A 56,292-nucleotide genomic window follows, 5' to 3' on the forward strand; every position below is an offset into this window, starting at 1 on the left:
AAAGCGAGTGGGCTTTTTCGCTAGTGTGATTGGCTGTGTCAAACTATGTTTCGTTTGCGTGCAGTACCCCCGGGGCTGAAACCCCCGGATTCTGCGGCCCTCTGTGTCAAACTATGTTCCGAGCACCCATGCGCCCCGTCGCGACACAAGGCCGCTCCTACAGGAAATTGCGTTCTCCTGTAGGAGCGGCCTTGTGTCGCGATGGGCTGCAAAGCAGCCCCCGGCTATCTCGCATCAGATCTGCATCGCCATCCCGTCCACATTCATCGCTGCCTGGCGCAAGGCCTCGGAGCGGGTCGGGTGGGGGTGGCAGGTGAGGGCGATGTCTTCTGCCGAGGCCGAAAACTCCATGGCCACGCAGAACTCACCGATCATCTCGCTGACACTTGGGCCTACCAGGTGCACACCCAGCACTTCGTCGGTCTCGGCATCGGCGATGACCTTGGCGAAGCCTTCGGTCTCGTGGTTGATCTTGGCCCGGCTGTTGGCCGTGAACGGGAACTTGCCTACTTTATAGGCACGCCCTTCGGCCTTGAGCTGCTCTTCGGTCTTGCCCACGGTGGCCAGCTCCGGGCGAGTGTAGATCACGCCAGGGATAAGGTTGTAGTTGACCTCGTGGGGCTTGCCGGCGATGCGTTCAATGCAGGCCACCGCTTCGTCTTCGGCTTTGTGCGCCAGCATCGGGCCGGAGGTGACGTCGCCAATCACCCAGATACCCGGCACGGAAGTGCGGTGGTGGTCATTGCCGAGCATGCCGCGCTTGTCGGTTTCCAGGCCCACGCTTTCCAGGTTCAGCCCTTTGGTATAGGCGCGTCGGCCGATGGCGACCAGTACATAGTCAGCCTGCAGCGTTTCTGCGGTGCCGCCAGCTGCTGGCTCCAGGGTCAGGTTCACGCCATCGGCGCTGGCGTTCGCCTGGGTCACCTTGCTACCCAGCTTGAACACCATGCCTTGTTTGGCCAAGGCCTTCTGCAGGGTCTTGGCGGTTTCTTCGTCGGTGCCCGGACAGATGCGGTCGAGGTATTCGATGACCGTGACCTGGCTGCCCAGGCGGCGCCATACCGAACCCAGCTCGAGGCCGATCACGCCAGCTCCGATGACGACCAAATGCTTGGGCACCTGTGGCAGCGACAGCGCGCCGGTGGAGTCGATGATGCGCTGGTTGTCGATGGTCACGCCCGGCAGGGGCGTAGGCTCGGAGCCGGTGGCAATGACGATGTCTTTGGCCTGCAGTGCGGTTTCGCTGCCATCCTCAGCCTTGACCACGACCTTGCCGACGCCATCCAGGCGACCCCAGCCCTTGATCCAGTCGACCTTGTTCTTGCGGAACAAGTACTCGATGCCCTTGGTCAGGCCGGTCACGCTCTCGTCCTTCTGTTTCATCATCTGGGCGAGGTTGAGGGTAGGTTTGACTTCGATACCGAGGTGGGCGAACTCGTCACCACTGGCGGCTTCGTACAGCTCGGAAGCATGCAACAGTGCCTTGGAGGGCATGCAGCCCACGTTCAGGCAGGTGCCGCCCAAGGTCGAGCGGCCTTCCACGCAGGCTACGCTCAGGCCTAGTTGGCCGGCGCGAATGGCTGCGTTGTAGCCGCCAGGGCCACCGCCGATGATCACCACGTCATAGGATTTCATGGGTTCAACTCCAGGATGAAGAAGCGCAAGAGGGGCACAAGGTTAAGCTGAGATGCAAGAATTGTATACAATCCGCGATGTGCATAAGATTAGTTGGTTCTAGACCATGGTCTCGTTTAGAGGAAACATCCCACGAATGAACTACTCTGATCCGGCGACGTTCGAAATATCAGGCGTCGTGGCCAAATACGGACAGGAGGGTCGTTCATGCTTGCGCAACTTCCACCGGCACTGCAGAGCCTGCATCTGCCGCTGCGGCTGAAACTGTGGGACGGTAACCAGTTCGATCTGGGGCCTAGCCCGCAGGTCACTATCCTGGTCAAGGAGCCACAGCTGATCAGCCAGTTGAGCCACCCGAGCATGGACCAACTGGGCACGGCATTCGTCGAAGGCAAGCTGGAGCTGGAGGGCGATATTGGTGAAGCCATCCGCGTATGCGATGAGCTGAGCGAAGCGCTACTGACCGACGAAGACGACACCCCACCGCAGCGTCAGGCCCACGACAAGAGCACCGACGCCGAAGCGATTTCCTACCATTACGATGTTTCAAACGCGTTCTACCAGCTATGGCTGGATCAGGACATGGCCTACTCGTGCGCCTACTTCCGTGAGCCGGACAACACGCTGGATCAGGCACAGCAGGACAAATTCGATCATCTGTGCCGCAAGCTACGCCTGGAAGCAGGTGATTACCTGCTCGACGTTGGCTGCGGCTGGGGTGGGCTGGCGCGTTTCGCTGCTCGCGAATATGGCGCCAAGGTGTTTGGTATCACCTTGAGCAAGGAGCAGCTCAAGCTCGGTCGCGAGCGGGTGAAGGCAGAGGGTTTGGCCGACAAGGTCGACCTGCAGATTCTCGACTACCGCGACCTGCCTCAGGACGGCCGCTTCGACAAGGTTGTCAGCGTTGGCATGTTCGAGCATGTCGGGCATGCCAACCTGGCGCTGTATAGCCAGAAGCTGTTCGGTGCCGTGAGGGAAGGGGGGCTGGTGATGAATCACGGTATCACCGCCAAGCATGTGGATGGTCGCCCGGTCGGGCGTGGCGCTGGCGAGTTCATCGATCGCTACGTCTTCCCCCATGGCGAGCTGCCGCACCTGTCGATGATCAGTGCCAGCATCTGTGAAGCGGGGCTGGAAGTGGTAGACGTGGAAAGCCTGCGTTTGCACTACGCCAAGACCTTGCACCACTGGAGCGAGAACTTGGAGAACCAGCTGCACAAGGCGGCGGCGCTGGTGCCCGAGAAGACCTTGCGCATCTGGCGGCTGTACCTGGCCGGGTGTGCTTATGCCTTCCAGAAAGGCTGGATCAACCTGCATCAGATTCTGGCAGTTAAACCCTACCCCGATGGGCACCATGATCTGCCCTGGACGCGTGAAGACCTATATCGTTGAATTGCTAAAAAGTACGCAAGCGCGACACCATACTCTGTGGGAGCGGGTTTACCCGCGAATGCGTCGGTACAGCCACTGACGTCTTCGCGGGTAAACCCGCTCCCACAAGGTGTGCGATACCCAGAGAGGGGCGCTTACGCTTCAGAGAATCGGCGAAATCAGCCGAGCAATCCGCATCCCCAGTTGCTGCAGCCGATGAGTATCGCGGCTGTCCTCCGCAGTAATTTCCCGTGCCTGTTCAAAGTCATTGCTCAGCATTTTCTCGACCTGGTCAGCGAAGCCGCGGTCGACCGTGAGCAGGGTGATTTCGAAGTTCAGGCGGAACGAGCGGTTGTCCAGGTTGGCACTGCCGATCGCGCTGACATCGTCATCCACCAGCACCACCTTCTGATGCAGGAAGCCCGGTTGGTAGCGGAACATGCGTACACCCGCACGTACCGCTTCGAAGGCGAAAAGGCTGGAGGCGGCATAGACGATGCGATGGTCTGGGCGTGACGGAATCAGCACTCGCACATCGACCCCACGCAGTACTGCCAAACGCAACGCGGCGAACACCGCCTCGTCGGGGATGAAGTACGGGCTGGTGATCCACACGCGCCGGGTGGCTGAATGGATCGCCTCAAGGAAGAACAGCGAGCAGGTTTCCTGTGGATCGGCCGGGCCGCTGGCCAAGGCTTGGCACAGCACGCCGTTGTCAGGGTAGGCGTCCGGCAGAATCAGCGGCGGTAGCTGGCGCGTGGCCCAGTACCAGTCCTCGGCGAACGACTCCTGCAGGCAGGCCAGCACCGGCCCGCTGATCTGCACGTGGGTGTCGCGCCAAGGTGAAAGCTGCGGGTGGCCACCGAGGTACTCATCGCCCACGTTGTGCCCGCCGATAAAACCGAGCAAGCCATCCACCACCACGATTTTGCGGTGGTTACGGAAGTTAACCTGGAAGCGGTTGAACCAGCCCCGACGGGTTGCAAAGGCATGAATCTGTACACCACCGTCGCGCATCAACTGGCTGTAGCTTGCCGGCAAGGCATGGCTGCCGACACGGTCATACAGCACGAACACCCGCACCCCCTCGGCGGCCTTGCGCAGCAGCAGTTGCTGCAACGCTTTGCCAAGATTGTCGTCATGGATGATGAAGAACTGCACCAACACCACGTCGCGGGCTTTTTCGATGGCGGCAAATATTGCATCGAATGTTGCTTTGCCATCGATCAGCAGCTTCACCTCGTTATTGGCAAGGCAAGGCATGCGCCCGAGCTTGGGCATGGCGCGCAACGCCGCATAGCTTTCCGACTCGCGGGCCGTGAGGGCTTCTTCTACCCAAGGCCGCCAGTTGAGGTTGGCCATGGCCACATGCATTTCCTGGTTGGCCTGGCGCCGGGCCTTGATGTAGGCATAGAACGAGCGCGCACCAAAAATCAGGTAAGGGATCAGGGTGAGGTAAGGGATGAAGAACAACGGCATGGCCCAGGCGATTGCGCCTTGGGCAGTGCGCACGGTGAACAGTGCGTGCAGTGCGGCGACGATACCCAGCAGGTGAACCAGGCCGAGTAGGTAACCGAAGAAGTAGGGGCTGTGGTAGTCCATATGCATCCTGCTTGCCGAGTACACTTGAGTAACAGAACACGTTCCCGGTCCGCCTTGCAACCTGCAGGTGGATTTGGCGTCTAAGGCTCAGCCCGGCCCACTTGGCCGGCTTTTTCCAGGAGCGTTCGTCCATGAAGATTCGTCTGCCACTGTTGGCGTTGGCCCTAGGTGTGAGCAGCCCGCTGGTGCATGCTCAGATGCTACAGCCAGGTTTGTGGGAGCTGACCACTAGCAACATGCAGGTCGATGGCAAGCCGTTACCCGATATGGAGTTCATGCTCGGCCAGTTGAAGAACCTGCCGCCAGAGCAGCGCGCGATGATGGAAGGGGTGCTGGCCAAGCAGGGAGTGACTGTTGGGGGTAAGGGGGTGCGCTCGTGCCTGACGCCAGAACAGGTGGCAACCAACGATATCCCTCTGCAGGACCCGAAGTCAGGTTGTACCCAAAAGATAACCGACCGCACCGGCAATGTATGGAAGTTCCAGTTCAGCTGCCCCAAAGCGCAGGGCAGTGGCCAGGCGACTTTCCTCAGTGACCGGGAATTCACCACCCAGGTCAACGGTACATTCAACGCCTCGGGTGTACAGCAGCAAGGCAGCATGAACACCCGTGCCGTGTGGTTGGGCAATGACTGCGGCTCGGTCAAGCCGCGCAGCTGACATCCCATTGCCACTGGCTGGTTGCGACAGCGTCGTGGGCATGCAGGCTTTCTGCATGTTCCACGCGCAGCTTGAAGGCCGTGCTCCATTCTATTTGCCTTAGCGCCTTGTGCAGGCGTCGTGCGGCGTCTTCGCAGAACATCAGGTTCTGGCCGTTGGCCAAGGCAAAGGCTTGTTCGTCTGCGCGCTTAACTGCGGTCTGCACCGCTGTCCCCAGGCTTGCTTCTATGCAGTCGATCAACTCGGTGATTGGCAGAACCTGCTGATTGCTGCGCAGCCTTACCTGGATTAGCGCGCTGCTACGTTGGCTATGGGGCGTCGCTACGATGCCTTCGGCGCTGCCAAGCCACTGCAGCACTGCAGATTTGTCGACCTGCTCTGTACTGAAATGCGCCTGGAACTGCTGCTGAATCAGTTGCCGTGCAAGTGCAGCCGAGCATGGGCAGGTCGAGGAGTAAGGGACAGAAACGGATAGTTCCACGTGGAACATTTCATTTTCGATCCTTGCATCGACTGTGACCGCATAGCTTTTCCAACCCTCCAACGGGCTGATCAACGCAGGCCTTTTCAGTAGATGCTCGAAGCGCAAACGCAGATAGGCGGCGGAAGAAAGGCCTTCGTGGCTGCTGAGGAAGTTACCCAGCAGCTGGCGGATGGTGAGCGGCGTCAGAGGCTGATGTTCCAACGACTCTAGGGCGAGATAAAGCCGCGACATATGGATACCGCGTGAGCTGCCGTCTACCAGGCTAACGCCGGCATCGACCGTGGCAGCTGCTGTGCGCCCCTCGAACTGTACAGGTTGGGCGATCCCGCACATACCCACCCAGTTCAAAGGTAAGGCGTATTCATGGGTTTGTGCGGCAATGTCGGGGAGCTTGAGCTGAGTCATCTGGTATTCCAAACAAAAGGGAGATCAGCGGCCATCACCGATCAAGCTGCAATGCCAGGAGGGCACCCTGGCACGTGGCGGGTTCACTTTTCCTCCCGGTGGGCATTCGTTCGTCACGAACGGCTTGGCGAAATTGTATTGTTACTTTATAACATTGTGCAATGCATCGTTTCGAATGCGCTCGCCTGAAGAGGTTTCGCCATGTCCAACCGTCTCCCTGTCACCGTGCTATCCGGCTTCCTTGGCGCCGGCAAGAGCACCTTGCTCAACCATGTGCTGCGTAACCGCGACAACCTGCGAGTCGCGGTCATCGTCAATGACATGAGCGAAATCAACATCGATGCGAGCGAGGTGCAGCGCAACGTAAGCCTCAACCGTGCCGAGGAGAAGCTGGTGGAGATGAGCAATGGCTGCATCTGCTGCACGCTGCGTGAAGACCTGCTCGAGGAAGTGGCGCGGCTGGCTGAAGAAGGGCGTTTCGATTATTTGCTGATCGAGTCCACGGGGATCTCGGAGCCACTGCCTGTGGCCGAGACCTTCACCTTCCGCGACGAACAGGGCCGTAGCCTGTCCGACATGGCGCGCCTGGACACCATGGTCACTGTGGTCGATGGCCTGAACTTCCTGCGTGATTACCAGGCAGCAGACAGCCTGGCCAGCCGTGGCGAAACCCTGGGTGAGGAGGACGAGCGCTCAATCAGTGACTTGCTGATCGAGCAGGTCGAGTTCGCCGATGTACTGTTGCTGAGCAAGATCGACCTGATCAGCCAGCACGAGCGCGAAGAGCTCATGGCCATTCTGCGCAGCCTCAATGCCCGGGCGCGGATCGTGCCCATGGTCATGGGCCAGGTACCGCTGGACCGCATCCTCGACACCGGCCTGTTCGACTTCGACCAGGCCGCCCAGGCACCGGGCTGGCTGCAAGAGTTGCGCGGCGAGCATGTGCCGGAAACCGAAGAGTATGGCATTGCCGCCACCACCTGGCAGGCCCGGCGCCCCTTTCATCCACAGCGCTTTTTCGACTTTATCCACAAGCCATGGAGCAATGGGCGCCTGCTGCGTTCGAAAGGTTTTTTCTGGCTGGCCAGCAAATACCAGGAAGCCGGAAGCTGGTCGCAGGCAGGCGGCATGATGCGCCATGGCTTGGCGGGCCGCTGGTGGCGTTTCGTGCCGCGCGAGCAGTGGCCACAGGATGTGGATAACACAATCGCGATCTTGAAGAACTGGGTTGCCGAGAGCGGTGACTGCCGCCAGGAACTGGTGTTCATCGGGCAGAATATTGACTTCGAAGAATTATCCACAGCACTCGATGCATGCCTTTTGACCGATCAAGAAATGGAATTGGGGCACATGGGCTGGTTGCGCCTGCCCGATCCGTTCGGTCCATGGCATGAGGAGGCCGCAGCATGAACCCTGCATCCAAGCCTGTGGATATTTTCCAGGTATTTGGCGAGACACCGCAGGTGCTGACCGATGTGCTGCAGGATGGCGTAAACCTGGCAGTATGGCGGCGACGTTTGCCACCACAACTGGAGGACTTTGCCGCGCTGGTGGTCAGCCTCGGCCAGCCCTTGGCAGACCAGCGCGTCATCGATGTGGATGAGCAGCACATGCCGGTTTTCACCGAACTCTTGCGCGAAGCGGCCGACTTGCACGGCTATGAGGCATTCGTGGCGGATGTGGCCTGGCTGGTGGCGGCCTATACCTGCCTGGTGGGTGCGCAGCGGGTAGGTTTGCGCCTGCGGGTACTGACAGGCCCGATGTGCCCGCGCTTCCATGTGGATAACGTTCCGCTGCGTCTGCTCACTACCTACGCAGGCCCAGGTAGCGAGTGGTTGAAAGAGGACGCGAGCCCTCGTGGCAACTTACACACAGCAATACTTCCTGTGGATAACGTTCAGTACTTGCAAGCTGGCGATGTGGCGGTGCTCAAAGGTGAAAAGTGGCAGGGCAACGAAGGTGCGGGCCTGGTGCATCGGTCGCCATCGGGGCAGCAGGGGCGCCTGCTGCTCAGTCTTGACTGGCTGGCCTGACGGCGCATAGTGAGGCATCGCCATCGCCCGAAGCCGCCCATGCTGCAGAACATTCCCACCCACGTGATTGCCGGCCCGCTGGGGGCCGGCAAGACTACCCTGATCCGTCACCTGTTGGCCCAACGCCCGGCCAATGAGCGCTGGGCAGTATTGATCAACGAATTCGGCCTGGTAGGCCTGGATGCGGCCTTGCTCAGCCGTGACGAAGACGGCATCGCCATCGGCGAAGTCGCAGGTGGCTGCCTGTGCTGCGTCAATGGCATGCCGTTCCAGGTGGGCCTGGGCCGACTGCTGCGCAAATCCCGCCCTGACAGGCTGTTCATCGAGCCGTCCGGGCTGGGTCATCCCTTGCAGTTACTCGCTCAGTTGCAAAAAGCCCCTTGGGCTGGAGTGCTGACAATACAGCCATTGCTGATGGTCGTGGACGCGCAGTCGATGGTCCGGAACGAGCAGCTTCAGGAGGATCAACAGCAGGCGTTCGATGCTGCTGAAAGCGTTGTCTTGAACAAATCAGAGGCTGTGGATGAAAGCGCTAAATTGTTGATAACTAATAAATTTTATAAAAAGAAAATATTCTGGACCGTCCAAGGTGGGCTGCCCTTGTCGGACCTTCCGGCTGTACCCCATGGCATTGTCGACAGCTCGCTTGTGGATAACAGGATTGTCGACAATCTTGTAAATCCACCGACAGCGCTATGGGCAGACCCCGGGCAGCCGATCTGTCTTGCCCAGCAGGGAGAGGGAGGTTGGAGCATCGGCTGGCGCTGGCACCCTGGGCAGCAGTTTTATCCACAGCGGTTGCAGGCGTTCTTGCGGGCTTGGCCGTGGCGGCGTGCCAAAGGGGTTATCCACAGCGTGGAGGGCTGGCAATCATTCAATGGCCTGAATGGGGACATGCCCGCCTGGCAGCCCAGCGACTGGCGCAGGGATACGCGTATCGAGCTGATTTTCGACCAGCCGCAATCGCAATCCGCGCTGCAGGCCGGGTTGAGCGAATGTCGTGTCAGCTGATCAGTTGCGCCAGCGGTTGTGCTCCTGGCGCCACTGCTGCATCTCGATGACGTTGTCGGCGCGCGGCGGGGTCTTGATCTCGAACGGGTAGGGCGCTAGTTCGATCTGCACGCTGTGGGCGCCGAACTGGGTCACGGTACCGGGGTGGCGCTGTTCGCCCGTGACGGTGAATTCGAAGGCGTAGACGCGCGCCAGGCGCTTGCGGCCGTTGGCGTCACGGACAAAGGCGATGCGCTTGAGTGCGACCGCGTCGTCGAGCAGTTCGAGGTCGAGCTTGGCGCAATGCTGTTTGACCCGTTCCAGGGCTTTCTCGCGCAACCCGTGGTTGTGCCACAACCAGGCGCCTGCCGTGGCGACCAGCATCAGGACGAAGAGGTTTTCCAGGGTCAACATTTGCGTATGCTCCAAACAGGTCGATCCAGCTTAACTGCGTCCCTGGCCTGTCGTACAGGTGGCAATCGAGTTCATACTGCGTTGCGCACAATCCCTGAAACAGCTTTGGAAACCTCCCGCATGAAACGTACCCCGCACCTGCTCGCCATCCAGTCTCACGTGGTGTTCGGCCACGCCGGCAACAGCGCCGCGGTGTTTCCCATGCAGCGTATCGGGGTCAATGTGTGGCCGCTCAATACCGTGCAGTTCTCCAATCACACACAGTATGGCCAGTGGGCGGGTGAAGTGCTTGCCCCCGCGCAAATTCCTGCGTTGGTGGAAGGCATTTCCAACATCGGCGAGCTGGGCCATTGCGATGCGGTGTTGTCCGGTTACCTGGGCAGTGCCGAACAAGGTCGGGCGATTCTGGCTGGCGTCGAGCGGATCAAGGCAGTCAACCCAAAGGCTTTGTACCTTTGCGACCCGGTCATGGGGCATCCTGAGAAGGGCTGTATCGTGCCAGCGGAAGTGAGCGAGTTCCTGCTCGATGAGGCGGCTACCAGGGCCGATATCCTGTGCCCCAACCAGCTGGAGCTGGACAGCTTCTATGGCCGCCGAGCGCAGTCGCTGGAGGACTGCGTGAACATGGCGCGCAGCCTGTTGCAGCGCGGGCCGCAGGTGGTGCTGGTCAAGCACCTTGCTTACCCCGGGCGCGCCGAGGACCAGTTCGAGATGCTGCTGGTGACCGCCGAGCAGAGCTGGCATCTGCGCCGCCCGCTGCTGGCGTTCCCGCGGCAGCCGGTAGGGGTGGGTGACCTGACCTCAGGCCTGTTCCTGGCCCGCGTCCTGCTCGGCGACAGCTGGGTGCAGGCGTTCGAATTCACCGCTGCGGCCGTACACGAAGTGCTGCTGGAAACCCAGGCCTGCTCCAGCTATGAACTGCAGCTGGTGCGGGCCCAGGACCGCATTGCGCACCCAAGGGTGCGCTTCGAGGCACAGCTGCTGGCGCTTTAAATCGCGTCGGTTTTCAGGTCCTGGTAGCGCTTTTCCAGCTCCTGGCGGATCTGACGGCGCTGCTGGCCCTGCAGGAAGCGGCGCTTTTCTTCACTGCTTTGCGGCTGGCGCGGCGGCACCTGCACCGGGCGACGGTTGTCGTCGACCGCTACCATGGTGAAGAAGCAGCTGTTGGAATGGCGCACCGAGCGCTCGCGGATGTTCTCGGTCACCACCTTGATGCCCACCTCCATCGAGGTGTTGCCGGTGTAGTTGACCGACGCCAGGAAGGTCACAAGTTCACCCACGTGCACCGGCTCACGGAAGATCACCTGGTCGACCGACAGGGTGACTACATAGCTGCCGGCATAGCGGCTGGCGCACGCATAGGCCACTTCGTCGAGGTACTTGAGCAGGGTGCCGCCATGTACGTTGCCAGAAAAGTTGGCCATGTCCGGGGTCATCAGGACGGTCATGCTCAGCTGGGCGTTTCCAGGTTCCATAGTGTGCTCACGGTGAGGTTGCGCGGAATCGGGCGAATGGGGGGCATTATCTGTAGACACTTCTGTTCCCCTCTTTTGAATTTGCCTTCCTGGTACGGGACGTTGGCTGACGCTCCATCGTCACGCCGATCATGCCATCAGCGGCGCTTTTCCAGCCGATCTGTTTCTGCATATTGCACCGCCTTTTTGCGGCGGGGTGCGATGTTAACCTGACTACACCCATGCAACATGGGCTTTTCCTGCATTCAAAACAGTATGTACTTGCTGCTCGCTCAGGGTTGCCTTGGCAGAGGAGCGGTCTGCCCAGGCATCCAGCAACGGACGAGAAAAGGAGTATCACGCCATGCATGCCATCAGCTTCATCCAGGACCTGGCAGTCATCATGCTGGTTGCTGGCGTGGTCACCATTCTCTTTCACCGCCTCAAGCAGCCCGTGGTGCTGGGCTACATCGTCGCTGGCTTCATCATCGGCCCGCACACCCCACCGTTCGGCCTGATCCACGATGAAGGCACCATCAAGACCCTCGCCGAGCTGGGGGTGATCTTCCTGATGTTCTGCCTGGGTCTTGAATTCAGCCTGCGCAAGCTGTTCAAGGTAGGCGCCACGGCGTTTATCGCGGCGTTCCTGGAAATCGTGTTGATGATCTGGATCGGCTTCGAGATCGGCCGCTGGTTCGGCTGGAGCACTATGGACTCGCTGTTCCTCGGCGCCATCCTGGCGATTTCCTCGACCACCATCATCGTCAAGGCGCTCAACGACCTGAAGATGAAGAACGAGCGTTTCGCCCAGCTGATATTCGGCGTGCTGATCGTCGAGGACATCCTCGGTATCGGCATCATCGCCCTGCTGTCGGGCATCGCCGTCAGCGGTACGGTCAGCTCGGGCGAGGTGTTCTCCACGGTCGGCAAGCTGTCGCTGTTCATGATCGTCGCGCTGGTCATCGGTATCTTGCTGGTGCCGCGCCTGCTGGCCTACGTGGCCAAGTTCGAAAGCAACGAGATGCTGCTGATAACCGTATTGGGCTTGTGCTTCGGCTTCTGCCTGCTGGTGGTGAAGCTCGAGTACAGCATGGTGCTTGGCGCCTTCCTGATTGGCGCGATCATGGCCGAATCGCGCCAGTTGCTGAAGATCGAGAGCCTGATCGAACCGGTACGCGACCTGTTCAGCGCCATCTTCTTCGTCGCCATCGGCCTGATGATCGACCCCCAGGTGCTGATCGACTACGCCTGGCCAATCGTGGTCATTACCCTGGCGGTGGTGTTGGGCAAGATGTTGTCGTGTGGCATGGGCGCGTTCATTGCCGGAAATGACGGGCGTACATCGCTGCGGGTGGGCATGGGGCTTTCGCAGATTGGCGAGTTTTCCTTCATCATCGCCGCGCTGGGCATGACTCTGCAGGTGACCAGCGACTTCCTCTACCCGGTGGCTGTGGCGGTATCGGCAATCACGACGCTGCTGACACCCTACCTGATCCGTGCCGCCGACCCGCTGTCGCTCAAGCTGGGCAAGGTGGTGCCCAGCCGCCTGGCGCGGGTGTTGTCGTTGTATGGCGAATGGTTGCGGAGCATCCAGCCGCAAGGCGAGAGCGCCATGCTCGCGGCGATGATCCGGCGCATCCTGTTGCAGGTTGGGGTGAACCTGGCGCTGGTGATCGCCATCTTCTTCAGTGGGGGCTATTTCGCCGAGCGGATCGGCAACTGGCTCAGCGAGTGGGTCAGCGATACCAGCCAACAGAAAGCGCTGATCTGGGGCGCAGCGCTATTGCTGTCGCTGCCATTCCTGATTGCCGCCTATCGAAAGCTCAAGGCGCTGTCGATGCTGCTGGCAGAGATGGGCGTCAAACCGGAAACGGCCGGACGGCATACTCAGCGCGTGCGCCGAGTTATTGCCGAGGTGATCCCGTTGTTGTCGCTGCTGGTGATTTTCCTGCTGCTGTCGGCGCTGTCGGCGAGCATTCTGCCCACCAGCGAACTGCTGTTGGTGATTGCCGTGGTGGCTGCGGTGGTGGTGGCCTTGCTGTGGCGCTGGTTTATCCGCGTGCATACGCGCATGCAGATTGCCTTGCTGGAGACGCTGGAGAACAGCCGCGAGAATACGCACTGAAGAGGGCAATGCTCCCTGCGCAAGATTTCACCGTCGTCCGAGGGGATGGAGCGGTAGCGATGTCGCCAGGCGCAGAAAGCCTGGCGATTTTAACTATGCCGGTGGCACTAGGCCATAAATTTCCCATTTCTGGGCCGGCCTCTTCGCGGGTAAACCCGCTCCCACAGGTACTGCACAATGATCAGCACCTGTGCAATACCTGTGGGAGCGGGTTTACCCGCGAAGAGGCCGGCACAAGCAGCACCAGATCAGAGATCGAAATCAGCTCTCCAGCCAGACATCCCGCGCCCAGTGCCACACCGATTCCCAGCTGTCTTCACCGACGATTTCCTCTTCGGCATCCCACAGCACCACGGTGCCATCCTCTTCGACGCAGTAGTAGTTGTCGCCGTCTTGGCACAGTGGAATCAGGTCACGCGGTACGCCGGCATCCCAGGCGTTGGCGGCGACGTCGGGCAGGTAGGTATGTGACTGTGGGTCGGTAACGGTCACCGGCTCCAGTGAGCCATACACCACGTCACTGACGGTCAGCAGGAACTCTTTGAACACGAACGGAATGTTGATGAACAGCTCTTCTTCGATTTCGACCAGCAGGTCCTCGTCGGGAAGCTCAAGGGGCACCGGCACTGGCTCGTTGGCTTCACGGAGTTGTTCGATCACTTCTTCCACGGTTCACTTCCTCTGACCTAGATGACAACGCTGCGCGTTATACCCTAGTAGGCCACTCTGGCAAAAGCAAAAACCCCGGGACAGGCCCGGGGGTTTTTTGTGCAGCACGCAGCGGTTAGCCGTTTTGACGGATACCGGCCACCAGCCAAGGCTGGTTTTCGCCCTGGGCGCGAACCATGTGCCAGCTTTCGCTGAACACTTCGCCCTGGTCGAAGCGCGAGTTTTTCGACACGCCACGGAAGGTCAGGGTGGCGTCGGTACGGTCGGCGCGGTCGTCGACACCGTCCAGCTGCACCTCGAGGTTGTCGATGTAGGTGGACTGGAAGCCATCACCCAGTTCGGCGCGCTCGCGCTTGAGGAACTCGAGCATCTGCGGGGTGACGAACTCGGCGATCTTGTCCATCTCGTTGGCGTCCCAGTGCTGCTGCAGCGCCTGGAAGTGGTTACGGGCAGCAGCCAGGAAGTTCTGCTCGTTGAACCAGGCCGGGGCGTTGATCACCGGGGCGGCTGCGGCAGCAGGTGCGGCCGAACCACCGAAGATCGACGGCTGGGCAGGCTGCGCGTGAGCTTCACGCTGCATCGGCGCATGGCCCGGCATGGCCATTTGCGGCTGCTGCTGGCGACGGCGCGCGGCGATGAAACGGAACACCAGGAAGGCGATGAGCGCCACGATCAGGAAGTCCATGATCTGGAAGCCTTCGAAACCGTCGCCCATGAACATGGAAGCCAGCAGGCCACCGGCGGCGAGGCCGGCCAGAGGGCCCAGCCAGCGCGAAGCACCGCTGGCGGCCGGAGCGGCACGGCCAGGTGCGGTCGGCGCGGCGGCAGGCGTGGTTGGCGTGGCCTGGCGGGTCTGGTGAATAGGCGCGGAGCCCGAGCTCTTGCCGCCGCCAAAACGCTTGGCGTTGGCGTCCAGGCTCAGCGTCAGGCCGACGCAGAGCGCCAGAGCGATGCTAAGAAAACGTTGCATAAGTGGGATATCCCCTGTTGTGGATTGCACGCGCGTCATGGTGCACAGGTTCCCGGGCACATGACCAGCGACATAATGTTTCGAGCTTTTGCCTGAATGTTACAAACCCAACACGACCTGCCCTCGGAATGCTGGCGCAATACTTGTGGGAGCGGCCTTGTGTCGCGATAGGGCTGCGAAGCAGCCCCGAGATATCAGCGTCAAAGCCACAATCGTGGGGCCGCTTTGCGGCCCTTTCGCGACACAAGGCCGCTCCCACAAAGGCTGCTCCTACAAGGGACCGCGCAGGCTTTCAGATGGCCTCGAGCTTGGCATACCCCAGCATCAGCCACTTGCTGCCTTCGGCAAAATTTACCTGCACCCGCGCCTGGGCGCCGGAGCCTTCGAAGTTGAGGATCACACCCTCGCCAAACACCGCATGCTGAACACGCTGGCCCAGATTGAACGAGGTCTGCGGAATGCTGGCATTGGCGAACAGGTTGCTGTTCGTGGCCGTCTTGGCCCCGCCGAACGGGCGGCTGACGCTGTTGGAAAGGCGCACTTCCTGAACCAGGCCTGCCGGAATTTCTCGTACGAAACGTGACACCTTGTTGTAGGTCTCGCTGCCATACAGGCGACGCGTTTCGGCGTAGGTCATGACCAGCTGGCGCATGGCGCGGGTGATGCCCACATAAGCCAGGCGGCGTTCCTCTTCCAGGCGGCCAGGCTCTTCCAGGCTCATCTTGTGCGGGAACAGGCCTTCTTCCATGCCCACCAGGAACACATACGGGAACTCCAGGCCCTTGGCACTGTGCAAGGTCATCAGCTGGACGCTGTCTTCATGCTCGTCGGCCTGTGTATCGCCTGCTTCGAGCGAGGCGTGGCCAAGGAATGCCGAGAGAGGCGAGAGGTCGGCGTCTTCGTCGGTAGACTCGAAGTTGCGCGCTGCGCTGACCAGTTCCTCAAGGTTTTCTACCCGTGCCTGGCCCTTCTCACCCTTTTCTTCCTGGTGGTAGATGATCAGCCCGGACTGCTCGATGGTGGTTTGGGTCATGGTATGCAGCGGCATGTCCACGACCTTGGCAGCCAACCCCTCGATCAGCTCGATGAATGCACCCAGGGCACTGGCAGCGCGGCCTTTCAGGGCTTTGGCGGCAAGCAGCTGGCACATTGCTTCCCACATCGACAGCTGGCTGTGGCGGGCGTGCTCGCGTATGGCTTCGACAGTTTTTTCGCCAATGCCACGTGGCGGCACGTTGATCACCCGTTCCAGGGCAGCATCGTTACCGCGGCCTTCGATCAGCCGCAGGTAAGCCATGGCGTTCTTGATTTCGGCGCGCTCGAAGAAGCGCTGACCGCCATAGATGCGGTAGGGGATGCGTTCGCGCAGCAGGGCTTCTTCCAGCACCCGCGACTGGGCGTTGGAACGGTACAGTATGGCGATCTCGTTGCGCGCATTGCCCTTCTTGACCAGGCTCTCGATGGTTTCCACCACGTAGCGCGCTTCGTCGTGCTCGTTGTAGGCCGCATACAGGGTCAGCGGTTCGCCTTCACCCATGTCGGTCCACAGCTCTTTGCCCAGGCGCCCGCTGTTGTTGGCGATCAGCGCGTTCGCCGCCTTGAGGATGCCACCGGTGGAGCGGTAGTTCTGCTCCAGGCGGATCATCTCGGCGTCGGGGAAGTCGGCAGTGTACTGGTGAATGTTCTCGATCTTGGCACCGCGCCAGCCGTAGATCGACTGGTCGTCATCGCCCACCGCCATCAGGCTGTCACCGCCGCGCGCCAGCAGGCGCAGCCAGGCGTACTGCACGGCGTTGGTATCCTGGAACTCGTCCACCAGCACGTGGCGGAAGCGCCGCTGGTAGTGCTCCAGCAGGCCCGGGTGGTCGCGCCACAAGTCCAGGGCGCGCAGCAGCAGCTCGGAGAAGTCGATGACCCCGGCGCGCTCGCAGGCCTGCTCATAGGCGGTATAGACGTCGCGCATGGTCGACAGGAACAGGTCGCCCCCGGCCTGGATATGCTGTGGACGCAGGCCTTCGTCCTTTTGCCCGTTGATGAACCACTGGGCCTGGCGTGCCGGCCATTTCTGCTCGTCCAGGCCCAACTCGCGCATCACCCGCTTGATCAGGCGCTGCTGGTCGTCGCTGTCGAGGATCTGGAAGTTCTGCACCAGCCTCGCTTCCTGCCAATGGGCCCGCAGCAGGCGATGGGCCAGGCCGTGGAAGGTGCCGACCCACATGCCCGCCGGGTTGATACCCAGCAGTTGCTCGATACGCTGGCGCATTTCTGCCGCGGCCTTGTTGGTGAAGGTCACCGACAGGATCGAGTGCGGCGATGCCTGCTCCACCTGGATCAGCCAGGCAATGCGGTGCACCAGCACGCGGGTTTTACCGGAACCGGCGCCAGCAAGCACCAGTTGACGCCCTAGCGTGGCCGCTACGGCCTGGCGTTGGGCATCGTTGAGGGAATTCAGCAGGAGGGAGAGGTCGTCTGTGCGCATCGGGCCATTCTAGGGCGCGGCAGGAAATGGGGCAAACCTCTACTGTATAAATATTCACCTGCAACATGCCCGTTCATCGAGCCGATGGAAGGTGCCAGGCCACCGCTCGGGCGACCTGGCCGGCAGCGGCTCAGTCAATCGCCTCGATGGTACGAATTTCGCAGCGCTGCGAACCGTCTGCATGAATGATCTCCACGGTTTTCCAGCCAGTGCCGCCTGCACGCTCGAAAGCCACGGTTTTTTCCGTCAGCACCTGCGGAGTGATTGCGCCGCTATCCAGAAGTTGAAGCTCAAGTACTTCCCAACCACCCCTGTGGCGCAGCTTGGGTTCGACCAGCACCGGTTCGATGGCCGGGGAGGCGACCGTAACGGTGCCGTGAACCCTGAAAACCTGCTTGCCGTGAGCGATGTCGTTGATTGCAACGAGGTTGGTGATAATGGCCATTGTCTGCTCCTGTTTCGGGTTGAAAGTAGCGCCAGTGCGCTGGGCTACTTTCTGCCCTTTCGCCTGCCACGGGAGCAGGGCAGTGCTTCAGCTATGCCATTGCCTGCCGTGCCTGGCGAGCAGGCTGTTGGCTTGCTCTGGCCCGTTACAGCCTGCCGGGTACGGTCGCGGCGCCTGGAAGTGCTCTTCACAGCCCTTGATGATCGGGTCGATCCAGGCCCAGGCCGCTTCCACCTCATCGCGGCGCATGAACAGCGTCGAGTCGCCCTCCAGCACATCCAGCAGCAGGCGCTCGTAGGCGTCCCAGCGGCGGGTCTGGCTGAACACCTGGGCCAGGTTCAGGTCCAGGTCCACAGGCTCCAGGCGCATGCCCTTCCCCGGGCTCTTGGTCATCATGCGCAGGCTGATGCGTTCGTCCGGTTGCAACTGGATCAGCAGCTGGTTGACCTGGCCACCATTGAAAAGCTCGTGGGGCACCGGCTTGAACTGGATGACGATCTGCGATGAGCGCCGTGCCATGCGCTTGCCGGTACGCAGGTAGAAGGGCACGCCCGCCCAGCGCCAATTGTCGATGTGCGTCTCGATGGCGATGAAGGTTTCGGTGTCGCTGTCGTTGTCGACGTCCTTTTCGAAGTAATAGGCCGGCACTTCCTGGCCGCCGATGCGCCCGGCGCCATACTGGCCGCGTACGGTCTTGTCCTGCACGTCCTGGCCAGTGATGGGCTTGAGGGCCCGCAGGATCTTCACTTTCTCGTCACGCACCGCTTCGGCCTCGAACTGCGCGGGGGGCTCCATGGCCACCAGGCATAGCAGCTGAAGCAGGTGGTTCTGCAACATGTCGCGGGTCGCCCCGGCGCGGTCGTAGTAAGCACCACGGTTCTCTACACCCAGGGTCTCGCAAACGCTGATCTGCACGTGATCAACCTGGTTGTTGCGCCACACCGGCTCCAGCAGGGCGTTGGCAAAACGCAGGGCCATGAGGTTCTGCACGGTTTCCTTGCCCAGGTAGTGGTCGATGCGAAATACCTGGTTTTCCTCCAGCACTGCGCCAATCGCTTCGTTGATGGCGGTAGCCGATTCCAGCGAGTGGCCGATCGGCTTTTCCAGCACGATGCGCGCCTCAGTGTCTGCCAGGCCGGCGTTATGCAGGTGCTTGGCAATCGGCACGAACAGATTGGGGGCGGTGGCCAGGTAGAAGATGCGCGTCAAGCCGCCGGGCTCGCCCAGGTAGCGCGCCAGGCGACCGAAGTCGGCGCTTTGCGAAGCATCCATGGCGAAATAGTCGACCCGTGCGGAAAACCGCTGCCAGACCTCTTCGTCGAAGTCGTTGCGGGCAATCTGTGCCCGGCAATGGCGTTCGGCGAGCTTGAGATAATCGTTACGTGGCAAGTTGCGTCGTGCCAGCGCGATGATCCGCACGGCGTTGTTCAGACGGGCCTCGCGAAACAGGTGGTAGAGCGCCGGAAGCAATTTGTGCAGGGCCAGATCGCCGGTGCCGCCGAAGACCAGAATGTCGCAAGGAATAGTCAAACCACCACTCTCCACGTTCGTTTAACTGGGCGGGTTGGCGTCCATGTAGTATAACTACAAGAAAGCTACAACCCGGCCAGCCGATCATAACCGAGTCCAGCCTGTGAATCTGTTGCAACATATCGCCCAATCGCGCCACCTGCTGCGCAAATCGGAACTCAAGGTAGCCGACCACGTGCTACTCGACCCGGCTGCCGTCATGCACAGCTCCATGGCCGATCTGGCGCACAGCGTGGGTATCAGCGAACCGACCATCGTGCGTTTCTGCCGCGCGATCGGTTGCTCGGGCTTCCAGGACCTGAAGCTGAAGCTGGCGCAGAGCCTGGCTGCGGGGGCGAGTTTCGGCCAGTTCGCCATCCATGAAGACGACTCGGTCGCTGACTACAGCCTGAAGATCTTCGACACCACGCTGCACACCCTGATGGAAGTGCGCGAGCACCTCGACCCACAAGCGCTGCAGCAGGCGGTGACTGCCATGGCCCAGGCGCAGCGTGTGGAGTTCTATGGCTTTGGTGCTTCCGGTGCAGTGGCGGCCGATGCTCAGCACAAATTCTTCCGTCTGTTGCTCAGCGCGGCAGCCTATTCCGACCCGCACATGCAGGCGATGTCGGCGGTGACCCTGAAGCCGGGTGATGTGGCGGTATGCATTTCCCAGTCGGGCCGCTCCAAGGACCTGCTGATTACCGCCAACCTGGTCCGTGAGAGCGGCGCCAACCTGATTACCCTGTGCCCAAGCCAGACACCGCTGGCGGAGCTATCGACGGTAAACCTGGCGATCGATGTGCATGAGGACACCGAAATCTACACCCCGCTGACCTCTCGTATCGCCCACCTGGTGGTGATCGACGTGCTGGCCATGGGCGTAGCCATGGCGCGCGGGCCGAGCCTGGTCAACCACCTGAAGAGCGTGAAGCGCAGCTTGCGCAGCCTGCGCTTGTCGCCCAAGTCGATCAAGGCTACCGACGACTGATTGTCGTTGCTTGTGCCGGCCCTTTCGCGGGTAAACCCGCTCCCACAGGTACTGCACCGTCCTTGAGGCTGGTGAGCACCTGTGGGAGCGGGTTTACCCGCGAAGAGGCCGACACAGGCGCTATAAATTTCACTGTTTTGTCACCATTCCACAGCCAAACCGTAAACCACTCAAGCCAGTATGAAACTCCCGCATCCTATCTGGGAGACAGGCAATGGCTCGTGACTTCGACGGTACGTACCAACCCAGCGCCAAGGCTCGCAAGCAGCAGGAAAAGGATCAGCGCCGCATGGAATACCGCCGCGCGATCGAGAGCTATTGCGACCAACGTCAACTGCTCCGCGAACTAGTGGACTACCCCGAGCTGCAAGAGCTCACGGTCTGGCAGGCGTCGGCAGCAGCTTCCCCGAAAAACGCTCAACCAGCGCGCTGATCAGCGCACGTTCGCTGCGGATGAATGCCAGAAAGGCCAAGGCCACCGGCGACTGCCGTTTGGCCTTGGACTGCACCACGCACCAACTGCGGTACAGCGGCAGTTCTTCCACCGGCAGCTCCCTCAATACACCGGTAGCCAGCTCCAGGTTGACCGCATGGCGGGTAAGCATGGCAATCCCCAGCCCGGCAATTACGCACTCGCGCTGGGCGTCGGCCGAGGCCACCTCCAGGGTCTGGGTGAAATGCACGCGCTTGTCCTTGAAGTATTCCTCGCAAGCCTTGCGCGTGCCCGAACCCTGTTCGCGGACCAGCAGGGTATGAGGCTCCAGGTCCTGCAGGCGCAGTTGCTCCAGCTTGCACAGCGGGTGCTCGGGCGGCGCCACCGCGATGATCGGGTTGTTGAGGAACGGCAGAAACTCCAGCCCCATGTCCTGCGGCACCATGGACATGATGATCAGGTCGTCGCGGTTGTCCGACAGGCGGCGGATGGCCTGGGCGCGATTGACCACTGTCAGGGTCAGGTTGACCTCCGGGTGACGCTGCTTGAAGGCCGCGAACAGGTGTGGCACGAAGTACTTGGCACTGGACTCGATCGCCAGTTTCAACTGCCCCTGCAATGAGCCCTGCATGTCCGAAAGTTGCATGTCCAGGCTCTCCAGGCGCCCGAAGATATCGCGGCTGGCGCGTTGCAGGGCCTCGGCAGCTTCGGTCAGGTAGAGTTTCTTGCCCACGTACTCGAACAGCGGCTGACCGATCAGCTCTTCGAGCTGACGGATCTGTAGACTAACGGCGGGTTGCGTAAGCGCCATCTCTTCCGCCGCACGGCTGTATGAACGCAAATCGCAGACCTCGTTGAAGATCTGCAGTTGACGCAAAGTCATACGCATCAAGGACTTACGCATTTTTATCCGCCCTTCGGCAACACCTTGTTACCGCACTATAAGCTTTTGCTAATACAGCCCCTAACAAATATTGATTTTTGTTTATTAACCTACAGCGCTAGGGTGAATGTGCGACTGGCCAGCAACGTCTGGTCACGCGCCGACCGGGAGAACCGGCTCGACTGTTCCTACGGCTTTGGGAAGACTCCAGTGATAAAAAAAATCCTGATCGCCAACCGAGGTGAAATTGCAGTTCGGATCGTGCGTGCCTGCGCCGAGATGGGCATTCGCTCGGTGGCGATCTATTCCGACGCCGACCGCCATGCGTTGCACGTCAAGCGCGCCGACGAAGCCCACAGCATTGGTGCCGAGCCGCTGGCCGGTTACCTGAACCCGCGCAAGCTGGTGAACCTGGCTGTGGAAACCGGCTGTGATGCCCTGCACCCAGGTTATGGTTTCCTGTCGGAAAATGCTGAACTGGCAGAGATTTGCGCCGAGCGCGGGATCAAGTTCATCGGCCCTGCCGCCGAGGTCATCCGCCGCATGGGCGACAAGACCGAAGCGCGTCGCACCATGATCGCCGCTGGTGTGCCGGTAACCCCGGGTACAGAAGGCAACGTTGCCGATATTCACGAAGCCCTGAGCGAAGGTGACCGCATCGGTTACCCGGTCATGCTCAAGGCCACCTCTGGTGGTGGCGGCCGTGGTATTCGCCGTTGCAACAGCCGTGAAGAACTGGAACAGAACTTCCCCCGCGTCATCTCCGAGGCTACCAAGGCCTTTGGTTCTGCGGAAGTGTTCCTGGAAAAGTGCATCGTCAACCCCAAGCACATCGAGGCGCAGATCCTCGGTGACAGCTTTGGCAACGTCGTGCACCTGTTCGAGCGCGACTGCTCGATCCAGCGCCGCAACCAGAAACTCATCGAAATCGCCCCGAGCCCACAGCTCACCCCCGAACAGCGCGCCTACATCGGCGACCTGGCGGTGCGTGCGGCCAAGGCAGTGAACTACGAGAACGCCGGTACCGTGGAGTTCCTGCTCGCCGATGGCGAGGTGTACTTCATGGAAATGAACACCCGGGTGCAGGTGGAACACACCATCACCGAGGAAATCACCGGTATCGACATCGTCCGTGAGCAGATCCGCATTGCCTCGGGCCTGCCGCTGTCGGTCAAGCAGGAAGACATCCAGCACCGCGGTTACGCGCTGCAGTTCCGCATCAACGCCGAAGATCCGAAGAACAACTTCCTGCCCAGCTTCGGCAAGATCACCCGTTACTACGCACCCGGCGGCCCGGGCGTGCGTACCGACACGGCGATCTACACCGGCTACACCATCCCGCCGTTCTACGACTCCATGTGCCTGAAACTGGTGGTGTGGGCGTTGACCTGGGAAGAAGCCATGGACCGCGGCCTGCGGGCCCTGGACGACATGCGCGTGCAAGGGGTGAAGACCACCGCCGCGTACTACCAGGAAATCCTGCGCAATCCGGAATTCCGTAGCGGCCAGTTCAACACCAGCTTCGTCGAAAGCCACCCGGAACTGACCAATTACTCGATCAAGCGCAAACCCGAAGAGCTGGCCCTGGCCATCGCCGCCGCCATCGCCGCCCACGCAGGCCTGTGAGGAACCCCATAATGTCCAAGAAAATTCACGTAACCGACACGATCCTGCGCGACGCCCACCAGTCCCTGCTGGCCACCCGCATGCGTACCGAAGACATGCTGCCGATCTGCGACAAGCTCGACAAGGTCGGCTACTGGTCGCTGGAAGTCTGGGGTGGCGCCACCTTCGACGCCTGCGTGCGCTTCCTCAAGGAAGACCCGTGGGAGCGCCTGCGCAAGCTGCGCGCCGCGCTGCCCAACACCCGCCTGCAAATGCTGCTGCGCGGCCAGAACCTGCTGGGCTACCGCCACTACAGCGACGACGTGGTCAAGGCGTTCGTCGCCAAGGCCGCAGTCAACGGTATCGACGTGTTCCGTATCTTCGATGCCATGAACGACGTGCGTAACCTGCGCGTGGCCATTGAAGCGGTCAAGGCTGCCGGCAAACACGCTCAGGGTACCATCGCCTACACCACCAGCCCGGTGCACACCATCGAAGCCTTCGTGAACCAGGCCAAGCAGATGGAAGCCATGGGTTGCGACTCGATCGCGATCAAGGACATGGCCGGCCTGCTGACCCCGTTCGCCACCGGCGAACTGGTCAAGGCGCTGAAAGCCGAGCAGTCGCTGCCGGTGTTCATCCACTCCCACGACACTGCCGGCCTGGCCGCAATGTGCCAGCTGAAGGCTGTGGAAAACGGCGCCGATCACATCGACACCGCCATCTCCAGCTTCGCTTGGGGCACCAGCCACCCGGGTACCGAGTCGATGGTTGCCGCGCTCAAAGGCAGCGAATTCGATACTGGCCTGGACTTGGAACTGCTGCAGGAAATCGGCCTGTACTTCTATGCCGTGCGCAAGAAGTACCACCAGTTCGAAAGCGAGTTCACCGCCGTGGACACCCGCGTGCAGGTCAACCAGGTACCGGGCGGCATGATTTCCAACCTGGCCAACCAGCTCAAGGAGCAGGGCGCCCTCAACCGCATGAATGAAGTGCTGGCTGAGATCCCGCGCGTGCGTGAAGACCTTGGCTTCCCACCGCTGGTGACCCCGACCTCGCAGATCGTCGGTACCCAGGCGTTCTTCAACGTGCTGGCCGGCGAGCGCTACAAGACCATCACCAACGAGGTGAAGCTGTACCTGCAAGGCGGTTACGGCAAGGCTCCGGGCGTGGTCAACGAGCAGCTGCGCCGTCAGGCGATCGGCAGTGAAGAAGTGATCGACGTGCGCCCGGCCGACCTGCTGAAGCCGGAAATGGCCAAGCTGCGTGCCGATATCGGCGCCCTGGCCCGTTGCGAAGAAGACGTGCTGACTTTCGCCATGTTCCCTGACATTGGCCGCAAGTTCCTCGAAGAACGCGAAGCCGGCACCCTGACTCCCGAAGTCCTGCTGCCAATTCCTGAAGCGGGCGCAGTGGCGTCCCATAGCGGTGAAGGCGTACCGACCGAGTTCGTCATCGACGTGCACGGCGAAACCTACCGTGTCGACATCACCGGTGTGGGCGTGAAGGCCGAAGGCAAGCGCCACTTCTACCTGTCGATCGACGGCATGCCGGAAGAAGTGGTGTTCGAGCCGCTCAACGAATTCGTCGGCGGCGGCAGCAGCAAGCGCAAGCAGGCCAGTGCCCCGGGCCACGTCAGCACCACCATGCCAGGCAACATCGTCGATGTGCTGGTCAAGGAAGGCGACATGGTCAAGACCGGCCAGGCCGTGCTGATCACCGAAGCCATGAAGATGGAGACCGAAGTGCAGGCGGGTATCGCTGGCAAGGTGGTGGCCATCCACGTGGCCAAGGGCGACCGTGTGACTCCGGGCGAGATCCTGATCGAGATCGAGGGCTGAGATAAGCCCTCATCTACAAGCGGTTAACCTCTGGGGAGCGGATGCTCCCCTTTTTTTCGCGTTGAATCTGCCGGCCTCTTCGCAGCACAAGGCTGCTCCTACAGGCCCCCGCAAGCCTGAGGTCAGTACCTGTGGGAGCGGGTTTACCCGCGAAGAGGCCGGCTGATCTAACACAACTCTCAACCTTTACGGCATGCCTCAAGTGTTTCTACCTGACCTCCAGGTTGTTGGTTGGTATCGCTCAACCACCGCTCGAACCCAGCAGCCACCGCTGGCCACTCATCATCGGTAATCGAATACCACGCCGTATCCCGATTGTGGTCCTTCACCACCAGGTGCTTGCGGAACACTCCTTCATAGACAAAGCCAAACCGCTCCGCCGCGCGCTTGGAGCGGGCGTTGGCGTTGTTGCACTTCCACTCCAGCCGGCGGTTGCCCAGCTCGAAGCCCAGCTTGCCCAGCAGGTACACTGCCTCGGTGCCCTTGGGTGTACGCTGCATGGCGGCGCCGAAGGCGATGTGGCCAATTTCGATGCGACCGTGGTCGGGCACGATCGACATCAGGCTGAGGATGCCCTGGGCCTGGCCGCTGGTGCGGTCGATGACGGTGTAGAACAGCGGGTCGCGGCCGGCGGCGTTGCCTTCCAGCCAACGGTCGAAGGCGGCACGCTCGGCAAATGGGCCATAGGGCAAGTAGTCCCACAGTGCCGGATCGGCAGCCGGGCCTTGCAACACCTCCCAGAGGTCGTCGCCATGTCGCGCCGGGTCAAGCTTTTCGAGGCGGATGAAACGGCCGTCGATAGGCTCGGCCTGTGGGACTGCGGCGGGTTTCCAGTTCAATGCGTCGGTCATGTTCGGCCTTAGAACTCTTTGCGGAATTGGATGAAGCCCGAGCGCTCGGCAACCTGTTGGTACAGGCTGATGGCGGTGGCGTTGGTCTCATGGGTCACCCAGTACACCTTGATGCAGTTGTCGGTCTTGGCTTGGGCGTAGACGTGCTCGATCAGCTGGCGGCCGATGCCCAGGCCGCGCTGCCCGCTGTCCACGTACAGGTCCTGCAGGTAGCAGGCGTTGCCAATGCTCCAGTTGGAACGATGGTAGATGAAGTTGACCATGCCCACCGCCTTGCCATCGACCCAGGCCAAGGCTGAATGGGTCGGTTCGTTTGGGTCGAGCAGGCGTTGCCAGGTGCTGAGGCTGACCTCTTCGGCCAATTCGGATTCATAGAAGTGCAAGTAGGCCTGCCACAGGGCAAGCCAGGCAGCATGGTCTTGGGTGGTGACAGGACGCAGGGTGACGCTGGACATGGGCTATTCCTTCAGAGTTGGCGCATATGCGCCGCGAGTTGGTTATCCAGGTAATCGGGGCTGGCGCTAAGGCCTTCACGCACGCCGGCAATGTCTTGCTCAGAGCGGTTCTGGCTTAGCTTGCGCGCGCCTTGCAGGCGGGTGATGGGCAAGCGAACACCGACGATGGCGCGGAGCATGCCATCGAGGTAATCACGCGGGGCGTCGGTGACTTTCCACGGTTCGCCGCGGCCTTGTTCGTGGCGCTCGGTCAGTCGGCTGACAATGGCCAGCAAGGGTTCGGCTTCGTGGATCACTTCGGCTGGGCCATAGGCGTGCACGGCCAAGTAGTTCCAGGTTGGCACCACCTTGGGGTTGTCGGCCTTGCTCGGGTAGTAACCGGGGCTGACATAGGCATCGGCGCCGGGGAACACCAGCAGGGCTTCGCCACCTTGCCTCAGGTCGTGCCATTGGGGGTTGGCCCGCGCCAGGTGGGCATAGACGGTGCCGAATTCGCCTTCGGCAATATCGACCAGCACTGGCAGGTGCGTGGCCAGCAGGCCTTGTTCGCCCTGGCTGACCAGGATGGCCAGACGGGTGTCGAGCATGTGCTGGTGCAGGCGCCCGAGGTCGTGTTCCTGATGGGGTTTGCTGTTGTACATGCTCGGTTTCCTTGTGCGATGGCTCCATCCTAGGCAGGCTATTGGTTCATAGTAAGAGCCATTAACAGCTGTTTTTATAGGTCCAATGCCATGAACGAGCGCCCCCTCGTGTTGCCTTTCGACCCTGCCGGGATCGACCTCGATCGCCGCCGCGGGCTCAGCCAGCAGCTGTACCAGGCGCTACGTGCGCGGGTGCTGGACGGGCGCCTGAGCAGTGGCACACGGCTACCGGCCACTCGTGATCTGGCCGCCATGCTGGCGCTGTCACGCAACAGTGTGGTGCGGGCCTATGACCAGCTATATGCCGAGGGCTACATCGAAAGCCGGGTAGGCGACGGCACCTATGTCAGCCAGTTACCGAAGCTCTCCAGTGCAAAACTATCCACACAAGTATCCACAGGGTTATCCCGTGGGTTATCAACAGACTTATCCACATCTCCCTCAGAAAATACTGAGGATTTATCCAGCAAGCGTCGTTCCAGCGAGCCTTTGCAGCGCCTGAAAAGTAACCATCTGCCGCCCCCAAGAAGCGGTGCACCGCGTGCTTTTCGCGTCGGTATTCCGGCGTTCGACCTGTTCCCCTTCGACGTCTGGGCCAAGCTGCAGGCGGGTTTCTGGCGCAACCCGGCTCCGGCGCAGTTGGGTTATGGTGACCCGGCAGGCGAGCCGCTGCTGCGCGAACTGATCGCGGCCTACCTGCGTCGCTCGCGTGGACTGAGTTGTACCGCTGAACAAATTGTGATCACCAGTGGTGCGCAGCAGGCAATCAGCCTTTGTGCACAGTTGCTGTTGCAGCCGGGCGACGGTGTGGCTGTGGAAAACCCGGGTTACCGCGCAGCCGGGCATGCCTTTGCGCTGGCCGGTGGCAGGTTGTGTGGCGTGCCGGTGGACGAGGATGGCATGGACTGTCGCCGGCTCGGGCAACTGACGGATTGCCGGCTGGCCTACGTCACGCCAGCCCACCAGTACCCGACCGGGGTGACCATGAGCCTGGCGCGACGCCTGGAACTGCTGGCATGGGCCGAGCGCAGCGAAGGCTGGATCATCGAAGACGACTACGACGGCGAGTACCGGTACAGCGGTGCGCCCTTGGCCCCGCTAGCGGCGCTCGACCGGCACGGGCGGGTGCTGTACGTCGGTACCTTCGGCAAGATCGCCTTTCCGGCGTTGCGCCTGGGCTATCTGGTACTGCCACCACAACTGGCGCAGCCGTTCAGCCAGGGCAGGGCGCTGGCGGTGCGGCATTCAGAGGTCAGTAGCCAGTGCGTGATGGCCGAGTTCATGGCCCGGGGGCACTTCCAGCGGCATATTCGGCGCATGCGCAAGGCGGCGTTGAGCCGGCGCAATGTGCTGAAGGCTGGCTGGCCCGTGGATATTCCGGGTTTGAGCGGCATGCCGGAGGTGGCGGCCGGGCTGCATGTGAAGGTCGATGTGGATAACTTTGCGCGGGAGCAGGAGTTGGTGGCCAAGGCTGAAGCGGTGGGGGTTGAGGTGACGCCGCTTAGCAATTTCTGGCTGGCTGACAGCGAGGTGCCTGTGGATAAAAGGGCAGGGCTGGTGCTGGGGTTTGCAGCGGTGCCGGAGGGGGAGATTGCCGAGGCGTTGATGCGCTTGCGCAAGGCCTGGAGAAAGTGAATGGGGCCGCCTAGCGGCCCCGGCTCTAAATCAGGTACCAGACTTGATCCGTGTCCAGGCCCTGGTCCGAGCTCGCTCGACATCCCGCGCCAAGGGCTTGAGGGTATACAGCTTGGCCATCGCCTCCGCTGTCGGATACAGGTTGGGGTTGTTGCGAATCGCCGGGTCGACCTTGTCGGTCGCATCCTTGTTCGGGTTCGGGTACCCGACAAAGTCGCTGATAGGCGCAATCACCTCAGGCCGCAGTAAGTAGTTGATGAACGCGTGGGCATCTTCCGGGTTGGTCGCATTCTTCGGAATCGCCAGCATGTCGAACCAGATCGGTGCACCTTCCTTGGGCAGGCGCATGTCCACCACCACGCCATTCTTCGCCTCGCGGGCGCGGTTGGCTGCCTGAGAGAAGCTACCGCTGTAGCCCACTGCAACGCAGATATCGCCGTTGGCGATGTCAGCCATGTACTTCGAGGAATGGAAGTAGGTGATGTGCGGGCGAATCTTCAGCATCAGCGCTTCGGCTTTCTTGTAATCAGCCGGTTTGTCGCTGTTCGGTGGCAGGCCCAGGTACTGCAGGGCCAGCGGCATGATCTCCGACGGCGAGTCGAGCAGGGCCACGCCGCATTGCTTGAGCTTAGCGATGTTCTCTTCCTTGAAGATCAGGTCCCAACTGTCCACCGGGGCGTTGTCGCCGAGCGCAGCCTTGACCTTGGCCGGGTTGAAGCCGATCAACACTGTGCCGTACATGTAGGGTACGGCAAATTTGTTGCCGGGGTCGTTGGCTTCGATCAGCTTCATCAGCGCCGGGTCCAGGTGCTGCCAGTTCGGCAGCTTGCTGCGGTCCAGCGGCTGGAACACACCCGCTTCGATCTGCTTGGCGAGGAACACGTTGGATGGCACTACCACGTCATATCCGGAGTTGCCGGTCAGCAGTTTCGCTTCCAGCGCCTCGTTGGTGTCGAAGATGTCGTAGACCAGCTTCACTCCGCTGTCTTTCTGGAACTCGGTGAGAGTTTGCGGAGTGATGTAGTCGAACCAGTTGAACACCCGCAGGGTGCGCTGTTCGGCCTGGGCCTGCAGGGCACCAGTGAACAGGGTAGCGGCGATGAACGGGGCGAGCAGACGCTTGAGTCGAACCATTATCGGGCTCCTGGCTGGGCCTGCTGGAAGCCTTCCAGCACATTGACCGCGTTGATACCGATTTCTTCCACAGCGTAGCCGCCTTCCATCACGAAAAGGGTCGGCTTGCCGAGCTGGGCGATGCGCTTGCCCATTTCCAGGTAGTCCGGGCTGTCCAGCTTGAACTGCGAGATCGGGTCGTCTTTGAAGGTATCCACACCCAGCGAGATCACCAGCACTTCAGCGTCATAGGCGGCGATGCGCTGGCAGGCGTCCTCCAGGGCGGCGTTCCAGGCGGCCCAGTCGCTGCCAGCCGGCAGTGGGTAGTTGATGTTGCAGCCTTCGCCGGCACCCTCGCCGGTTTCATCGGCATAGCCGAGGAAGAACGGGAACTCGTCGCGCGGGTCGCCATGGATCGAGGCGAAGAACACATCGTTGCGGCTGTAGAAGATGTCTTGGGTGCCGTTGCCGTGGTGATAGTCGACATCGAGAATTGCGACCTTGCGCCGGCCCTGGTCAAGGAAGGCCTGGGCGGCGATGGCGGCGTTGTTCAGGTAGCAATAGCCGCCCATGACTTCGCCAGCCGCATGGTGCCCTGGCGGGCGGCACAGGGCGAAGGCGGAATGGGCGCCTTGCTGGATCGCCGCCTGGGCGGTGAGGGCGACCTGGGCGGCGCTGTAGGCAGCCTGCCAGGTCCCGGCGGTGATCGGTGCGCCGGCGTCGAAGCTGTAGTAGCCCAGCTCACCGTGCAGGCCGGTGGGTTTTATCTGGCGCAGGGAGCGTGCGGGCCAGGTGAATGGCAGCAGGTCGCCTTCCTGGCCCAGTGCGGCCCAGCGCGCCCAGGCACCTTCGAAGAAATCCAGGTAGTCGGCACTGTGGATGCGCAGCAACGGTGCACGGCCATAGTCGGTGGGGCCCTGGATGTCGCCAAGGTTGCGCTTTTTCACCTGGTCGAGCACATGGTCGGCGCGTGACGGCATTTCGAAACAGGGCATCAGCTTGCCGTCGATCAGCTCGCAGCGGCCATGGTGCAGGCGGTGGTCATCGGAATAGATCGTCAGCATTGTTGTTCTCCATTGGATACTGGCGTGGGCCCATTTTCATGGGCGAGCCAGTGGGGGAGAACGACGCATACGGCCAAAAGGGGATCGATGTGGCCAAGCTTCATTGGCAGAATTTGTTGGTGGCCTGTACTGGCCCTTTCGCGGGTGAACCCGCTCCCACAGGTACAGTGTTGCACCTGAGTGGGTGCAATCCCTGTGGGAGCGGGTTCACCCGCGAAAGGGCCGGTACAGTTCAACCGCGAAAATGGCTTGGCGCTACACCACTCCAGCGCTGGAAGGCATGCCGAAAACTGGCGGTCTCGCTGAACCCCAGGGACTCGGCAATCCGGTAGATCGGCATCTGCGCATCAGCCAGCAACTGTTTGGCCCGCTCGAACCTCAGTTCATCCAGCAGCTGTTGATAACTGCTGCCCAACGCCTGCAAATGCCGGCGCAGGGTGCGCGATGAGCAGTTCATCTGCCGTGCCAGCCCTTCCAGCCCGGGCGCTGCATCCAGTTGCTGCGCCAGCAGTTGGCGAATCCGCCCCAGCCAGGCCTGGCGGCCGGTGAATTCCAGGTTCAGGCGCCGGCAGCGTTCGCTCATTGCCTTGTGGGTAATCGGGTCGGCCAGCGGCAGTGGCGTGTCCAGCCAGCGCCGTTCGAAGGCAAAGGCATTGTCCTCGGCGTCGAAACCGACCGGGCACTGGAATGCCCCGGTATAGAGAGCATGGTAACCGGGCCGTGGGTGTTCAAAACGAGCACCCAGCAGGGGCAGCGGGCGGCCGAGCAGGTCGTCGCAGATGACCTTCAGCGACACCAGGCAGAACTCTGCATTGAAGGCGGTCAGCGCCGGGCTGTCGTGGTAATCGCTGGCGCTGAACCAGACACGCTGACCGTCATCGAGCAAACGCAGCTTGAAGATTGTTCCCAGCAGTGCCGGATACTGCAGTGCCAAGCGCAAGGCGTCACCCAAAGTGGCACTGGAGAGCAGGGCGTAACCAAGCATGCCGTAGCACGACACATGCATGCGCTGGCCCAGCTCCAGGCCTATATCTTCGCGTCGGGCAACGGCGTTGGCGCACACCTGCAGTTCCTGCTGGGTGGTGATACGCGCATCGGCATGGCCCAGGTCTGCCGGGCCGATGCCGCTGCCGGCCAGCAGCGCCGACGCCTCGCAACCGTCTGCCTGGAAGACGTTGAGGATCAGCGAAACCGCGTTGAGGGTGGTCAGGTGGCTGTGCAGCATGCTGGGTAATCCCGTTGGCCTGGGACGCATTATGGAGCAAGTTGTGTGCCGATGTTCGGGGGGCCGAAAAGCAGCCCCAAAATCCTTCAGGCAAAAAAAAGGCCCGAAGCATAGGCTCGGGCCTTTGAAAGGTTGAGAGGTGTCTAGTCCCTCGACCTGGTGAGACTGTTTACAGCAGCCTGGTTACGCCTTCAGCGGAACCAGACGGGGAGCGATCATGTTTTCCGGACGCAGGATGTCGTCGAGCATCGCGTCGTCCAGCAGCTTCTCTTCGCGCACCAGTTCCAGTACGCCGCGGCCGGTTTCCAGGGCAACGCGGGCGATACGGGTGGCGTTTTCGTAGCCGATGTACGGGTTCAGGGCGGTGACCAGGCCGATCGAGTGCTCGACCAGTTCACGGCAGCGCTGTTCGTTGGCGGTGATGCCGACGATGCAGTGCTCGCGCAGCATGTCCATGGCACGTTGCAGCAGGCGGATCGAGTCGAAGATCTTGTAGGCGATCAGCGGCTCCATCACGTTCAGCTGCAGCTGGCCACCTTCGGCGGCGACGGTCAGGGCCAGGTCGTTGCCCATGATGGCGAAGGCCACCTGGTTGACGGCTTCCGGGATAACCGGGTTGACCTTGCCTGGCATGATCGAGCTGCCTGGCTGACGCGCTGGCAGGTTGATCTCGTTGATGCCGGTGCGTGGGCCGCTGGACAGCAGGCGCAGGTCGTTGCAAATCTTCGACAGCTTGACTGCAGTACGCTTGAGCATGCCGGAGAACAGTACGAAGGCGCCCATGTCGGAGGTGGCTTCGATCAGGTCGGCAGCCGGTACCAGCGGTTGGCCGCTGATGGCAGCCAGGCGCTGTACGGCCAGGGCCTGGTAGCCAGGGTCGGCGTTGATGCCGGTACCGATGGCGGTACCGCCCAGGTTGATTTCGGTCAGCAGTTCCGGGGCCAGCGAGCGCAGGCGCTGCAGGTCCTCGGTCATGGTGGTGGCGAAGGCACGGAATTCCTGGCCCAGGGTCATCGGTACCGCGTCCTGCAGCTGGGTACGGCCCATCTTCAGTACGTGGTCGAACTCTTTACCCTTGGCAGCGAAGGCCTGGATCAGGCTGTCGAGGCTGGCCAGCAGCGCGTCGTGGCCCAGCAGCAGGCCCAGGCGGATAGCCGTCGGGTAGGCGTCGTTGGTCGACTGCGCCATGTTCACGTCGTTGTTCGGGTGCAGGTACTGGTACTCACCCTTCTGGTGGCCCATGGCCTCCAGCGCAACGTTGGCGATCACTTCGTTGGCGTTCATGTTGGTAGAAGTACCAGCACCGCCCTGGATCATGTCCACCACGAACTGGTCGTGGTAATCGCCTTTGATCAGGCGGGCGCAGGCTGCGGTGATGGCAGCGTGCTTGGCATCGCTCAGGTGGCCCAGCTCACGGTTGGCGTCAGCAGCAGCCTGCTTGACCATGGCCAGGGCCACGACCAGCTTCGGGTAGTGCGACAGCGGAACACCGGAGAGGTGGAAGTTGTTGGCAGCGCGCAGGGTCTGGATGCCGTAGTAGGCATCTGCAGGAACTTCAAGGGTACCCAACAAATCTTTTTCGACGCGGAACGATGCAGCGGAGGACATGATGTATATCATCTCGATTTTGACCCGGCACATGCCGGAATGGCGCCAATCCTAGGCCTGAAGGTGATTTTGCGGCCAATGCTGTTGCACGCTAACCTATGCACAAACGGCATAGTGTTTCATGTGACGCCAATTGATATTCGAGCGTGTTCCATTTTGGTGCACGCCAGGAGATGTGCTTCGTGAACCTTGAAAGCAAATGGCTGGAAGACTTCAGCGCGCTGGCTGCGACCCGCAGTTTTTCCCAGGCGGCAGAGCGGCGTTTCGTTACCCAACCTGCCTTCAGCCGGCGTATACGCAGTCTGGAAGCAGCTTTGGGCCTGCAATTGGTGAATCGTTCCCGCACGCCGATCGAACTGACCGAGGCCGGGCAGCTGTTTCTCGTCACCGCGCGTACTGTTGTCGACCAATTGAGCGAAATTCTCCGCCATTTGCATCACCTGGAGGGCGGGCAGGGTGAAGTGGTACAGGTGGCCGCTGCACACTCGCTGGCGTCGGGCTTTTTCCCGCGTTGGGTGGCCCAGTTGCGCAACGATGGTTTGAACATCGCCACCCGCCTGGTTGCGACCAACGTCGGAGATGCCGTACATGCATTGCGTGAAGGTGGTTGCGACCTGATGCTGGCCTTCTATGACCCGGATGCCGCCTTGCAGATGGATGCCGAAATCTTCCCGTCGCTGCACATGGGCACCACTGAAATGTTGCCGGTGTGCGCCGTGGATGCCGACGGCAAGCCGTTGTTCGACCTGGAAGGCGAGGGCAGTGTGCCGCTGCTGGCGTATACCGCCGGCGCTTTCCTCGGTCGGTCGGTCAATTTGCTGCTGCGCCAGCGAAACCTGCGCTATACCACCGTCTACGAAACCGCCATGGCCGACAGCCTCAAGAGCATGGCGTTGGAGGGCATGGGCATCGCCTGGGTGCCGCGCCTGTCGATGCGTGGCGAACTGGAGCGTGGCGAACTGGCTATCTGCGGCGGCAGCCAGTGGCATGTGCCACTGGAAATTCGTCTGTACCGCTGCGCACTGGTGCGCAAGGCCAACGTCCGCTTGTTGTGGCGCAAGCTTGAGTCGTCAGGCGCACAAGGTGAGGCTTCAGTTTGAGTTGTATTTCAAGTAGTCCGCGATATTCGCGCGATTCTTGTCGCTATAGCGGTAGCAATTGGATCGGGCCGGTACACGGGGGTGGGTGTACGTTTCACACACCCAGCCATTGAATTTCAGCTCCGCATCTTCGTGCGTGGCGCCTAGCAAATGACCGATTTCATGGGCTGGAGCACCGTATGCACCTGCCGACGCAATAGCCGTGTTTTGCTTCTGATAGGCAAGGCCTGCGTTGTAGTTCAGGCCGCTGTGATCATAGCTGTTGCGCGTCAGCAGCAGCTGTTTATCCATAAAGGAAAAGGATGGGTGGCGCTGTTGTTCATGCAGTTGCCGGGCGAAGGCCTCGAGTAGTTGAGCGGACGGCATTCCTGCATAAGCAATATCGGTAATGTGTTCTACCTCGCGTTGAAATATGATCTCGATGGACTGTTGGCTGAAACTGCGCATCTCGTCCAGCCAATGCTGAAAGAAGTCCTTGTTCAATTGCTCATCGCTCATGTCGGCAAGGTCGTCGTGAACATAGACGGTGACGGTAAGCGAGCGGGCAGCAGAAGCAGCTGGCAGTTGCAAGCTGAGTACCAGGCCACACGAAAGCGCGAAGAGGCGTGAAACACTCATATGTACGTACCTGAATTTTCGAGATCGGGGATACAAGCGTCTGGTATTCGTCAACCCAGAGGCGGCAGGAAAAAGTTGTCCTGCGAGACAGCTTGCCCTTTGATCAGACATGTGCTTGCGGGGGTGGGCGCAGGGCCTTGAAATACGCTACAATCCCGCGCCTTCGGCCGACCTGGTCGATTTAGAATCCGTATGACAAGCCACGCCGGCCCACCTGCGTGGCTTGTTGCTTTTAGCGCGCCAGAAGGCGCTTGCAGGAGAGGCTCGACGATGAGTGCACTGGTTGGCGTGATCATGGGCTCCAAGTCCGATTGGTCCACCCTTAGCCACACCGCCGATATGCTGGAAAAACTCGGCATTCCCTACGAGGTGAAGGTGGTTTCCGCCCACCGTACCCCGGATCTGCTGTTCCAGTATGCCGAGGAGGCTGAGGGTCGTGGCATCGAGGTGATCATCGCCGGTGCCGGTGGCGCTGCCCACCTGCCAGGCATGTGCGCCGCCAAGACCCACCTGCCGGTGCTGGGTGTGCCCGTGCAATCGTCGATGCTGTCGGGTGTCGATTCGCTGCTGTCGATCGTGCAGATGCCAGCCGGCGTGCCGGTTGCCACCCTGGCCATCGGTCGTGCCGGTGCGGTCAACGCGGCGCTGCTGTCGGCCAGCATCCTCGGCGCCAAGTACCCGCAGTACCACGCGGCGCTCAAGCAGTTCCGCACGGAACAGACCGACACCGTGCTGGACAACCCAGACCCGCGCCAGGCTTGAGGCTCAACCCATGAAGATCGGTGTAATCGGTGGCGGCCAGCTGGGCCGCATGCTGGCCCTGGCGGGTACCCCGCTGGGCATGAACTTCGCCTTCCTCGACCCGGCGCCGGACGCCTGCGCTGCGCCGCTGGGCGAGCACCTGCGTGCCGACTACGGCGACCAGGACCACCTGCGCCAGCTGGCCGACGAAGTCGACCTGGTCACCTTCGAGTTCGAAAGCGTCCCGGCCGAGACCGTGGCCTTCCTCTCGCAGTTCGTGCCGGTGTACCCCAGCGCCGAAGCGCTGCGCATCGCCCGTGACCGCCTGTTCGAAAAGAGCATGTTCCGTGACCTGGGTATCCCTACCCCGGCCTTCGCCGACATCCTCTCGCAGGCCGACCTGGACGCCGCGGTGGCCAGCATCGGCCTGCCGGCCGTGCTGAAAACCCGCACCCTGGGTTACGACGGCAAGGGTCAGAAGGTGCTGCGCACGCCTGAGGACGTGGTCGGTACCTTTGCCGAGCTGGGCAGCGTACCTTGCCTGCTGGAAGGCTTTGTGCCGTTCACCGGCGAAGTGTCGCTGGTAGCCGTGCGTGCCCGTGATGGTGAAACCCGCTTCTACCCGCTGGTGCACAACACCCACGAAAGCGGCATCCTGCGCCTGTCGGTCGCCAGCCAGGCGCATCCGCTGCAGGCCCTGGCCGAAGACTACGTCGGCCGTGTGCTGCAAAAGCTGGATTACGTAGGCGTCATGGCCTTCGAGTTCTTCGAAGTGGACGGTGGCCTTAAGGCCAACGAAATTGCCCCGCGCGTGCACAACTCAGGGCACTGGACCATCGAAGGCGCCGAATGCAGCCAGTTCGAGAACCACCTGCGCGCCGTCGCCGGCCTGCCGCTGGGCTCGACCGCCAAGGTCGGCGAGAGCGCGATGCTCAACTTCATCGGTGAAGTGCCGGCGGTGGAAAAGGTAGTTGCCATCGGTGACTGCCACCTGCATCACTATGGCAAGGCGTTCAAGGCCGGTCGCAAGGTTGGCCACGCCACCCTGCGCTGCCACGACATGGCCACCCTCGAGCGCAAGATTGCCGAAGTAGAAGCCCTGATCGGCAACTGATCGAACTTCTACCAGCGGCTTGCCCTCTGAAATGGCAACGAGCCAAAGCGCTGTCTAGGCTTTGGCTTGTTCCATCTTCACTGCAGAGGGATTGCCATGGGTATCATTGGAACCATCTTCATCGGCCTCATCGTTGGCCTGCTGGCCCGCTTCATCAAGCCGGGCGACGACAGCATGGGCTGGATCATGACCATCTTGCTGGGGATTGCCGGCTCCCTGCTGGCCACCTACGGCGGCCAGGCACTGGGCATCTATCAGGCCGGGCAGGCTGCGGGATTCCTTGGCGCGCTGGTCGGTGCCGTGATCCTTCTGCTGATTTACGGATTCATCAAGAAGCGCTGATTAGTGGTTAGAATGCCCGGCAATTCATTGGAGTTGCCGAGCATTTTCATGCGTGCCTTTTTCCTCGCCCCACTGTTGCTGGCCAGCGCCCTGGCCCATGCCGAACTGCCTGAAACCGACTGGCTGGAGCTGATGCCCGAGTCTGATCAGCAGGCGCTCGAGCAAATGCCCGAAATCGACCACAATTCGCCGGAAGCCATGGGTACCTTTACCGACAAGGGCGGCCTGAAGCAGAGCAAAGGCCTGCCGGCGGTGATGTACTCGACCAAGACGGTGGCGGCCATGAATGGCAAGGATATTCGCCTTGGGGGCTACCCGGTGCCGCTGGAGAGTGATGCCAAGGGCAACAGCACGCTGTTCTTCCTGGTGCCGTACCCGGGCGCGTGCATCCATGTGCCGCCGCCACCGCCGAACCAGCTGGTGCTGGTGCGCTATCCGAAGGGTCTGAAGATCGATGATATCTACACACCGCTGTGGGTCAGCGGCAAGCTGAAGGTGGAGAAGGTCAGCAATGACCTGGCCGATGCGGCCTATGCGCTGGATGCCGGGAAGGTGAGGGTGGTGGAGGACGCAGACCTCTGATCGCCTGCACTGGCCTCTTCGCGGGCTTGCCCGCTCCCACAGGTACTCCACAATTTTCAAGGCTTGTGGAGTACCTGTGGGAGCGGGCAAGCCCGCGAAGAGGCCCGCATAGGCACTGCAAGACTCAGATCATTTCACAGCCAATCCTGACCACCAGCGAGCTGCTGCCCCCAGGCTTCAATTCCACCAAGTCATCCCACACATTCGCCGTCTCGATGCACAGCATCCGCTGCCACCCATCGTCGGCCATGTCTGGCAGTTCCCTGGCCCGTTCAGTCCAAGGGTTCCAGATCACCGCCGAGCGCGACCCACTGCTGGTCAAGGTAATGCGCCGCTCCCAATGCGGGTCGACGATGCTAAGAGTTTGCGGGGTCGCCAGGTAGATCCGGTCAGTCTCCCCGGCAAACCCTAGTGGCCCCTTCTGCTGGCGCTGCTCCCAGTCAGCCAGGGTCTCGATATAGCTCAGCCCTTCCACCCCTTCGACCCGCGCTTGGCGCACATCACTGACGGCAAAGTAGCTGTGCAGTGCCTGGCTGATGGTGACGGGGGTATTTCCCATGTTCCGGCTGGTCAGGTTCAGCCGCAGGTCCTCGCCCAGCTCCACTACCAGCTTCAGCTCGACGTCATGAGGCCAGCCAGGCAGGTCACCCTGCGCTTCCGGCAGTTCGAATTCGATGCGCAGGCCTTCGCCCGCCTCCTCGATACCCAGCAATTGCCAGTCGCGCGCGCGCGCCAGGCCGTGGGCGGGTGCCTGTTCGCCGTGGTACATGGCCTGCACGGCCTGGGGGTTGCGCTGCAGGTTGCCGAACCACGGCCAGCACACCGGCACACCGGCGCGTACCGACTTGCCCTTACGGAAGATGGCCTGGTCGCTCAGCCACAGCAGCGGTGGCTGGCCAACGCGCTGGTAGCTGAGGATCTGCGCGCCCTGCTGGGCGATCAGTAGTTCGGCGTGGTCACTGCTGATACGCCAGCAGTTGAGTTCGCCATGTTGCTCGGTTACGACCTGGAAGGTAGCCATTGCATTCATCTCATTGATTGCCAGTGGGCCTTGGACCCGGGCACATGCAATGAGTTTACCGCCGGCGTGGCTCAGCGACGAGGTACGGAGCGGGTGCGGCCACTGCCGTCGATAGCGACGAAGACGAAGACTGCTTCGGTGACCTTGCGCCATTCGCTGGACAGCGGGTCGTCGCTCCACACTTCGACCATCATCTGGATCGAGCTGCGGCCGATTTCCAGGGTTTGGGTATAGAACGATAGCTGCGCGCCGACGGCGACCGGGACCAGAAAGGCCATGCGGTCGATGGCCACGGTGGCCACGCGGCCGCCGGCGACACGACTGGCCATGGCGGTGCCGGCCAGGTCCATCTGGGCGACAAGCCAGCCGCCGAAGATGTCGCCAAACCCGTTGGTTTCGCGCGGGAGTGCGGTGATCTGCAAGGCCAGGTCGCCTTGCGGGATTGGATCTTCTTGTTCGAGCTCAATCATGCGATGGGGCCTCTGACCCGTGACGCTTTTCGTTGGTGTGGCGCAAAGGCCGGGTAAACGATTCAGCTTGAAACATACTACGCCGATTTCGTTTCACTGGGCGGCCGTAGGGAAACTCTGCGAAACCGCCTGACAGTAATGACCGGCGTTTTCGCACAACATCCCACGTTAGGAGCAACCTTTTCCTACGAAGTGCCAGTATATAGAGCATAACGGCCAGCGACGACCGCGCATTCATGAATATGTGTAGGGATTTTGTATCGCTTTCGGCGCAGCTCAGCAATTTGCTATCTTCGCCTGTCTCCCAATCCAGAAGCCGCATGCCAAGCGGCCTGCATGCCCACAAAGAGAACAATGAGCGATGACCTCCGTGCCGAGCAGTATCGAGCAGCCTTCGCGGCCGCTGACCCGCAGTGACTACAAGACCCTCTCACTGTCCGCCCTGGGCGGCGCGCTGGAGTTCTACGACTTCATCATTTTCGTGTTCTTCGCCACAGTGGTCGGCAAGCTGTTTTTCCCGGCTGACATGCCCGAATGGCTGCGCCTGATGCAAACCTTTGGCATTTTCGCCGCCGGCTACCTGGCGCGGCCGCTGGGCGGCATCATCATGGCCCACTTCGGTGACCTGCTCGGGCGCAAGAAGATGTTCACCCTGAGCATCTTCATGATGGCCCTGCCAACGCTGATCATGGGCCTGCTGCCGACCTATGCACAGATCGGCATGTGGGCGCCGATCCTGTTGCTGCTGATGCGCGTGATCCAGGGCGCGGCCATCGGTGGCGAGGTACCGGGCGCCTGGGTATTCGTGTCCGAGCACGTGCCAGAGCGCAACACCGGCTACGCCTGCGGCACCCTCACCGCAGGCCTGACCGCGGGCATCCTGCTTGGTTCGCTGGTGGCGACCCTGATCAACAGCGTCTACAGCGCACAGGAAGTGGCCGATTACGCCTGGCGTATCCCGTTCCTGCTTGGCGGTGTATTCGGCCTGTTCTCGGTGTACCTGCGCCGTTGGCTGCACGAAACCCCGGTGTTCGCCGAGATGCAGCAGCGCAAGGCGCTGGCCGAGGAGCTGCCGTTGCGCGCGGTGCTGCGTGACCATCGCGGCGCGATCATCCTGTCGATGCTGCTGACCTGGATGCTGTCAGCCGCCATCGTGGTGCTCATCCTGATGACTCCGGCGCTGCTGCAGAGCATCTACCACATCAGCCCCACCGACTCGCTCAAGGCCAACAGCCTGGCCATCGTGCTGCTCAGCTTCGGCTGCATCGGCGCTGGCAGCCTGGCCGATCGCTTCGGCGCGGGCCGGGTGTTCGTGATCGGCAGCCTGCTGCTGCTGGCGACCTCCTGGACCTTCTACCACAGCCTGCCGACCCGGCCCGAACTGCTGTTCCCACTGTATGCAGTGACCGGCCTGTGCGTGGGCGTGATTGGCGCGGTGCCTTATGTGATGGTCAAGGCGTTCCCGGCGGTGGTGCGCTTCAGCGGGCTGTCGTTCTCGTACAACGTGGCCTACGCGATCTTTGGCGGGCTGACGCCGATGGTGGTGACTGCGCTGTTGAAAGTGAGCCCGATGGCGCCGGCCTACTATGTGGCGGGGCTGTGTGCCGTTGGTCTGGTTGTTGGCCTGTACCTCCTGGCCAACAAGCGTTAAGGCTGCTGGCCTCTTCGCGGCTAAAGCCGCTCCTACAGAAATCGCACCGGCTTCAAGGCAATGCCGCACCTGTGGGAGCGGCTTTAGCCGCGAAGAGGCCAGACCTGCTTTTGATGATGGCCTTTCATCCAATTGTCATATTCAAGTCATATCGTATTCATGCGGCCTGCAGATACTTGGGCCCGTTCCATCCAACACCCCAATATTCCTGCTAGGAGCAAGGCATGAAACTGAAGCGTTTGATGGCGGCCCTCACCTTTGCCGCCGCTGGCGTTGCAACCGCCAACGCGGTAGCCGCTGTCGATCCTGCGATCCCGACCTACACCAAGACCACTGGTGTTTCGGGCAACCTCTCCAGCGTCGGTTCGGACACCCTCGCCAACCTGATGACTCTGTGGGCCGAGGCCTACAAGAAGGAATATCCGAACGTAAACATCCAGATCCAGGCTGCCGGCTCCTCCACCGCGCCACCCGCGCTGACCGAAGGCACCGCCAACCTCGGCCCGATGAGCCGCAAGATGAAGGACGTCGAGCTGCAGGCCTTCGAGCAGAAGTACGGCTACAAACCGACCGCCATCCCGGTCGCCGTAGACGCCCTGGCTGTGTTCGTGCACAAGGACAACCCGATCAAAGGCCTGACCATGGCCCAGGTCGACGCCATCTTCTCTTCCACCCGCCTGTGCGGTGGCAAAGCCGACGTCAAGACCTGGGGTGACCTGGGCGTGACCGGCGACCTGGCCAACAAGCCAGTACAGCTGTTCGGCCGTAACTCGGTATCGGGCACCTACGGCTACTTCAAGGAAGAAGCCCTGTGCAAAGGCGACTTCAAGCCTAACGTCAACGAACAGCCTGGCTCGGCTTCGGTCGTGCAGTCGATCAGCTCCTCGCTGAACGGCATCGGCTACTCGGGCATCGGCTACAAGACCGCCAGCGTCAAGACTGTGGCCCTGGCCAAGAAGGAAGGCGGCGAGTTCGTTGAAGACAACGAAGCCAACGCTCTGAACGGCACCTACCCGCTGTCGCGCTTCCTGTACGTCTACGTCAACAAGGCTCCGAACAAGCCTCTGGCTCCGCTGGAAGCCGAGTTCGTCAAGCTGGTGCTGTCGCAAGCCGGCCAGCAGGTCGTGGTGAAGGATGGCTACATCCCGCTGCCGGCCAAAGTCGTCGACAAGACCTTGGCTGACCTGGGCCTGTCCCACGCAGGTAACGTCGCAAAGAAGTAAGTAACTGAGGGGAAGGCCGGCGCTGATGCCCGGCCTCTTCCACGAAATTTCAGTCCGAAGCCAGGTTTCCTGTGCGGCGGGCTTTCGTGCGTCACCAATTTGTAATGTTTTTGTCACACGGGACCGCTAGGGTGTGCGCATGAATGATCTGGCCAATTCCAACATGACCCAAAACTCCCAGCCCGTGCGGATTGATTTCAATACGCCGGAGTTGCAACGCAAGCGCCGCATGCGCGCGCTAAAGGACCGCCTGACCCGCTGGTATGTACTGGTGGGCGGGCTTGCCGTATTGGCGGCTATCACCCTGATCTTCTTTTATCTGGCCTATGTGGTGCTGCCGCTGTTCCAGGGCGCCGAGCTGACCAGCAAGAAAGCCCTGGAGCCGAGCTGGCTGCAACAGGATGCCGGCAAGCCGCTGATGATCGCGCTTGAAGAGCAGAACCTGGTGGGCATGCGTGTTTCGGACAAGGGCCAGGCACTGTTCTTCGATACCAAGACCGGTAACGAGCTCAAGCGTGTCGACCTGCCACTGCCGGCAGGCACCCAGGTCACTTCGATCAGTGCCGACCAGCCGGGTAGCCCGCTGGTGGTGCTGGGCTTGTCCAATGGCCAGGCACTGGTGTTTCACCACACCTACAAGATCACCTACCCGGACAACAAGAAAACCATCGCCCCCGGCATCGACTACCCGTACGGCGAGCAGCCGTTCGTGCTCGACGAGCAGGGGCGTGCGCTGGATCATGTCAGCGTAAACGTCAATGGCGACACCCTGCTGCTGGCTGGTTCCACCGGCGCGCACCTGCAGGTGGTCGAGTTGACCCGCACCGAAAACATGATGACCGAAGAGGTCACGACCGAGCAGAACCGCATCGAACTGCCGCAGATGACCGAAACGGTGAAGAACATCTTCATCGACCCGCGTCAGCAGTGGCTGTACGTGATCAACGGCCGTGCCACCGCGGACGTGTTCAACCTGCGCGACAAGAGCCTCAACGGCCGCTACAAACTGTCTGAAAGCGCCGACACCGAAATTACCGCCACCGCCCAGCTGGTCGGCGGCATCTCGCTGATCATTGGTGATTCCAAGGGCGGCCTGGCCCAGTGGTTCATGGCCCGTGACCCGGATGGCGAATCGCGCTTCAAGCTGATCCGCACCTTCCAGATGGGCAAGGCCGCGGTCGTACAGATCGACGCCGAAGAGCGCCGCAAGGGCTTCGTCGCCCTCGACGCCGCAGGCGAGCTGGGCGTGTTCCACAGCACCGCGCACCGTACCCTGCTGGTCGAGCCGGCCGCCGAAGGCCCTGGCATTCTGGCCCTGTCGCCACGTGCCAACCGCATCATCATCGAAGAAGGCGGCAAGCTGCTGCCACTTAGCCTGCGCAACCCGCATCCGGAAATTTCCTTCAGCGCGCTGTGGGGCAAAGTTTGGTACGAGAACTACGACGAGCCGAAATACGTCTGGCAATCGACCGCTTCGAACACCGACTTCGAGCCCAAACTGAGCCTGTCGCCGCTGACCTTCGGTACCCTCAAGGCTGCGTTCTACGCCATGATCCTGGCGGCCCCGCTGGCGATCGCCGCGGCCATCTACACCGCCTACTTCATGGCCCCGGGCATGCGCCGCAAGGTCAAGCCGGTGATCGAACTGATGGAAGCGATGCCGACGGTGATCCTCGGCTTCTTCGCCGGCCTGTTCCTGGCCCCGTATCTGGAAGGCCACCTGCCGGGCGTGTTCAGCCTGTTCCTGCTGATGCCGCTCGGTATCCTGCTGGCCGGCTTCGCCTGGACCCGCCTGCCCGAGTCGATTCGCCTGCGTATCCCGGATGGCTGGGAAGCGGCGATCCTGATCCCGGTCATCCTGTTCACCGGGTGGTTCGCCCTGACCATGAGCCCGCACCTCGAGAACTGGTTCTTTGGCGGTGACATGCGCCTGTGGATCACCAACGACCTGGGGATAACCTACGACCAGCGCAATGCCCTGGTCGTGGGTATCGCCATGGGCTTCGCGGTCATCCCGAACATCTACTCCATCGCCGAAGACGCCGTGTTCAGCGTGCCGCGCAGCCTGACCCTGGGCTCCCTGGCCCTGGGAGCGACGCCATGGCAGACCCTGACTCGCGTGGTCATCCTCACCGCCAGCCCAGGTATCTTCTCGGCGCTGATGATCGGCATGGGCCGTGCGGTGGGCGAGACCATGATCGTGCTGATGGCCACCGGCAACACCCCGGTGATGGAGCTGAACCTGTTCGAGGGCATGCGCACCCTGGCCGCCAACGTGGCGGTGGAAATGCCGGAATCGGAAGTCGGCGGCAGCCACTACCGCGTGCTGTTCCTGGCCGCGCTGGTGCTGCTGATGTTCACCTTCATCATGAACACCTTGGCCGAGCTGATTCGCCAGCGTCTGCGCAAGAAATACTCGTCGCTTTGATAGAAAGGTAGCGATCCGTGAAAAAGGATTCCCTCAAAGGCTGGTTCAAGAGCGGCGCCCCAGGCGTCTGGATGAGCGGCGGCGCGGTGGCCATGGCAGTGATCATGACCGTTGGCCTGCTGGCGGTGATTGCCGTGCGCGGCCTGGGCCACTTCTGGCCGGCCGATCTTGTCCAGGCTACCTACAAGGTGCCGGGCCAGGCCGACCATGTCGTCATTGGCGAAGTGGTGCAAAAGGAAGAAGTACCCCGTGCCCGTCTGAAGGGCGCCGGCCTGCCAGTGCCTGACCAAGGCCCGGAGTTCATGACCCGTGAGCTGATCAAGGTGGGCAACCGCGACCTCAACGGCAGCGACTTCACCTGGGTGGTCGGCGACTGGCTGGTCGACGAAAGGCACCCGACCGACCTGGTCGCCCTGGAGCGCCGCGAGTGGGGCAACTTCTACGGCTACCTGGTCAGCATCAAGGAAGAAGGCCGCGTGGTCGCCGAAGGTGCTGCGGCCTGGGTCGAACTGCAGGCCCGCCTCAAGCGCGCCAACCAGCTCAACAGCGAACTGCAAAGCCTCGAAAAGAAAGACATCGGTGCCATCAACCATGGCCTCGAGCGCCTGCGTCTGCAGGCGCGCAAGCTGGAGCTGGACGGCAAGCTGGACGCCGCCGCCCAGGCTGACATGGACGCCGAGCGCGCCGGGCTGAACAGCCGATACAAGGCCATCGAAGACCGCCTGACTGGCCTGCACCAGGCCTTCGCTCGCGACAGCCTGGTGGCCCGCGATGGCAACGGCCGTGAAGTGGAAATCAACCTCAGCAAGGTGGTACACGCCATCCAGCCTAACGCCATGTCGGGGTTCACCAAGCTGGGCACCTACTTCACCAAGGTCTGGGAGTTCCTCAGCGACGACCCGCGTGAAGCCAACACCGAGGGCGGTATCTTCCCGGCCATCTTCGGTACCGTGATGATGACCCTGATCATGGCCGTGATCGTCACCCCGTTCGGTGTGCTGGCTGCCGTGTACCTGCGCGAATACGCCAGACAGGGCCCGGTGACCCGCTTGATCCGCATCGCGGTGAACAACCTGGCTGGTGTGCCCGCGATCGTTTACGGCGTGTTCGGCCTGGGCTTCTTCGTCTACGTGCTGGGCGGCTCGATCGACCGCCTTTTCTTCCCCGAAGCACTGCCGGCGCCAACCCTGGGTACCCCAGGCCTGTTGTGGGCATCGCTGACCCTGGCGCTGCTGGCCGTGCCGGTGGTGATCGTGGCCACCGAGGAAGGCCTGGCGCGTATCCCGCGCACCGTGCGCGAAGGCTCGCTGGCCCTGGGCGCTACCAAGGCCGAGACCCTGTGGAAGATCGTCCTGCCGATGGCCAGCCCGGCGATGATGACCGGCATGATCCTCGCCGTGGCCCGCGCCGCCGGTGAAGTGGCGCCGCTGATGCTGGTGGGTGTGGTAAAGCTGGCTCCATCCCTGCCGGTGGACGGGAACTACCCGTACCTGCACCTGGACCAGAAGATCATGCACCTGGGCTTCCATATCTATGACGTCGGCTTCCAGAGCCCCAACGTAGAAGCCGCGCGGCCGCTGGTATACGCCACGGCGTTGCTGCTGGTGCTGGTGATCGCGGCCCTCAACCTCTCGGCCGTGTGGATCCGTAACCACCTGCGCGAGAAGTACAAGGCCCTCGACAGCTGATCCTGATTGCAAGCGTGCCGCCCGTGAAACGGGCGGCCCTTAGAAACGAATTGTTAGCGTATGGAGTTGACCATGCAGCAAGAATCCCATACCCACGGCATCGACATGTCTGCCCTGGGCCGCGACAAGCAGAGCCTGCGCCTGGCCGAAGAAACCGTAGCCATCGAAGTGCCGGGCCTGAGCCTGTTCTACGGTGACAAACAAGCGCTGTTCGATGTGCAGATGAACATTCCCAAGCAGCGCGTGACCGCCTTTATCGGCCCGTCCGGCTGCGGCAAGTCGACCCTGCTGCGCACCTTCAACCGCATGAACGATCTGGTTGATGGTTGCCGCGTGGAAGGCGCCATCAACCTGTATGGCAATAACATCTACCGCAAGGGCGAAGACGTGGCCGAGCTGCGCCGTCGTGTGGGCATGGTGTTCCAGAAGCCCAACCCGTTCCCAAAGACCATCTACGAAAACGTGGTCTACGGCCTGCGGATCCAGGGCATCAACAAGAAGCGCGTGCTGGACGAAGCGGTCGAATGGGCGCTGAAGGGCGCGGCACTGTGGGACGAGGTCAAGGACCGCCTGCACGATTCGGCACTGGGCCTGTCCGGTGGCCAGCAGCAGCGTCTGGTCATCGCCCGTACCATCGCCGTGGAGCCGGAAGTGCTGCTGCTCGACGAACCGTGCTCGGCACTGGACCCGATCTCGACCCTGAAGGTCGAGGAACTGATCTACGAATTGAAATCCAAGTACACCATCGTCATCGTGACCCACAACATGCAGCAGGCGGCCCGTGTTTCGGACTACACCGCGTTCATGTACATGGGCAAACTGGTCGAATTCGGGGATACCGACACCCTGTTCACCAACCCGGCGAAGAAACAGACCGAAGACTACATCACCGGTCGCTACGGCTAATCGCCGCTCCGGATAGGTGCCTGGCCGCTGTGGGAGCGGGTTTACCCGCGAAGCAGGCGCCGCGGTGTCTGGCACCGGCTTCGCCGGTGTTCGCGGGTAAACCCGCTCCTACAGGCCAGGGAACGAGACGAACAAATTGAAGCTTGCAGCTTCTTCGCGGAGCGAACGATGATCAACAAAGAAAGCCTTACGCATCACATTTCCCAGCAGTTCAACGCCGAGCTCGAAGAGGTGCGTAGTCACCTGCTGGCCATGGGTGGCCTGGTCGAAAAGCAGGTCAACGATGCAGTCACTGCGCTGATCGAAGCCGACTCGGGCCTGGCCCAGCAAGTGCGCGAAGTCGACGAGCAGATCAACCAGATGGAGCGCAACATCGACGAGGAGTGCCTGCGCATCCTCGCCCGTCGTCAGCCGGCGGCCTCCGACCTGCGTCTGATCATCAGCATCTCCAAGTCGGTGATTGACCTGGAGCGCATCGGTGACGAGTCGACCAAGATCGCCCGCCGCGCCATCCAGCTGTGCGAGGAAGGCGAGTCACCGCGCGGCTATGTCGAGGTGCGCCACATCGGCGACCAGGTACGCAACATGGTCCGCGACGCGCTGGATGCCTTTGCCCGCTTCGACGCCGACCTGGCGCTGTCGGTGGCCCAGTACGACAAGACCATCGACCGCGAATACAAGACCGCCCTGCGTGAGCTGGTGACCTACATGATGGAAGACCCGCGCTCGATCTCGCGGGTACTGAGCGTTATCTGGGTCCTGCGTTCGCTGGAGCGTATCGGCGACCATGCGCGCAATATCTCCGAGCTGGTGATCTATCTGGTGCGCGGCACCGACGTGCGTCACATGGGCCTCAAGCGCATGACGGCAGAAGTGCAAGGCACTGCTGTTTCCGACGGCGAAAACGCTAATGTTCCGGCCGAACCTGACGATAAGTAAGGTTGCTCCCGAGCATCGACGCCCGGCCTTGGCCGGGCGTTTTCGTTTGCGGTCGAGGAGCCGGCAGGCACCCGCGAACGATGTGAAGAAGTCCCGGCGTGACCAGGTTGTAGCAAGTGGCCATTATTCGGCGGTAGGCTAGTCGGGATTCAGAAGGAGTATCGATGAGTAAAGTGAATGTGCTGGTCGTGGATGACGCCCCGTTTATCCGTGATCTGGTCCGCAAATGCCTGCGCAATGCCTTCCCGGGCATGACCATCGACGACGCCGTCAACGGTCGCAAGGCAATGGCCATGCTGGGCAAGGAAGCGTTCGACCTGGTTCTGTGCGACTGGGAAATGCCGGAAATGTCCGGCCTGGAACTGCTCACCTGGTGCCGCCAGCAGCCTGAGTTGAAGAACCTGCAATTCATCATGGTGACCAGCCGTGGCGACAAGGAAAACGTCATCCAGGCGATTCAGGCGGGCGTTTCCGATTTTGTCGGCAAGCCATTCACCAACGAGCAATTGCTGACCAAGGTGAAAAAGGCCCTGACCAAGATCGGCAAGCTCGACAGCCTGATGTCCAGCGGCCCGGCACGGGCCAACTCGGCGTTCGCCAATGACTCGCTGAATGCGCTGACAGCCGGCAAGCCTGAAGCGGTGAAGGTCGCGGCGCCAGCTCCGGCACCTGCAACCGCACCCGCCAGGCCAGTGGCCAATGCCCCCCGGCCCGCCACTCCCGCGCCGACCGGTCGTGGCCAGGGCCAGTTGCGCCTGGCCGGCGGCATGCAGCCGTGCGTGATCAAGGCGCTGAGCCTGAAAGAGGCGCTGCTGGTGGTGCGCCGTGGCGAAGCGCTTCCCCAAGTACTGGAAGGCGCAGTGTTGGACCTGGAACAGGGCGAGAACGCCGAAGTTGCGCGCCTGAACGGCTACCTGCATGCCGTCGCGGCACTGGAACCCAAGCCTGACAGTGACTGGTTGCAACTGACCTTCAAGTTCGTCGATCAGGATGCCCAGAAGCTCGACTACCTGTCGCGGCTGATTGCCCGCGGGACGGCGCAGAAGCATTTCACCCCGGGCGCCTGAGTAATGACTACTGGCTCCATTGCGGGCAAGCCAGCTCCCACAGGTACAGCGTCAACTTCTGGCCTTGTGCATTTCCTGTAGGAGCTGGCTTGCCGGCAATGGGGCCAGTCCTGTTGACGCCATCCGACCAACTGTCATACCCGTCACAAAACCCCCTGCTAGGCTTCGACAGATCGCAACTGTCAAAAAGCCACTATCATGCCCGCCCGCCTGCTGCTGTTCTGTGCATTGCTCATGGCCTCGGCGTCGAGCCTGGGCATGACCATTTACGAGATCACCGATGATGGCCGTGTGACCTCCTATTCCGACCGGCCCGGCCCCGGTGCCAAAACCTTTGTGCGGCGCGTACCTATGGTCGAGGTGCCCGAAGGCCAGGTTCTGCTGAACGCGATAACCTTCAACGGCGGCGTGAGCTTTTCGGCCCGCAACCAGCTACACGTGCCAGTGGAGGTGGAGTTGCGCCTGGACAACCTGGTGAATGCACAAGGTGGCAATGCCCCGCGTACCGTGCGCCGGGTACTGCCGCCGCGCACCACGCAAATGCTAAGCGTGCTCAGGGGGCGCCCCGGGATGCTGCTGAACTACCGCTCGACCCTGCTACAGGCCATGGGCGACCCGGGCAAGCGGCCCCAGGGCTTCCGCTATGCATTCCCCTGGATTGGCGGGCCGTTCCGCGTGACCCAGGGCCCCAATGGCCGGGTCAGTCATTTTGGGCCCAAGGGGCGTTACGCCATGGACATCGCCATGCCCGAAGGCACCACCATCATCGCGGCGCGGGAAGGGGTGGTGGTGAAGACGGAGAACAGCCAGAGCGGGCGCGGCCCCAACCCCTCGGGCAATTTCGTCAGGATCCTGCACCCGGACGGTACCATGGGCGTCTACCTGCACCTGATGCGCGGGTCGGTGGTAGTGGCGGAGGGGCAACGAGTGCGGCAGGGGCAGATGCTGGCCAAGTCGGGCAATACCGGCAACAGTACCGGGCCCCACCTGCATTTCGTGGTGCAGCGCAATGTGGGGTTGGCGCTGGAGTCGATACCTTATCGGTTCGACAGGCCGATTGGTGGGTTGCCTGACTTTACCGCGGGTAACCCCTGAGATTTTTGGGGCCGCTTTGCGGCCCTATCGCGACACAAGGCCGCTCCTACAGGGATACGCGAACCCCTGTGGGAGCGGCCTTGCGTCGCGATGGGCTGCAAAGCAGCCCCCTGGCCCTCAATCCAGCTTGAGTACCTTGGCCAGCACGATCTTCGGCCCTTTCATCTTCTTGATGATGATGCGCAGCCCTTCGACCTCCAGCACTTCCTCTTCTTCAGGCACGCGCTTGAGCGTCTCGTAGACCAGACCGGCGAGGGTTTCCGCCTCGATATGGTCAAGGTCGACGCCCAGCAGGCGCTCGACCTTGAACAGCGGCGTGTCGCCACGCACCAGCAGCTTGCCCGGCTGGTAGGCGAGGATGCCGCGCTCTGTCTTGCGGTGCTCGTCCTGGATATCGCCCACCAGCACTTCCAGCACATCTTCCATGGTCAGGTAGCCAATCACCTTGCCATCGGCTTCCTCCACCAGCACGAAGTGCGCGCCGCCCTTGCGGAACTGCTCCAGCAACTGCGCCAGCGGCATGTGCCGCGACACACGCTCCAGCGGCCTGGCCAGGTCGTCGAGGTCGATGGTTTCGGGCAAGTGCTCGAGTTCGGCCAGTTCCAGCAGCAGGTCCTTGATATGCAGCAGGCCGGTGAACTCCTCACGCTCGGCGTCGTACACCGGGTAGCGGCTGAACTTGTGGCGGCGCACCAAGGCAAGTATCTGCTTCAACGGCGCATGGGCGTCGATGCTGACCATGTCCTCGCGCGAGTTGGCCCAGTCGACCACCTCCAGCTCGCCCATTTCCACGGCAGAGGCCAGCACGCGCATGCCCTGGTCGCTCGGGTCCTGGCCACGGCTGGAGTGCAGGATCAGCTTGAGTTCTTCACGGCTGTAGTGGTGCTCGTGATGCGGGCCGGGCTCGCCCTGGCCAGCAATGCGCAGGATGGTGTTGGCGCTGGCATTGAGCAGGTAGATGGCCGGGTACATCACCCAGTAGAACAGGTACAGCGGCACGGCGGTCCAAAGCGACAGCAGTTCTGGCTTGCGGATGGCCCAGGACTTGGGCGCCAGCTCACCGACCACGATGTGCAGGTACGAAATGACGAAGAAGGCGACGAAGAACGAGATCGCCTTGATCAGCTCGGGCGTGTCCACGCCAAGGTATGCCAGCAGCGGCTCGAGCAGATGGGCGAACGCCGGTTCACCGACCCAGCCAAGGCCCAGCGAGGCGAGGGTGATGCCCAGCTGGCAGGCCGACAGATAGGCGTCGAGCTGGTTGTGCACCTTGCGCAGGATGCTGCCACGCCAGCCATGCAACTCGGCGATGGACTCGACGCGGGTAGCGCGCAGCTTGACCATCGCGAACTCGGCGGCAACGAAGAAGCCGTTGAGCAGCACCAGGAGCAAGGCAAAGATGATCATGCCGAAATCGGCGAATAACGAGGTGAGGCTGATACCAGGGGAAGGGTCCATGATGGAGTTTTTACGGGGTCCGTCTTCGAGATAGAGAGAAAAAAAGTGCCAGCTCTTGCTGGCACAGGGGGTCCAATGTAGCGGCTGGTGCGGTAAAAGCAAAGGGTGGCGGACTTATTGCGGTCCCTGTGGGAGCGGGCGTGCCCGCGAAGGGCTGCGCAGCAGCCCCGATCTCAAGCCTTGCCGTTGGCCAATTGTGCTGGTGCGAAGTGACAGGTAAACGTACTGCCATGCCCTGGCACGCTGCTGATCTCCAGCTTGCCGCGGTGGCGCATCAGCACATGCTTGACGATCGCCAGCCCCAGCCCGGTGCCCCCGGTATTCGACGCACGGCTGGAGTCGACCCGGTAGAAGCGCTCGGTCAGACGTGGCAGGTGCTTGGCATCGATGCCCACCCCCGAGTCCTGCACCGACAGGTGTGCGCCCTGGGCATCGGCCCACCAGCGAATCCGGATGCTGCCTTCGTCCTGGGTGTACTTGACCGCGTTGAACACCAGGTTGGAAAAGGCACTGCGCAGCTCGGACTCGCTGCCCTTCAACTGCACACCGGGCGCGGCTTCAAGGGTGATGCGCTGTTTGCGGGGCCCGGACAGAGCCTGGGCGTCGTTCTTGATCGCGCAGAGCAAGGCATCGACCGCCACCGGGTGGTTGTCCGACGGATAGTCGGTGGCCTCAAGCTTGGCCAGCAGCAACAGGTCGTTGAGCAGTGTCTGCATGCGTGAGCCTTGCTGGCTCATCTGTTGCAGGGCTCGGCTCCAGCGCGGGTTCACGTCCTCGACGTTGTCCAGCAGGGTTTCCAGGTAGCCGGTGATGACCGTCAGCGGCGTGCGCAGCTCGTGGGACACGTTGGCGACGAAGTCCTTGCGCATCTGCTCCAGCTGGTGGATGCGGGTAACGTCGCGCACCAGCATCAGGTGCTCGTTGTTGCCGTAGCGGGTGATGTGCAACTGCACGCGCATGCGGTCGTTGATCGGCGAAGGGATTTCCAGCGGCTCGAGGTAGTTTCCTGCCTCGAAGTACTCCTTGAAGCGCGGGTGGCGCACCAGGTTGGTCACCTGCTGGCCGCCGTCCTGTGGGGTCTTGAAGCCCAGCAGGGTCTCGGCGGCGCGGTTCCACCATTCCAGGTTGCCATCGCTGTCGAGCATGATCACTGCGTCTCGCAGTGCGGCAGTAGACTCCTGCACCCTGTCGATCACCGCCTGCAGGCGGCCGCGTACACGCTGGTCGCGGCGTTGCAGGTGGTAGATGCTGTCGAACACCTCGCCCCACAGCCCGTAGCCATCGGGCGGTGCTTCGTCGGGTTGGTGGTTGCGCAGCCAGTCATGCAGGCGCAGCAGTTGCTTGAGGGTCCAGCCCAGGTAGAGCGCCAGGCCGATGGCCAGGCTCCAGCCATAGTAGCCACTGACCAGTCCACCGATCAGGCAGACGGTAATCAGCAGCAGCAGGTGGCGAATCAGGGTCGCGTGCCAGTTCTGGTTCAATTGACGGTCCTTGTACAACGACGTGCAGCTTGGCGCCTTTCAGCTCGATCAGCTCTTGGTCGAGAAGCGGTAGCCGGTGCCCCGGACGGTTTGTACCAGATTTTCGTAGGCTTCACCCAGCGCCTTGCGCAGGCGGCGGATGTGTACGTCGACGGTGCGTTCCTCGACATAGACGTTACCGCCCCATACCTGGTCCAGCAGTTGGCCACGGGTGTAGGCGCGCTCCTGGTGGGTCATGAAGAACTGCAGCAGACGGTATTCGGTAGGGCCCATCTCGGCTGGCTTGCCGTCGATGGTCACGCGGTGGCTGATCGGGTCGAGCAGCAGGCCACCGACTTCGATCGGTGCCTCGCTATCGCTCGGGCCGGTGCGGCGCAGCACGGCTTTCAGGCGGGCGACCAGCTCGCGTGGTGAGAAAGGCTTGGTGATGTAGTCGTCGGCACCCACTTCCAGGCCTTGGATCTTGTTGTCCTCTTCACCCTTGGCGGTGAGCATGATGATCGGGATGTCGCCGGTCAGCTCGTCGCGCTTGAGGCGGCGGGCCAACTCGATGCCGGAGGTGCCTGGCAGCATCCAGTCGAGCAGGATCAGGTCCGGTTTGCGGTCGACGATGATCGCGTGGGCCTGTTGGGAGTTTTCCGCTTCCAGGCAGTCATAGCCGGCCATTTCCAGGGCAACGGCGATCATCTCGCGAATTGGTGCTTCGTCGTCGACGATCAGAATGTTCCTGCCAACCATGCTCAAAACCTCTCCTGGATACGGTGTCTTGGCCCGCATTAGATAACGGAATTATTGCAGCTGTGTGACAGGGTGTTGGCCGTTCTGGCGACATTCCGTGACTGAACTAGGCTTGAAAGGGCCGTGGTTGTGGCAACTTGAACCCAATCCCCCCGAAACAATGGTGAATCCAATGACACGACAAACGCTGAGCTGGATGGCCCTTTTCACTGCGCTGGCGCTCCCGGGGGTGGCCTTGGCCGACCATGCGATGGAGAAGGGCGGCATGTGGGTCGATCATGCCGGCATGACCCTGTACACCTTCGACAAGGATGCGGGCGGCAAGTCGATGTGCAATGGCGAATGCGCCAAAAACTGGCCGCCGCTGATGGTCCAGGCCAATGACGAACCGGCCAAGGACAAGTGGACAGTAGTGATGCGCGATGATGGCAGCAAGCAGTGGGCCTATGACGGCAAGCCGCTGTACACCTTCATCAAGGACAAAAAGGCCGGCGACATGACCGGTGACGGCATGAAGGACGTCTGGCACGTTGCCAAGCCTTGAGATTGCCGGGGCCGCTTTGCGGTCCATCGCCGGCAAGCCAGCTCCCACAGGTTATGCGCAAGCTGTGAAGGCAGCGCTGCACCTGTGGGAGCTGGCTTGCCGGCGATAGGGCCCTCAGCTTCAACGCAGTGCGTAATCCAATACTACCCCGATAAACACCAGCATCCCCGCCCAGTGATTGTGCAGAAACGCCTTGAAGCACGACTCCCGGTCCAGCTTGCGCGTCGACCAGTACTCCCAGGCAAAGCACGCCGCCGCGCCCAGCAGCCCCAGGTGGAACCAGCCACCCAGCTCGAAGCGGCTGCCGGCCAGCAACAGGCAGCCCAGCGACAGCAGCTGCAAGGTGAGGATGATGGTGCGGTCGGCATCGCCGAACAGGATGGCGGTCGACTTCACGCCAATCTTCAGGTCGTCATCACGGTCGACCATGGCGTAGTAGGTGTCGTAGCCCACCGTCCACAGCAGGTTGGCGATGTACAGCAGCCAGGCGCTGGCCGGCAGCTCGCCACCCGCTGCGGTGAAGGCCATGGGAATGCCCCAGGAATACGCCGCCCCCAGCACCACCTGCGGGTAATAGGTGTAGCGCTTCATGAACGGGTAGCAGAACGCCAGAGCTACCGCACCGAACGACAGCCACACCGTGCGGCTGTTGGTGCACAGCACCAGCAGGAAGCTCACTCCGACCAGGATGGCGAACAGCGCCAGTGCTTCGCGCGGGCGGACCCGGCCGCTGGCCAGGGGGCGGTCGGCGGTGCGTTTGACGTGGCCGTCCACCTTGCGGTCGGCAAAGTCGTTGATGCAGCAACCTGCGGCGCGCATCAGCACCACACCGAGGCCAAAGATCAGCACGTTGGCCAGGGTTGGTGAACCGTTGCCAGCAATCCACACCGCCGACAAGGTCGGCCACAGCAGCAGGTAGATACCAATTGGCCGGTCCATGCGGCTGAGCTGGACAAAGTCCCAGGCCCGCGGGTGCAGGCGGTTGAGCGACTTCAGCAGTTGCATGTACATCAGCGGTTTTCCTCCTTGGCCGCTTGCCACAATGCCGGCAGGAACACCTCTGCCACCAGTAGGTCCAGGCCGCCACGTTCGAAGCGCGACCGGCGGCCCCACAGCGCAGTATGGGCGGCTTCGCTCGGCAGCCAGGCCTGTGGATAACTGCACACCTCGATCGGGTGGCGGATGAATGCCTGATCGCAGAACAGCAACTCGCCCAGCGAACGGCTGCCCAAGGTTTCCAGGTCCAGCCCGCCGCGCTCCAGGGCACTGCGGCTGGCGACGCTGCGGGCGAACACCCAGGGTTGGCCATGGCCGCGCAGGTACACCTCGCGCACCCAGCCTTCGGCACCGGCGGAGATACCCAGTGCCTGGCATTCGTCATCGCGCAGCGGTTGCCAGCCCTCGAATAGCGGCGTGACGGAGAAGTGATCGTTGGACAGGCGGGTCAGGCGACGGGTCAGCGAGCCCTCGTCGAACAGCCAGTCAAGGGTGGGCTGG

The 56,292-nt window shown here is 61.8% G+C and carries 52 protein-coding genes (1 of these 52 cut by a window edge); 26 read left to right on the top strand and 26 right to left on the bottom strand.

Going from position 1 to position 56,292, the window contains the following annotated elements; all coding sequences use genetic code 11:
• Nucleotides 1–234: 234 nt before the first annotated feature.
• Nucleotides 235–1,635, bottom strand: a complete 1,401-nt coding sequence (gene lpdA, locus QN085_RS00270) for a dihydrolipoyl dehydrogenase (protein ID WP_013974854.1) — start codon at nt 1,633–1,635, stop codon at nt 235–237.
• Nucleotides 1,636–1,842: 207 nt separating this feature from the next.
• On the opposite strand from lpdA, the gene cfaB reads away from it, so the two are divergent.
• Nucleotides 1,843–3,027 (top strand): C17 cyclopropane fatty acid synthase CfaB, encoded by a 1,185-nt coding sequence (cfaB, locus tag QN085_RS00275; RefSeq protein ID WP_013974853.1) that lies wholly within the window; start codon nt 1,843–1,845, stop codon nt 3,025–3,027.
• Between the two features lie 141 nt (nt 3,028–3,168).
• Here cfaB and cls read toward each other — a convergent pair whose 3' ends face one another.
• The gene (gene cls / locus QN085_RS00280) at nt 3,169–4,608 is read right to left on the bottom strand and encodes a cardiolipin synthase (RefSeq protein ID WP_013974852.1); all 1,440 of its coding nucleotides are present in this window, start codon (nt 4,606–4,608) and stop codon (nt 3,169–3,171) included.
• A gap of 131 nt (nt 4,609–4,739) precedes the next feature.
• On the opposite strand from cls, the gene QN085_RS00285 reads away from it, so the two are divergent.
• A complete protein-coding gene (locus QN085_RS00285) occupies nt 4,740–5,267 on the top strand; it encodes a DUF3617 domain-containing protein (RefSeq protein WP_015272374.1) in 528 nt (175 codons plus the stop codon).
• On the opposite strand, the gene folE2 is transcribed toward QN085_RS00285, so the two are convergent.
• Entirely contained in the window at nt 5,251–6,156 is a 906-nt protein-coding gene (gene folE2 / locus QN085_RS00290; RefSeq protein WP_024087926.1) for a GTP cyclohydrolase FolE2, read from the bottom strand. The genes QN085_RS00285 and folE2 overlap by 17 nt on opposite strands.
• A 201-nt stretch (nt 6,157–6,357) precedes the next feature.
• Between folE2 and zigA the strand changes: the two genes are divergently transcribed.
• From zigA to QN085_RS00305, 3 genes are read left to right on the top strand one after another with little or no spacing between them, the layout of a single operon-like run.
• Nucleotides 6,358–7,566: a zinc metallochaperone GTPase ZigA gene (zigA, locus tag QN085_RS00295; protein ID WP_013974849.1), complete on the top strand. Its 1,209-nt coding sequence runs from the start codon at nt 6,358–6,360 to the stop codon at nt 7,564–7,566.
• Nucleotides 7,563–8,189: a DUF1826 domain-containing protein gene (locus QN085_RS00300; protein ID WP_013974848.1), complete on the top strand. Its 627-nt coding sequence runs from the start codon at nt 7,563–7,565 to the stop codon at nt 8,187–8,189. Before zigA ends, QN085_RS00300 begins: the two co-directional genes overlap by 4 nt.
• A gap of 39 nt (nt 8,190–8,228) precedes the next feature.
• Nucleotides 8,229–9,200 carry a CobW family GTP-binding protein gene (locus tag QN085_RS00305; RefSeq protein WP_013974847.1) on the top strand — a complete coding sequence of 324 codons (972 nt, stop codon included), beginning with the start codon at nt 8,229–8,231 and terminating at the stop codon, nt 9,198–9,200.
• Here the strand turns inward: QN085_RS00305 and QN085_RS00310 are convergent, their stop codons facing one another.
• Nucleotides 9,201–9,593 carry a DUF3301 domain-containing protein gene (locus QN085_RS00310; RefSeq protein ID WP_013974846.1) on the bottom strand — a complete coding sequence of 131 codons (393 nt, stop codon included), beginning with the start codon at nt 9,591–9,593 and terminating at the stop codon, nt 9,201–9,203.
• Between the two features lie 120 nt (nt 9,594–9,713).
• On the opposite strand from QN085_RS00310, the gene pdxY reads away from it, so the two are divergent.
• Nucleotides 9,714–10,586 (top strand): pyridoxal kinase PdxY, encoded by an 873-nt coding sequence (gene pdxY / locus QN085_RS00315; RefSeq protein ID WP_023660501.1) that lies wholly within the window; start codon nt 9,714–9,716, stop codon nt 10,584–10,586.
• Here pdxY and QN085_RS00320 read toward each other — a convergent pair.
• Complete coding sequence (locus tag QN085_RS00320) at nt 10,583–11,068, bottom strand: acyl-CoA thioesterase (RefSeq protein WP_003260046.1); 486 nt, start codon at nt 11,066–11,068, stop codon at nt 10,583–10,585. The genes pdxY and QN085_RS00320 overlap by 4 nt on opposite strands.
• A gap of 343 nt (nt 11,069–11,411) precedes the next feature.
• On the opposite strand from QN085_RS00320, the gene QN085_RS00325 reads away from it, so the two are divergent.
• Nucleotides 11,412–13,172 carry a cation:proton antiporter gene (locus QN085_RS00325; protein WP_023660499.1) on the top strand — a complete coding sequence of 587 codons (1,761 nt, stop codon included), beginning with the start codon at nt 11,412–11,414 and terminating at the stop codon, nt 13,170–13,172.
• 261 nt (nt 13,173–13,433) lie between these two features.
• On the opposite strand, the gene QN085_RS00330 is transcribed toward QN085_RS00325, so the two are convergent.
• The 5 genes from QN085_RS00330 to zwf all read right to left on the bottom strand — a co-directional run bounded on the left by QN085_RS00330 (nt 13,434) and on the right by zwf (nt 19,265).
• Nucleotides 13,434–13,841 carry an SMI1/KNR4 family protein gene (locus QN085_RS00330; protein WP_013974843.1) on the bottom strand — a complete coding sequence of 136 codons (408 nt, stop codon included), beginning with the start codon at nt 13,839–13,841 and terminating at the stop codon, nt 13,434–13,436.
• 115 nt (nt 13,842–13,956) lie between these two features.
• Nucleotides 13,957–14,811 (bottom strand): Tim44 domain-containing protein, encoded by an 855-nt coding sequence (locus QN085_RS00335; RefSeq protein WP_013974842.1) that lies wholly within the window; start codon nt 14,809–14,811, stop codon nt 13,957–13,959.
• 292 nt (nt 14,812–15,103) lie between these two features.
• Nucleotides 15,104–17,290, bottom strand: a complete 2,187-nt coding sequence (gene uvrD / locus QN085_RS00340; RefSeq protein ID WP_013974841.1) for a DNA helicase II — start codon at nt 17,288–17,290, stop codon at nt 15,104–15,106.
• Between the two features lie 130 nt (nt 17,291–17,420).
• Nucleotides 17,421–17,735 (bottom strand): hypothetical protein, encoded by a 315-nt coding sequence (locus QN085_RS00345; RefSeq protein ID WP_013974840.1) that lies wholly within the window; start codon nt 17,733–17,735, stop codon nt 17,421–17,423.
• 87 nt (nt 17,736–17,822) lie between these two features.
• Complete coding sequence (zwf, locus tag QN085_RS00350; protein WP_023660645.1) at nt 17,823–19,265, bottom strand: glucose-6-phosphate dehydrogenase; 1,443 nt, start codon at nt 19,263–19,265, stop codon at nt 17,823–17,825.
• Between the two features lie 103 nt (nt 19,266–19,368).
• On the opposite strand from zwf, the gene hexR reads away from it, so the two are divergent.
• Complete coding sequence (gene hexR / locus QN085_RS00355) at nt 19,369–20,235, top strand: transcriptional regulator HexR (protein ID WP_011536461.1); 867 nt, start codon at nt 19,369–19,371, stop codon at nt 20,233–20,235.
• A 214-nt stretch (nt 20,236–20,449) separates the two neighbouring features.
• Nucleotides 20,450–20,668 (top strand): PA3496 family putative envelope integrity protein, encoded by a 219-nt coding sequence (locus tag QN085_RS00360; RefSeq protein WP_080563834.1) that lies wholly within the window; start codon nt 20,450–20,452, stop codon nt 20,666–20,668.
• Here QN085_RS00360 and QN085_RS00365 read toward each other — a convergent pair.
• On the bottom strand, nt 20,610–21,572 hold the full coding sequence (locus QN085_RS00365) for a LysR family transcriptional regulator (protein WP_015272364.1): 963 nt from the start codon (nt 21,570–21,572) through the stop codon (nt 20,610–20,612). The two genes, QN085_RS00360 and QN085_RS00365, sit on opposite strands and share 59 nt — an antisense overlap.
• Nucleotides 21,573–21,761: 189 nt before the next feature.
• Between QN085_RS00365 and QN085_RS00370 the strand changes: the two genes are divergently transcribed.
• Both QN085_RS00370 and oadA read left to right on the top strand, forming a co-directional pair.
• Nucleotides 21,762–23,177, top strand: coding sequence for an acetyl-CoA carboxylase biotin carboxylase subunit (locus QN085_RS00370; protein ID WP_013974837.1), 1,416 nt, complete (start codon nt 21,762–21,764; stop codon nt 23,175–23,177).
• Nucleotides 23,178–23,188: 11 nt separating this feature from the next.
• Nucleotides 23,189–24,997 carry a sodium-extruding oxaloacetate decarboxylase subunit alpha gene (oadA, locus tag QN085_RS00375; RefSeq protein WP_013974836.1) on the top strand — a complete coding sequence of 603 codons (1,809 nt, stop codon included), beginning with the start codon at nt 23,189–23,191 and terminating at the stop codon, nt 24,995–24,997.
• A 179-nt stretch (nt 24,998–25,176) separates the two neighbouring features.
• On the opposite strand, the gene QN085_RS00380 is transcribed toward oadA, so the two are convergent.
• The 3 genes from QN085_RS00380 to QN085_RS00390 are packed head-to-tail and all read right to left on the bottom strand — an operon-like array spanning nt 25,177 to nt 26,944.
• Nucleotides 25,177–25,848: a GNAT family N-acetyltransferase gene (locus QN085_RS00380; protein ID WP_013974835.1), complete on the bottom strand. Its 672-nt coding sequence runs from the start codon at nt 25,846–25,848 to the stop codon at nt 25,177–25,179.
• A gap of 8 nt (nt 25,849–25,856) precedes the next feature.
• The gene (locus QN085_RS00385) at nt 25,857–26,303 is read right to left on the bottom strand and encodes a GNAT family N-acetyltransferase (RefSeq protein WP_003260065.1); all 447 of its coding nucleotides are present in this window, start codon (nt 26,301–26,303) and stop codon (nt 25,857–25,859) included.
• An 11-nt stretch (nt 26,304–26,314) separates the two neighbouring features.
• Nucleotides 26,315–26,944 (bottom strand): FMN-binding negative transcriptional regulator, encoded by a 630-nt coding sequence (locus tag QN085_RS00390; RefSeq protein ID WP_013974834.1) that lies wholly within the window; start codon nt 26,942–26,944, stop codon nt 26,315–26,317.
• A gap of 90 nt (nt 26,945–27,034) precedes the next feature.
• On the opposite strand from QN085_RS00390, the gene pdxR reads away from it, so the two are divergent.
• Nucleotides 27,035–28,579 carry a MocR-like pyridoxine biosynthesis transcription factor PdxR gene (gene pdxR / locus QN085_RS00395; RefSeq protein ID WP_023660643.1) on the top strand — a complete coding sequence of 515 codons (1,545 nt, stop codon included), beginning with the start codon at nt 27,035–27,037 and terminating at the stop codon, nt 28,577–28,579.
• 30 nt (nt 28,580–28,609) lie between these two features.
• On the opposite strand, the gene QN085_RS00400 is transcribed toward pdxR, so the two are convergent.
• From QN085_RS00400 to aspA, 4 genes are all read right to left on the bottom strand, one after another.
• The gene (locus QN085_RS00400; RefSeq protein ID WP_013974832.1) at nt 28,610–29,713 is read right to left on the bottom strand and encodes a polyamine ABC transporter substrate-binding protein; all 1,104 of its coding nucleotides are present in this window, start codon (nt 29,711–29,713) and stop codon (nt 28,610–28,612) included.
• Complete coding sequence (locus QN085_RS00405; RefSeq protein WP_013974831.1) at nt 29,713–30,756, bottom strand: histone deacetylase family protein; 1,044 nt, start codon at nt 30,754–30,756, stop codon at nt 29,713–29,715. The genes QN085_RS00400 and QN085_RS00405 overlap by 1 nt, the downstream gene beginning before the upstream one ends.
• A gap of 232 nt (nt 30,757–30,988) precedes the next feature.
• On the bottom strand, nt 30,989–31,981 hold the full coding sequence (locus QN085_RS00410) for an AraC family transcriptional regulator (protein ID WP_013974830.1): 993 nt from the start codon (nt 31,979–31,981) through the stop codon (nt 30,989–30,991).
• A gap of 183 nt (nt 31,982–32,164) precedes the next feature.
• On the bottom strand, nt 32,165–33,589 hold the full coding sequence (gene aspA / locus QN085_RS00415; RefSeq protein WP_003260072.1) for an aspartate ammonia-lyase: 1,425 nt from the start codon (nt 33,587–33,589) through the stop codon (nt 32,165–32,167).
• Nucleotides 33,590–33,771: 182 nt separating this feature from the next.
• Here aspA and QN085_RS00420 point away from each other — a divergent pair, with 182 nt between their 5' ends.
• A complete protein-coding gene (locus tag QN085_RS00420) occupies nt 33,772–34,689 on the top strand; it encodes a LysR substrate-binding domain-containing protein (protein ID WP_013974829.1) in 918 nt (305 codons plus the stop codon).
• Here QN085_RS00420 and QN085_RS00425 read toward each other — a convergent pair.
• The gene (locus QN085_RS00425) at nt 34,681–35,307 is read right to left on the bottom strand and encodes a zinc metalloprotease (protein WP_023660640.1); all 627 of its coding nucleotides are present in this window, start codon (nt 35,305–35,307) and stop codon (nt 34,681–34,683) included. The two genes, QN085_RS00420 and QN085_RS00425, sit on opposite strands and share 9 nt — an antisense overlap.
• 270 nt (nt 35,308–35,577) lie before the next feature.
• On the opposite strand from QN085_RS00425, the gene purE reads away from it, so the two are divergent.
• The 4 genes from purE (at nt 35,578) to QN085_RS00445 (ending at nt 38,086) form a co-directional block, all read left to right on the top strand.
• Nucleotides 35,578–36,069, top strand: coding sequence for a 5-(carboxyamino)imidazole ribonucleotide mutase (gene purE, locus QN085_RS00430; protein ID WP_003253304.1), 492 nt, complete (start codon nt 35,578–35,580; stop codon nt 36,067–36,069).
• Nucleotides 36,070–36,079: 10 nt separating this feature from the next.
• A complete protein-coding gene (locus QN085_RS00435) occupies nt 36,080–37,162 on the top strand; it encodes a 5-(carboxyamino)imidazole ribonucleotide synthase (RefSeq protein ID WP_013974827.1) in 1,083 nt (360 codons plus the stop codon).
• Between the two features lie 96 nt (nt 37,163–37,258).
• Nucleotides 37,259–37,504, top strand: coding sequence for a GlsB/YeaQ/YmgE family stress response membrane protein (locus tag QN085_RS00440; RefSeq protein ID WP_013974826.1), 246 nt, complete (start codon nt 37,259–37,261; stop codon nt 37,502–37,504).
• Between the two features lie 48 nt (nt 37,505–37,552).
• Nucleotides 37,553–38,086, top strand: coding sequence for a DUF3299 domain-containing protein (locus QN085_RS00445; protein WP_371033897.1), 534 nt, complete (start codon nt 37,553–37,555; stop codon nt 38,084–38,086).
• 124 nt (nt 38,087–38,210) lie between these two features.
• Here QN085_RS00445 and QN085_RS00450 read toward each other — a convergent pair whose 3' ends face one another.
• Together QN085_RS00450 and QN085_RS00455 are read right to left on the bottom strand one after the other, a co-directional pair.
• Complete coding sequence (locus tag QN085_RS00450; RefSeq protein ID WP_031324246.1) at nt 38,211–39,107, bottom strand: D-hexose-6-phosphate mutarotase; 897 nt, start codon at nt 39,105–39,107, stop codon at nt 38,211–38,213.
• Between the two features lie 71 nt (nt 39,108–39,178).
• Nucleotides 39,179–39,577, bottom strand: a complete 399-nt coding sequence (locus QN085_RS00455; RefSeq protein ID WP_003253317.1) for an acyl-CoA thioesterase — start codon at nt 39,575–39,577, stop codon at nt 39,179–39,181.
• 361 nt (nt 39,578–39,938) lie between these two features.
• Between QN085_RS00455 and QN085_RS00460 the strand changes: the two genes are divergently transcribed.
• The 8 genes from QN085_RS00460 (at nt 39,939) to QN085_RS00495 (ending at nt 50,574) form a co-directional block, all read left to right on the top strand.
• Complete coding sequence (locus QN085_RS00460) at nt 39,939–41,228, top strand: MFS transporter (RefSeq protein ID WP_003258167.1); 1,290 nt, start codon at nt 39,939–39,941, stop codon at nt 41,226–41,228.
• A gap of 224 nt (nt 41,229–41,452) precedes the next feature.
• Nucleotides 41,453–42,451, top strand: a complete 999-nt coding sequence (locus QN085_RS00465; RefSeq protein ID WP_013974822.1) for a phosphate ABC transporter substrate-binding protein PstS — start codon at nt 41,453–41,455, stop codon at nt 42,449–42,451.
• 139 nt (nt 42,452–42,590) lie between these two features.
• Nucleotides 42,591–44,879 carry an ABC transporter permease family protein gene (locus QN085_RS00470; RefSeq protein WP_023660638.1) on the top strand — a complete coding sequence of 763 codons (2,289 nt, stop codon included), beginning with the start codon at nt 42,591–42,593 and terminating at the stop codon, nt 44,877–44,879.
• Nucleotides 44,880–44,950: 71 nt separating this feature from the next.
• Nucleotides 44,951–46,567, top strand: coding sequence for a phosphate ABC transporter permease PstA (gene pstA, locus QN085_RS00475; RefSeq protein ID WP_169774682.1), 1,617 nt, complete (start codon nt 44,951–44,953; stop codon nt 46,565–46,567).
• A 72-nt stretch (nt 46,568–46,639) separates the two neighbouring features.
• Complete coding sequence (gene pstB / locus QN085_RS00480) at nt 46,640–47,473, top strand: phosphate ABC transporter ATP-binding protein PstB (RefSeq protein WP_003258171.1); 834 nt, start codon at nt 46,640–46,642, stop codon at nt 47,471–47,473.
• A 168-nt stretch (nt 47,474–47,641) separates the two neighbouring features.
• Nucleotides 47,642–48,412: a phosphate signaling complex protein PhoU gene (gene phoU, locus QN085_RS00485; RefSeq protein ID WP_013974818.1), complete on the top strand. Its 771-nt coding sequence runs from the start codon at nt 47,642–47,644 to the stop codon at nt 48,410–48,412.
• A 164-nt stretch (nt 48,413–48,576) separates the two neighbouring features.
• Nucleotides 48,577–49,479: a response regulator gene (locus QN085_RS00490; protein WP_024087923.1), complete on the top strand. Its 903-nt coding sequence runs from the start codon at nt 48,577–48,579 to the stop codon at nt 49,477–49,479.
• Nucleotides 49,480–49,677: 198 nt separating this feature from the next.
• Nucleotides 49,678–50,574 carry a M23 family metallopeptidase gene (locus QN085_RS00495; RefSeq protein ID WP_013974816.1) on the top strand — a complete coding sequence of 299 codons (897 nt, stop codon included), beginning with the start codon at nt 49,678–49,680 and terminating at the stop codon, nt 50,572–50,574.
• 117 nt (nt 50,575–50,691) lie between these two features.
• Here QN085_RS00495 and QN085_RS00500 read toward each other — a convergent pair whose 3' ends face one another.
• The 3 genes from QN085_RS00500 to phoB form a co-directional block, all read right to left on the bottom strand.
• Entirely contained in the window at nt 50,692–52,032 is a 1,341-nt protein-coding gene (locus QN085_RS00500; protein ID WP_013974815.1) for a hemolysin family protein, read from the bottom strand.
• A gap of 173 nt (nt 52,033–52,205) precedes the next feature.
• Nucleotides 52,206–53,513 carry a phosphate regulon sensor histidine kinase PhoR gene (gene phoR, locus QN085_RS00505; protein ID WP_023661986.1) on the bottom strand — a complete coding sequence of 436 codons (1,308 nt, stop codon included), beginning with the start codon at nt 53,511–53,513 and terminating at the stop codon, nt 52,206–52,208.
• 48 nt (nt 53,514–53,561) lie between these two features.
• Entirely contained in the window at nt 53,562–54,251 is a 690-nt protein-coding gene (gene phoB, locus QN085_RS00510) for a phosphate regulon transcriptional regulator PhoB (RefSeq protein WP_003253341.1), read from the bottom strand.
• Between the two features lie 172 nt (nt 54,252–54,423).
• Between phoB and QN085_RS00515 the strand changes: the two genes are divergently transcribed.
• A complete protein-coding gene (locus QN085_RS00515; RefSeq protein ID WP_023661987.1) occupies nt 54,424–54,795 on the top strand; it encodes a COG4315 family predicted lipoprotein in 372 nt (123 codons plus the stop codon).
• A 120-nt stretch (nt 54,796–54,915) separates the two neighbouring features.
• Here the strand turns inward: QN085_RS00515 and ubiA are convergent, their stop codons facing one another.
• Nucleotides 54,916–55,806, bottom strand: a complete 891-nt coding sequence (gene ubiA / locus QN085_RS00520) for a 4-hydroxybenzoate octaprenyltransferase (RefSeq protein WP_013974811.1) — start codon at nt 55,804–55,806, stop codon at nt 54,916–54,918.
• Nucleotides 55,806–56,292 carry the 3' portion of a chorismate--pyruvate lyase family protein gene (locus QN085_RS00525; protein ID WP_023662862.1) on the bottom strand. The gene runs 71 nt beyond the window's last position, so 487 of the gene's 558 nt are visible here — the last part of the coding sequence; the start codon falls outside the window, past its right edge; the stop codon is at nt 55,806–55,808. The genes ubiA and QN085_RS00525 overlap by 1 nt, the downstream gene beginning before the upstream one ends.

The sequence above is a fragment of the Pseudomonas sp. M2(2023) genome (assembly GCF_030263955.1).
Lineage (GTDB): Bacteria > Pseudomonadota > Gammaproteobacteria > Pseudomonadales > Pseudomonadaceae > Aquipseudomonas > Aquipseudomonas asiatica.

What these genes read in the sequence shown, in the direction of transcription:
- QN085_RS00495 (WP_013974816.1), top strand. Translation starts at nt 49,678, where the DNA reads ATGCCCGCCCGCCTGCTGCTGTTCTGTGCATTGCTCATGGCCTCGGCG.
- phoB (WP_003253341.1), bottom strand. Translation starts at nt 54,251, where the DNA reads ATGGTTGGCAGGAACATTCTGATCGTCGACGACGAAGCACCAATTCGC.
- QN085_RS00455 (WP_003253317.1), bottom strand. Translation starts at nt 39,577, where the DNA reads ATGATTGAGCTCGAACAAGAAGATCCAATCCCGCAAGGCGACCTGGCC.
- QN085_RS00425 (WP_023660640.1), bottom strand. Translation starts at nt 35,307, where the DNA reads ATGAGTGTTTCACGCCTCTTCGCGCTTTCGTGTGGCCTGGTACTCAGC.
- purE (WP_003253304.1), top strand. Translation starts at nt 35,578, where the DNA reads ATGAGTGCACTGGTTGGCGTGATCATGGGCTCCAAGTCCGATTGGTCC.
- QN085_RS00345 (WP_013974840.1), bottom strand. Translation starts at nt 17,735, where the DNA reads ATGGCCATTATCACCAACCTCGTTGCAATCAACGACATCGCTCACGGC.
- QN085_RS00490 (WP_024087923.1), top strand. Translation starts at nt 48,577, where the DNA reads ATGAGTAAAGTGAATGTGCTGGTCGTGGATGACGCCCCGTTTATCCGT.
- QN085_RS00385 (WP_003260065.1), bottom strand. Translation starts at nt 26,303, where the DNA reads ATGTCCAGCGTCACCCTGCGTCCTGTCACCACCCAAGACCATGCTGCC.
- QN085_RS00390 (WP_013974834.1), bottom strand. Translation starts at nt 26,944, where the DNA reads ATGTACAACAGCAAACCCCATCAGGAACACGACCTCGGGCGCCTGCAC.
- QN085_RS00360 (WP_080563834.1), top strand. Translation starts at nt 20,450, where the DNA reads ATGGCTCGTGACTTCGACGGTACGTACCAACCCAGCGCCAAGGCTCGC.
- QN085_RS00435 (WP_013974827.1), top strand. Translation starts at nt 36,080, where the DNA reads ATGAAGATCGGTGTAATCGGTGGCGGCCAGCTGGGCCGCATGCTGGCC.
- lpdA (WP_013974854.1), bottom strand. Translation starts at nt 1,635, where the DNA reads ATGAAATCCTATGACGTGGTGATCATCGGCGGTGGCCCTGGCGGCTAC.
- QN085_RS00405 (WP_013974831.1), bottom strand. Translation starts at nt 30,756, where the DNA reads ATGCTGACGATCTATTCCGATGACCACCGCCTGCACCATGGCCGCTGC.
- QN085_RS00470 (WP_023660638.1), top strand. Translation starts at nt 42,591, where the DNA reads ATGAATGATCTGGCCAATTCCAACATGACCCAAAACTCCCAGCCCGTG.
- QN085_RS00440 (WP_013974826.1), top strand. Translation starts at nt 37,259, where the DNA reads ATGGGTATCATTGGAACCATCTTCATCGGCCTCATCGTTGGCCTGCTG.
- QN085_RS00310 (WP_013974846.1), bottom strand. Translation starts at nt 9,593, where the DNA reads ATGTTGACCCTGGAAAACCTCTTCGTCCTGATGCTGGTCGCCACGGCA.
- QN085_RS00380 (WP_013974835.1), bottom strand. Translation starts at nt 25,848, where the DNA reads ATGACCGACGCATTGAACTGGAAACCCGCCGCAGTCCCACAGGCCGAG.
- uvrD (WP_013974841.1), bottom strand. Translation starts at nt 17,290, where the DNA reads ATGCGCACAGACGACCTCTCCCTCCTGCTGAATTCCCTCAACGATGCC.
- phoU (WP_013974818.1), top strand. Translation starts at nt 47,642, where the DNA reads ATGATCAACAAAGAAAGCCTTACGCATCACATTTCCCAGCAGTTCAAC.
- QN085_RS00400 (WP_013974832.1), bottom strand. Translation starts at nt 29,713, where the DNA reads ATGGTTCGACTCAAGCGTCTGCTCGCCCCGTTCATCGCCGCTACCCTG.
- QN085_RS00285 (WP_015272374.1), top strand. Translation starts at nt 4,740, where the DNA reads ATGAAGATTCGTCTGCCACTGTTGGCGTTGGCCCTAGGTGTGAGCAGC.
- QN085_RS00515 (WP_023661987.1), top strand. Translation starts at nt 54,424, where the DNA reads ATGACACGACAAACGCTGAGCTGGATGGCCCTTTTCACTGCGCTGGCG.
- QN085_RS00365 (WP_015272364.1), bottom strand. Translation starts at nt 21,572, where the DNA reads ATGCGTAAGTCCTTGATGCGTATGACTTTGCGTCAACTGCAGATCTTC.
- QN085_RS00500 (WP_013974815.1), bottom strand. Translation starts at nt 52,032, where the DNA reads ATGGACCCTTCCCCTGGTATCAGCCTCACCTCGTTATTCGCCGATTTC.
- QN085_RS00305 (WP_013974847.1), top strand. Translation starts at nt 8,229, where the DNA reads ATGCTGCAGAACATTCCCACCCACGTGATTGCCGGCCCGCTGGGGGCC.
- QN085_RS00410 (WP_013974830.1), bottom strand. Translation starts at nt 31,981, where the DNA reads ATGCTGCACAGCCACCTGACCACCCTCAACGCGGTTTCGCTGATCCTC.
- oadA (WP_013974836.1), top strand. Translation starts at nt 23,189, where the DNA reads ATGTCCAAGAAAATTCACGTAACCGACACGATCCTGCGCGACGCCCAC.
- cfaB (WP_013974853.1), top strand. Translation starts at nt 1,843, where the DNA reads ATGCTTGCGCAACTTCCACCGGCACTGCAGAGCCTGCATCTGCCGCTG.
- QN085_RS00460 (WP_003258167.1), top strand. Translation starts at nt 39,939, where the DNA reads ATGACCTCCGTGCCGAGCAGTATCGAGCAGCCTTCGCGGCCGCTGACC.
- QN085_RS00450 (WP_031324246.1), bottom strand. Translation starts at nt 39,107, where the DNA reads ATGGCTACCTTCCAGGTCGTAACCGAGCAACATGGCGAACTCAACTGC.
- QN085_RS00465 (WP_013974822.1), top strand. Translation starts at nt 41,453, where the DNA reads ATGAAACTGAAGCGTTTGATGGCGGCCCTCACCTTTGCCGCCGCTGGC.
- pdxY (WP_023660501.1), top strand. Translation starts at nt 9,714, where the DNA reads ATGAAACGTACCCCGCACCTGCTCGCCATCCAGTCTCACGTGGTGTTC.
- QN085_RS00320 (WP_003260046.1), bottom strand. Translation starts at nt 11,068, where the DNA reads ATGGAACCTGGAAACGCCCAGCTGAGCATGACCGTCCTGATGACCCCG.
- pstB (WP_003258171.1), top strand. Translation starts at nt 46,640, where the DNA reads ATGCAGCAAGAATCCCATACCCACGGCATCGACATGTCTGCCCTGGGC.
- aspA (WP_003260072.1), bottom strand. Translation starts at nt 33,589, where the DNA reads ATGTCCTCCGCTGCATCGTTCCGCGTCGAAAAAGATTTGTTGGGTACC.
- QN085_RS00445 (WP_371033897.1), top strand. Translation starts at nt 37,553, where the DNA reads ATGCGTGCCTTTTTCCTCGCCCCACTGTTGCTGGCCAGCGCCCTGGCC.
- pdxR (WP_023660643.1), top strand. Translation starts at nt 27,035, where the DNA reads ATGAACGAGCGCCCCCTCGTGTTGCCTTTCGACCCTGCCGGGATCGAC.
- ubiA (WP_013974811.1), bottom strand. Translation starts at nt 55,806, where the DNA reads ATGTACATGCAACTGCTGAAGTCGCTCAACCGCCTGCACCCGCGGGCC.
- QN085_RS00335 (WP_013974842.1), bottom strand. Translation starts at nt 14,811, where the DNA reads ATGCAACGTTTTCTTAGCATCGCTCTGGCGCTCTGCGTCGGCCTGACG.
- zigA (WP_013974849.1), top strand. Translation starts at nt 6,358, where the DNA reads ATGTCCAACCGTCTCCCTGTCACCGTGCTATCCGGCTTCCTTGGCGCC.
- pstA (WP_169774682.1), top strand. Translation starts at nt 44,951, where the DNA reads ATGAGCGGCGGCGCGGTGGCCATGGCAGTGATCATGACCGTTGGCCTG.
- cls (WP_013974852.1), bottom strand. Translation starts at nt 4,608, where the DNA reads ATGGACTACCACAGCCCCTACTTCTTCGGTTACCTACTCGGCCTGGTT.
- QN085_RS00325 (WP_023660499.1), top strand. Translation starts at nt 11,412, where the DNA reads ATGCATGCCATCAGCTTCATCCAGGACCTGGCAGTCATCATGCTGGTT.
- folE2 (WP_024087926.1), bottom strand. Translation starts at nt 6,156, where the DNA reads ATGACTCAGCTCAAGCTCCCCGACATTGCCGCACAAACCCATGAATAC.
- QN085_RS00300 (WP_013974848.1), top strand. Translation starts at nt 7,563, where the DNA reads ATGAACCCTGCATCCAAGCCTGTGGATATTTTCCAGGTATTTGGCGAG.